The organism is Caulobacter sp. GW821-FHT09H08, assembly GCF_059415885.1.
This window is the reverse complement of the sequence record NZ_JBWKOC010000001.1, coordinates 832,018-887,912: the sequence shown is the minus strand read 5'-3', so window position 1 is coordinate 887,912 and position 55,895 is coordinate 832,018. Positions and strand designations below refer to the sequence as shown.

Sequence of the window (55,895 nt, the reverse complement as noted above, 5' to 3'; positions counted from 1 at the left end):
CGCCGTCGGCGCCCGCCAGGCGCACGTTCAGCGGCCGGGCCTTGAGCGCGTCGGCGAAGGCGCCTTGCCGCCTGATCTGCTCCAGGGCGCCGTCCTCGGTGGTCGGCGTGTCCAGCCCGCCGATCTCGGTCGACTGCAGCGCCGGGGCGCTGGCGTCCGAGCCGACCCCGGCCAGGCGATCCCCGATCTTGGCGCCGACCCGGGCCAGCGGCCCGTCCGGGGTGAGCCGGGTGATGACGACCGCGCCGTCGGGCTTGGCGTCGAAGCTCGCCCCCAGCCAGGCGGGGGTCAGGGCCATCCACACGCCCGCCAACGCCGTCGCCACGCACAGCAGGACGACGCCAAGCAACAGGGTGGTGGGGGACGACGCGCGCATCCGGCCTTGCTAGAGGTTGAGAACCACCCGAACCTTGAGCCAGGACAAGCGTGGCCGCAACCGTCGCCGAACGTCGTTATGAGGTCGGTTCACGCTGAGGAAGGCGTTTTTGGTGTTCGATTTCTCCCTTGCCTCCGCGCCGAGCATTTCCGTCCGTCGGGTAGGCGACGAAAGCGAGCCCGTGCTGGTCGTGGACGGCGCCATGCGCGCGCCCCAGGCGCTGGTCGACTACGCCGCCGGCGAGACCTTCGCCACGCCGCCGGGGGGCGAGAACTTCTATCCGGGCGTCCTGGCCCCCGCCCCGCTGGCCTATGTCGAGACCCTGTGCCGGGCCCTGGCCCCGGCCATCGTCGAGGCGTTCGGCCTGGAGGGCGTGAAGCTGGCCGGCGCGACCTGCAACTACTCCCTGGTCACCTTTCCGCCCGAGCGCCTGAACACCGCCCAGCGCCTGCCGCATGTCGACACCGAAGACCCGCTGCAGTTCGCCATCCTGCACTATCTGTGCGACGCGCCGTTCGGCGGCACCGCGTTCTACCGCCACCGCGCCACCGGCTACGAGACCCTGCGCCCCGAGCGGGTGGCCCGCTACAAGGCGGTGCTGGCCGAGGAGCTCGCGGTGGCTCCTCCGCCGCCGGCCTATATCAACGGCGACACGGCCCAGCATGAGCGGATCGGCGAGGTCGAGGCCCGGTTCGACCGGGTGGCCGTCTACCGCAGTCGCCTGCTGCACTCGGGCCTGATCGCCCCGGACGCGCCGCTCAGCGCGGATCCCCGGAAAGGGCGGTTGACGGCGAATGTGTTTTTGAATTTCCGGGCGGTGTAGAGCGCCCCCTCCGGCCCTCCGGGCCACCTCCCCCGCTGCGCAGGGGAGGAGAATCCTCCTCACCCGTGCAACGGGGGAGGTGGCGCACGGCGAAGCCGCGTGACGGAGGGGGCGCTGCTACCCGCCCTTCCCCATCGCGTGCCCGACGAACGCCCGCACGTTCCGCGTCAGCTGCGGGCTCAACGGCCCCAGCACGCCCTTCAGCTCCGGCGACAGATGCGCTCCGGGGTCCTCGTCGCCGAACACATAGTGGTCGAACACCGCACGCCAGGCCGCGCGTTGGGGCGCCGGCAGGTGACGCACCGACATCATCGCGTGGATCAGCACCTCGAACGGCGAGCCGGCTGCGGCGGGCATCTCGTTCCACCAGTAGTTCACCAGCACGTTCAGCGGGCCGATCGAGCGGACGTGGTGCCACCACAGGGCGGGGATGTAGATCGCGTCGCCCGGCTCCAGCTCGGCGACCAGGGCGTTGTCCAGCGCCTCGGCGAACCACGGGTAGCGGTCGAAATCCGGTGCCTCCAGGTCGACCATGCTGACCGGCTGGCCGGCCGGCGTGAAGTCCAGCGGGCCGACATAGAGGTTCGGCGTCTGCTCCGGCGGGATCAGGGTGAAGCGGCGGCGACCGGCCACGCAGACGGCGATGTTGTCCGAGAGGTCGTAGTGGGTGGCCACCACCGTCTCGCCGCCGATCCAGACGCGCGGGATGACGCTCGGCCCCAGCACCGGGTTCGGATTGGCCTCCGCGAAGCCCGGCAGGGCCTGAGGCGCGGGGGTCGAGCCGACATAGATCGAGGGCGCGTCGGCCTTGCCGGCATTGGCCAGCACCTCGTCGACGACCTGCGAGATGCGCCCCTCGCGGCGGGCGAAATTGAAGGCGCGGCCTTCGGGGGCATAGAAGAACTTCCCGCCGATCTCGGGCGGGCCGACGAAGGCCTGCACCGGGGCGCCGGTGTCGTGGGCCTTCAGATAGGCGGCGGTCGCCTGCGGGCCTTCACGCCCGGCCGCGACGGCGGGCCAGTCGGCCGCGAAGCCGCGCAGGATCATCGGGCGGTAGGCCGGGAGCAGGTCGTCGCGGAACTGGGCCGGGGTGACGGCGGAGCGTTCGGGGATCTGAGTCATCTGGCAATCACAATAGGTGTCATCCCGGCCGAAGCGAAGCGCAGAGCCGGGCCCCAGGGGCGGCGCGCACGGCGCTCCTTCACCCCCTGGGTCCCGGACAGCCTCTGCGAGGCTTCCGGGATGACACGGATTTGGAACTTGAGGAGCGGGCCTACTTCTTCTCGAAATACCGCGCCGCGAAGTCCAGGAAGTACGGCCAGTTCGGTCCGGGCGTATGGCCGCCCTCGTGCTGGCGGAAGGCCAGATCCCCGTCCGCCACCAGGGTCAGCGGCGCCGGGAACACCGTCGTCCCCAGATCCTTCTTCCCCAGCAGCCGATAGACCGGCCCGGCCGCCACCTCGGCCATGAACATTCCCCGCGAGTCGATCCAGGCGTCGGCCTCGTCATTGCCGACGCTGATGAACAGCGGACGCGGGGCGACCAGGGCGATCAGTTCGTGGCTGTCCACGGGCAAATCATCGGCGGTCAGCGGGCCGGCGTATTTCAGGAAGTTGCCAGCCATCCAGTGGTGCTGGCCCTCGGCGGCCAGGTTCTCGACCTGCTCGCCGCGCTTGCGCCGATGCAGCTTGGCGCCGCCCTCGCCGGACGAGGCGATCAGTCCGACCGCCAGGCGCGGCTCGTAGGCCATGGCCAGCAGGGCCGCCTTGCCGTAGCGCGACAGGCCCTCCATGCCGATCCGCTTGGCGTCGATCGCCGGGTCGGTCTCGAAATAGTCGACCGCGCGGCTGGCGCCCCAGGCCCAGGCGCGCAGGGCGCCCCAGTCGTCGGGCTTGCGCGGCTGGCCCTTGTTGGAAAGGCCGATGATCCCTTGCGAGAGCTTGGCCGGGTCGTCGGCCTGGACGCTGGTCGGGTCGAGGATCGCGTAGCCCCAGCCCTTGGCGATGACGAGATCCTTCCAGTCCGGCCCAGGCGGCGCCGGACGGCCGCGCATCCACGGCGCGCCGTCGGGGAAGCCGAACTCCAGGATCAGCGGGACGCCGGTCTTGCCCTCGGGCGTCACCACCAGCATGTCGAGCGAGACCGAGATCGACGGCGCCTTCCTGTTGTCGGCCACGCCCGCCAGGCGCTTTTCGACCACCGGCACACCGGCCCGGATCGCGTGGGTTTCCTTGACCACCTTCCAGGTGATCCTGGGCGCATGCTTCGGGACCCGGCCGTGCTCCTCGCGGGCGTAGAGCTCGACGATCTGCGGGCGGCGGACCTTCCACCAGGCGTCGGCGTCCTTGACCGGCGCGCCGTCCGGGAAGCGCAGCGGATCAGGCAGCAGGCTGAACGGCCCGGCCTTGGCCTCGTCGTAGTTGACGGCGTTGGGGGCGGTCTTGTTGTAGCCATCGACGCCGGGCCGCAGAGGCTTGGTGATCCCCAGGGCCTTCAACATCCGCGCATGCTCGGCCTGACCCGCCGCGACGTCGCGCTGGGCGAACTGGGCGGCAGCTGGGGTAGCGGTAACAAATACGGCCGCCACGGCCATTTTCAGCATTGATCTTACAAGTGTCATGGCATCATCTGACCTTTGACATGCGTAACAAAAACTCGCTCTTCAGCGCCGCCCTGCTGGGCCTCGCCGCCGTTTCCGCGCCCCTCGGCGCCCACGCCGAAACGGCCCCTCGCATCGCCAGGATCGACGGCGTCCACCGCCTGCTGGTCGACGACAAGCCGTTCCTGATCCTGGGCGGCGAACTGGGCAATTCCTCGAGCTCGGATCTCAAGGACCTCTCCCGCCACTGGGCGGTGATGAAGGCCGCGAACCTCAACACGGTGCTGGCGCCCGTGACCTGGGAGCAGATCGAGCCGGTCGAGGGCAAGTACGACTTCACGGTGCTGGACGGTATGATCCAGCAGGCCCGCGACAAGGACATGCGCCTCGTCTTGCTGTGGTTCGGGGCCTGGAAGAACAGCATGTCGACCTACACCCCCGGCTGGGTGAAGCGCGACCAGGTCCGCTTCCCGCTGGCCCGCACGGCGGAAGGCAAGGCGGTCGAGATCCTCAGCCCCTCGGCCGCGACGACCCGCGACGCCGACGCCAAGGCCTTCGCCGCGATGATGGCGCACCTGAAGGCGGTCGACGGCGACAAGCGCACCGTCCTGATGATCCAAGTCGAGAACGAGATCGGCATGCTCCCGCAGGCCCGCGACCACACGAAGGACGCCGACGCCGACTTCGGAAAGCCGGTTCCGGCGGCCGCGCTGAAAGCGCTCAAGGCCAGCAAGACCGGGACCTGGGAGCAGGTGTTCGGCGCCTCGGCGGCGACCGACGAGCTGTGGCAGGCCTGGACCTTCGGCCGCTATGTCGAGACCGTCACGGCGGCGGGCAAGAAGGCCTACGACCTGCCGATGTACGTCAACGCCGCCCTGCCCCGGCCGGGCGCGGCGCCGGGCGGCTATCCCAGCGCCGGCCCCCTGCCGCACCTGATCGACCTGTGGCGCGCGGCGGCGCCGTCCCTGGACATGCTGAGCCCCGACATCTACTTCGCCGACTTTACGAAGTGGATGCCGCCCTACGACCGCGCCGACCAGCCCCTGTTCATCCCCGAGGCCGACCAGGCCGGCAAGACGCCCGCCCCCGGCAACGCCTTCTGGGCGATCGGCGAGCACGACGCGATCGGCTTCTCGCCCTTCTCGATCGAGAACCTGCCGGCGGACGGCGTGAAAGCCCTGGGCGCGGCCTACAAGCTGCTGGACCGGCTGAAGCCCCTGATCACCACCCACGACGGCGGCAAGACCATGCGCGGCTTCCGCGCGCCGGTGGCCTATGACGGGACGGTGGACCTGACGCCGAGCAAGGCCAGCTTCGGCCCGTGGGACTTCACGGTAACCGTGGTCGATCCGTGGACCCCGAAGGACAAGCAGGACTATGCCAGCCATGGCGGCCTGGTGATCCAGACGGGTCCGGACGAGTTCGTCGTGGCCGGGCGCGGGATCACCATCACCTTCACGACCAAGGACGCCAGCGTCGGGCTGGAGGTCGTGCGCGAGCAGCAGTTCGAGGGCGGCAAGTGGGTGGATGGGCGCTGGCTGAACGGGGATGAGACCCACCAGGGCCGGCACGTGCGCCTGCCGCCGACGGAGTTCGGGGTGCAGCGGGTGAAGCTCTACAAGTACCGCTGAGACTTTCGGAAACCCCTCTCCTCCCCCTTTGGGGGAGGGGGACCGCCGAACGGCGGTGGAGGGGCCAACCGAACAGTTCAGCCTCCTCTTGTCGGGATCAGAACTGGCGCGAATACCGCCGGTCACAGGATGTAGCCCTGGCTCACAGGGCCCCTCCACCGGCGTTCGCCGGTCCCCCTCCCCCAGAGGGGGAGGAGAGAAGCGTTGATCGCTGGCCTACTGCCCCGCGCCATGCGCGTAGACGCCCAGCATCGTCCCGACGAACCCGCCCGCCACCTTGGTGCTCAGGGTCGTCCCGTCGGCGTCGGCCTTCAGCGTCTCCCACTGCCCCGGCGCGGTCCCGTAGGCGAAGTCCAGGGCTCCGCCGCGCACCGCGATCTTCAGGTTCAGGCCTTGGCCTGATTTGAGGAAAATCGGCTTTTCAGCCACGACGGCCCCGTCGACTGGATCGCCCTTCCCGGCCCGCTTCTCGACCCGCACCAGCGTCTTGCCGCCCGCCTGCACAAGGCCCACGAACCAGTAGAAGTCGTCGTTCTGCACGGCCACCAGACCGGCCTTGTCGCCATCGGCCTTGGGCTCGAAGCGCACCGTCGTCGAGACGCTGGCGTTCATGTGCTGCTGGCGCCGCGCCCAGACGGAGGGCTGCTCGTCGCCGCCGATGCGGTCCTTGCGAGCCTCCAGGCTCAGCGTCCCGTCCTTCACCGACCACCAGCGCGAGGTCGGGATGCGCATGGTCATCCAGTTCTTGGGCAGCTCCGGACCCGCGAAGGTCTCGGCCGCCGTGAACGGACCTGAGCTCGACGGGGCCGCCATCGTCGGCAGTTTCGGCGCGTCCGCCACATACGGGATGGTCTTGCCGTTCTCCAGGATCACCGGCCAGCCGTCCTTCCACTCCACCGGCAGCAGGAAGGTCTCGCGGCCGGTGTTGTAGAGGTCGTCGCCGTACGGGCGCACGGCCAGGAAGGTCGCCCACCACTGGCCATCGGGGGTGTCGACGAGGTCGGCATGGCCGGCGGAGGTGATCGGCAGCGGACGGTCCTTGGGCAGGCCGCGCTGGGTCAGGATCGGATTATCCGCATACGGAACATAGGGTCCGGTGACGCTCTTGGCGCGCAGCACCACCTGGCTGTGGCCCTCGGCCGTGCCCCCCTCGGCGGCGACCAGATAGTACCAGCCGTCCTTTTTGAGGATGTGCGGCCCCTCGGGCCAGATCGGCTTGGCGGCGGGGTTGACGCCCTTGTCCAGCAGCACCGTGCGCGGGCCGATCGTGCGCTGGGCCTTGGCGTCGTACTCCTGGATCCAGATGGCGCGGTGGCCGCTGTACTCGGCCGGCCCGGGCGGGTTGTCGTTGTTGACGATCCACGACCGGCCCCCACCGGCTCCATCGTCGTCGAAGAAGATCGAGGCGTCGATGCCGCCGACTTCCGGCAGCCAGACGGGATCGGACCACGGCCCCTTCGGGTCCTTGGCGGTGATCAGGAAATTGCCGCCGCAGTCGACGCAGGTGTTGAGGATGTAGAACGTCCCCTGGTGCTCCTCGATGACCGGGGCGAACACGGCGCGCGACATGCCCAGACGCTTGAAGTCCAGCATGCCAGGACGGTCGATGGCGTTGCCGATCTGCTCCCAGTGGACGAGGTCGGTCGAGTGGAACACCGGCAGGCCCGGGAACCAGGCGAAGGTCGAGTTGACCAGGTAGTAGTCCTTGCCGGCGCGGGTAACCGACGGGTCGGGGTGGAAGCCCTGGACGATCGGGTTGCGGTACTGGCCGGGCGCGGCCTTGACCGCGTCGGAGGGGTCGGAGCCGCTGTAGACGAAGTTGGAGAACTGGGCGGTCTGCGGGGCGGCGGTTGCGGCTGTGGCGAGGAGCGCCAGGGCCAGGGTTAGTCCGATCATACGCTTCCCTTTTCACCGCTCATCCCCGCGAAAGCGGGGACCCAAGCGGCGCTTGGGGAAGAGCGCGGTACGAAATCCCAAACTCGGCTTGGGTCCCCGCCTTCGCGGGGATGAGCGGGGTTTTGTGCTGAGTTACCTGGAGGGCGCCGCCTTCAGCGCCGCGGCCACCGCCTCGCGCAGCGGCTTGGCCTGATAGTTGTCGTCATACAGCGTCGGGCGCTTGGGCAGCTTGTCCTGGCGGAACCACTGGTTCTGCAGCCACGAATACTTGTCGACCATGCCCCAGGCCAGGATCTCCTTGGTCTGGCGGTACGACAGGATCTGGTCGAGGAAGGCCTTGGCGTAGGCGGCGACCTCGACGTCACGGGGGCCAAACTCGGCCGGCAGGCCCTTGTCGTGGACGTCGAACTCGGTGACCAGCAGGTCGTAGCCCATGCCGGTGACCTCGTTCAGGAACGCGGTCCATTCCTTCGATTGCGGTTTGCCGAAGCCCGTGAAGCTGTCGGCGTTCTCGGCCCCGATGTGGCTCTGGATGCCCAGGGCGTCGACGGGCGTACCGCGCTTCTTGAAGCCTTCCAGCAGCTTCAGCACGCCGTAGCGGTGCTTCTCGTTGCCGACCTCCTGGCTCATATAGTCGTTATAGACCAGCCGGGCCTTGGGGGCGGCGTCGCGGGCGACGTGGAAGGCCAGGTCCAGCACCTGCTCCTTGCCCATGGCGTCGGAGAGGAAGGTGCTGCGGATCGAGCCGTCGGCCGGATCGACCGTCTCGTTGATCACGTCCCACGAGATCATCTGCGGATAGCGCTTGCACAGGGTCTGGATGTGCTCGGTGACCATCTTGGCCGCCGCCTCGGCGGGTTTCGGCCCGAAGTCGTAGCCCTTCACCCAGTTTGGGAACCACTGCGGGTGGTGCCAGATCAGGGTGTGGCCGCGCAGGGCCTGGCCGTTGGCCTTGGCGAACTCGGCGATGCGGTCGGCGCGCTCGAAGTCGAAATACTGCGGGCCGCGCGCGCGGACCACGTACCACTTAAGCTCGTTCTCGGGGACCAGGACGCCGCACTCGCGGGCCAGGATCTCGCGGTACTTGGGGTCCTCGAACGAGCCCGTCAGCGAGCCCTTCGGCCCCGCGCCCACGGCGCTGCCGAAATAGAGGCCCTTGGCCTTGGCCAGCTCGCGCAGCGACGGGCCTTCGGCGGCCAAAGCGGGACCGGCCAGGGCCGTGGCGGCGCCGGCGGCGAGCAGGTCTCTGCGGGAAAGGCGCATGGGGACGCTCCAAGAAAAACGCGCACCGCTTTGAGGAACGATGCGCGCCTAAAAGTTGGCAGGAGTAACCGAGCTTCGCCGCCCAATAGAGGGGAGCTACGAAACCCATCCGGGATGGGCCGGTCCGAGTGAGGAAAACCCGGACCGACCTCTCCGCGGAGCTTAGAAGCTGGCGCGCAGGACCAGCGTGTAGCGACGGTCGTTCATGAACCACGAGCGGCCGGTATCCAGCAGCTTGTTGTTCAGGACCTGGTTGGCCTGGGTGATTTCGTTGAGCAGGTTCACGCCCTGCACACCGACCTTCACGTTCGGGCTGACCGTGTAGAACACCGAGCCGTCCAGCTGACCGGTGGCCTCGTTCATGATCGGCGCGTAGGGCACGATCACGTCGCGGACGGTCAGCAGGAAGCGCGAGCGCCAGTTGTAGGCGAGGCGGGCCGAGATTTTGCCCTTCTCGTAGATGGCGGCGAAGTTGGCGTTGTACTTCGACAGGCCCTGTAGCGGCAGCAGGCTGGTGTCGATGTTGGCGACACGGCCGGCGGCGACGTCGGGGTCGGTCGCCGACAGCGTCGACTGCTTCACGCCCGAGCTCTTGATGTAGCTGAAGTTGGCGTTGATGCCGAAGCCGTCCAGCGGCTTGGGCAGGAAGTCGTAGAACTGCTGGTAGCCGATTTCGAAGCCGTCGATCTTGGCCTTGTCCGGCGAGTTGACCGGCGTGGTCACGACCACGTCGAACGTCGCGCCGTTGTTGGTGAACGGAATGCGCTGCGTGCCGTTGGTGATGACGTTGGTCAGGTCCTTGTGGAACAGGGCCATCGTCAGCGAGCCGACGGGGGCGAAGTACCACTCGCCCGACAGGTCGATGTTGGTCGACTCGATGGGCTTCAGCTTCGGGTTACCCACGGTCGTGGTGCCCGTCGGACGGCCGTTGGTGATGCCGTCGGCGTTCGAGTTGACCGACAGGTTGTAGTAGTTGCGGACCAGGCCGATATCCGGCGGCGTCACCGTCTTCGACAGGCCCAGGCGAAACTGCATCTTGTTCGGCAGGGCCAGCTTGGCGTTGAAGCTGGGCAGGAAGTAGTCGTACGAGGTCGAGGCGTTGTTAGCCACCAGCGCGCCGTTGGCCCAGTTGCGCATTTCGGCGCGGGTCGCGGCGGTGATCGCGGTACAGAACACCGGCAGGGTCGCCGGCGGCGTCACCGGCGTGTTGCAGGTCGTTTCCGTCGGCACCGAGCTCGACAGCGGATAGGCCAGGTAGCCCGAAGTCTCGCGGTCGGTCTTGGTGTAGCGGACGCCGAAGTTGCCCGTCAGGCGGATGCCGCCGTCGAAGTCATGCTTGAAGCGCGCCATCAGGTAGGCGGCCTTGTTCTTCTCTTCGACCGGGTTGATTTCGTTCGGACGGAACGGCGAGCCGGCCGTGACGCCGCAACGCTGCGCCAGGGGCACCCAGTTTTGCGGGCAGTTATCGGCGGTGTAGGTGGCGCGCCACTCCGAACCGACCTGCTTCACGAAGGCCGCGAACGCGGCATAGTTCTCCGTGATGTTCTGGTTATAGAACGGACGCGGCTCGTTGCCGGTCGGAACCGGGACCTTGTTTCGGAAGAAGTTGTCGAACGCGAACAGCTCGGTCTTGCTGGAGCTGTCGGTGCCCAGGGTGCCCGGGACGCCGTTGACTTCCGGGATGCCGTCGATCTTGTCGTTGAACCAGACCGGACCGCCTTCGCCCCAGATTTCGCTGACCACACCCCAGTTGTAGCCCGTGAAGCGGGTGGTCTGGTCGCGATCCGACCAGCGGACACCGGCCTTGACCGAGTCCAGCCAGGTGCTGTCGTCGAACTTGTATTCGACGTCGAACTTGACCGCGTCTTCGTTGCCTTCCGACTGCTCGTAGTGGTCCATGGCGGCGCGCCAGAACGAGTTGTAGCCGTCGCTGAAGCTGTTGTGCGTGCCGTTGTAGTAGGTCGGGCAGCTGGAGGTCGGGGTCGGGCACTGCACGACCACGCCGCCGTTGCTGGGCGCGGAGAAGGCGAAGATCGGCGGATCGTTGCCGCGCAGGTTCATCGCCACGTTCTGGAAGGTCGAGCCCCACAGGCCGACGTCCAGGACCTTCACCTTGGACGAGACGTGCTGGTAGTCGGCCTGGAAGCCCCAGTTGTCGTTCGGCGTCCACTTGAAGTTCGCGCCAAAGTCGCTCGTCATGTACTTCTGGTCGACGTCGCGGCGGATGTTGTTCGACTGCAGGCCGTCGATCGGCGTGCGGCGCTCACCCGAGTTCTGGTCGGCGCGCCAGCCGGTCGTGCCGGTGATCAGGCCGTTGGTGAAGATGCCTTCGCTGTCGAAGCCGAACGTCGTGCCGGCCACCGGACGCGAGTCGCCGTTGGCGGCCACGTTGTCGGTCGCGACTTCGATCGCGTGCTCGGTCCACATCTGGCTCGAGTCCGAACGCAGGTACTGAACGGTGGCCTGCATGGTGCGGTCGGGCGAGCGCCACTGGACGGCGGCGGCCTGACCTTCGCGCTCACGATCGGTGGTGGTCGAACGGAACGCGGCGCCGCGCGGATACCAGACGCCCTTGGTGCCGTTGCCGCAGTCCGACGGGGTCTGGCCCAGGGTGGTGCGGCAGGCGAAGTTCGAAGCCTGGGTGGCGTCGGCGCGCGTCCAGAGCTTGGAGTCGGTGTAGCTGAGCATGAAGCCCAGTTCGCCGATGTTGGTGTCGATGCGCTTGGCGCCCATCAAGGTGAAGCTCGGGGCCCACTTCTTGACCATGTCGCCGTAGCTGTTTTCCAGCGAGAGCGAGAGCTGTTGGCGCTTGTTGCTGTCGAACGGCAGGCGCGTGCGCAGGTTCACCGTGCCCGAGATGCCGCCTTCGATCAGGTCGGCCGAGGGGCTCTTGAACACGTCGACGCCGCCCATCAGTTCCGACGGAACGTCGGCGAACGACAGGGCGCGGCCGTTGTTGGCCGAGAAGGTGTCACGGCCGTTCAGTTCCGAACGGACGAAGTTCAGGCCGCGGACCACGACGCCCGAGCCTTCGACCGAGAAGTGGTCGGGGTCGACGCTGGCGGCGAAGCGGTTGATGGCCACGCCCGGAACGCGCTGCAGCGCTTCGGTGACCGAGCGGTCCGGCAGGGCGCCGATGTCTTCGGCGGTGATCGAGTCGCCGATGATTTCGGACGACTGCTTCAGCTGCTGGCTGCTCTTCAGGCTCTGCTTGATGCTCGTGACGATGACTTCGTCGACGGTCTGCGCATCAGCCTTGGCCGCGGTCTGCGCCATGGCCGGCGTGCCGATGACCAGCGCGCCCAGCACCAGCACCGAGGCGCCATACTTCAGCTTGTTCGAGATTGAATTGCGTCCGCTGATCGCGGACAGCCCGTTGGCCGTGCCCATTTAGTCCACCTCCCCTTTTGTCGTTCTGGTAGCGAGGTAGCGCTACCATTGATCATGTTACCGTGACCATTGTGGTCAGATCACACGACAGACCACTGGTCGTCAAGCGTTGTCACAAACGCCAGCTTCGTTTAGCCATAAGGAATGGGAACGTTACCATTTTTGGGAGAGACAGCGCTTGCAACGCTTGCTGCGCGCCGAATCCCTAGCCTGGTCACCTCCCCATCCGTGGTCTGGCCACGTCGGCCCGGATTCTTGGCGTCCGGGTATGTGAACGATGACAACGCCGGACAGCGTTGTCAATTTTCTGCTTGTCCTGCGGTCATCTGACGAGGCGGAAAAGCAGGTCCGGGAAGAAGCGTAATGACGGTCCAAAAGGTCCGCACGGGGGGAATGATGCAAACGCTGGGACCGCGTCCGAATGCCGCACCCTTCCCTTGCGCGCGTCACGAACCCTAAGCTGCCGCCATGAACCCCATCCGCAAGATCGTCATCGTCGGCGGCGGCACGGCCGGCTGGATGACGGCCGCCGGCCTGGTCGCGGTGCTGAAGGGCTTGGCCGTAGCCATCGAGCTGGTCGAGTCGGCCGAGATCGGCACCGTCGGCGTGGGCGAGGCCACCGTCCCGCACATCCGCAACTACAACGCCCGCCTGGGGTTGGACGAAGCCGACTTCATGCGGAAGACCCAGGCCACCTACAAGCTGGGCATCGAGTTCCGCGACTGGGGCCGCAAGGGCGAGCGCTACGTCCATCCGTTCGGCGCCTTCGGCCATCCGATCGCCGGCCTGCCCTTCCACCAGCACTGGCTGCGGGCCAAGGCGCTCGCCAAGAAAGGAATGGGGGAAGCCGACAGAATCGAGGCCTACAGCCTGCCGATCATGGCCGGCTTCGCGGGCAAGTTCGCGCCGCCCGCCACCGATCCCCGCTCGCTGGGCTCGACCTTCAACTACGCCTACCAGTTCGACGCCGGCCTCTACGCTCTCTATCTGCGCGCCTATTCGGAAGCGCGGGGCGTGGTGCGCACCGAGGGCAAGATCGCCACGGTCGTCCAGCGCCCAGACGACGGCTTCGTCACCGGCGTCACGCTGGAGAGTGGTCAGACCATCGAAGGCGACCTCTTCATCGACTGCTCGGGTTTCCGGGGCCTGTTGATCGAGGGCGCGCTGAAGGCGGGCTACGACGACTGGACCCAGTGGCTGCCCTGCGACCGCGCCGCCGCCGTGCCGTGCGACTCGGTCGAGCCCGCCACGCCCCTGACCCGCGCGACCTCGGACCAGTCCGGCTGGCGCTGGCGCATCCCGCTGCAGCACCGGGTCGGCAACGGCTATGTCTACTGCTCCAGCTATATCAGCGACGACGAGGCCGCCCGCGTGCTGGTCGAGAAGCTGGACGGCAAGGCCCAGCAGGACCCGCGCTTCCTCCGCTTCGTCACCGGCCGCCGCAAGAAGCAGTGGCTGAAGAACGTCGTGGCCATCGGCCTGTCGTCGGGCTTCCTGGAACCGCTGGAGAGCACCTCGATCCACCTGATCCAGGTGGCGATCACCACCCTGCTGGAGCTCTTCCCGCACCGGGGCTTCGAACAGGCCGACCAGGACGAGTACAACCGCGTCATGGACCTGGAGTTCGAGCGGATCCGCGACTTCCTGGTGCTGCACTACCACGCCAACCAGCGCGACGATTCGGACTTCTGGAACGATCGCCGCGCCGCGCCGATCCCGCACAGCCTGGCCGAGAAGATGGGCCTGTTCCGCGAGCGCGGGGCCGTGGTCGGCTACAAGGACGGCTTCTTCAAGGAGCCCTCGTGGCTGGCCGTCTATCTGGGCCAGAACATCATGCCCGACGGCTATGATCCGCTGGTCGAGGCGGTCGATCCGGCCTACGCGGCCAAGGTGCTGGCGGACCTGAAGGCCGCCGTGGCCCGCACGGTGGAAGCCATGCCGGAGCACGAGACCTTCCTGCGGTCGGTCGCCGATGCGAGGGCGTCCGCATGACTCGCGTCCTTATCGTAGGCTCGGGCGTCGACGCCTGGATGACCGCCGCCGCCCTGGCCGTCGCCGGCAAGGGCGTGGCCAGCGTCGCGGTCGCCGAGACCGCCCCGCCCGCCGCCGGCAAGCTGGCCGCCCTGCCCTCGCTGCGCGGGCTGCACGCCCGCCTGGGAATCCCGGAGGCCGCCCTGGTCCGCGAGACCGGCGCCACGCCGCGCCTGGCCGCCCGCTATGGCGAGGCGATCGAGCCGTTCGGCGAGACCGGCGCCCTGCTCGATGGCCTGCCGTTCCACCACTACTGGCTGGCGGCCAGCGGCGGCGCGCCGCTGGCCGACTGGAGCCTCGCCGCCCAGGCCGCCCAGCGCGGCCGCTTCGCGCCGGCCAGCCCCGACCCGCGCTCGCCGCTGTCGACGATCGACCACGGCCTGCTGCTGGACGCGGCGGGCTATGCGACCCTCCTGAAGGACACCGCGCTGAAGGCCGGCGCCGTCGTGGTCGACGCCGAGTCGCGCGACGCGGACCTGCTGGTCGACGCGACCGGCGCCGAGGCCCGACTGATCGGCGGCGAGCCCTGGATCGACTGGAACGCCTGGCTGCCGACGGGCGTGAGGCTGGTCGACGAGGGCCTGATCTCGACCTTCGCGACCGACGCGCCGCTGAAGGCCGGCCGCCGCGCCCGGGCCATGGCCGGAAACATCGTCGCCGTCGGGACCGCCCACGGCGCCGTCGGTTCGGCGGATGGCGGCGACCTGCACCTGTTGCAGGGCGACGTCTCGCGTCTGGTCGCCCTGTTCCCGACCGGCCCAGCCGCCGTCGCCGAATACAACCGCCTGTCCGAAGCCGCCCTCGAACGCGCTCGCGACATGGCCATCCTGCGCTGGGGCGTGCTGGACAACCCGCCCGAGCCTTTGGCCCGCAAGCTGGAGCAGTTCGAAAGCCGCGGCCGCGTCGTGATGTACGACGAGGAAGCCTGGCCGGAGGGGGCGTGGGTGCATGCCCTGCTGGCGCGGGGCGTGAAGCCGAAGCGCTGGGACCCGCTGGTCGAACGCGTGCCGATCGAGCGGACACGTGAGCTGCTGGGCCGGATGCGCCAGGTGCTGGTGCAGGCGGCGGAGGCGATGCCGCGTGTTTGAGACCATCAACGCTCTGCTCCCCCGCTGGGGGAGCTGTCGCGGAGCGACTGAGGGGGCCATCGCCGCCGGCGCCGAGCTGCCCCCTCCGGCCCTCCGGGCCACCTCCCCCAGAGGGGGAGGAGAGTTCAGACTATCCGAGGCCATTTTCGCATGACCCCCAACCCCATCCGCAAGGTCCTGATCGTCGGCGGCGGCACCGCCGGCTGGATGACAGCCGCCGCCCTCGCCAAGGTTCTCGACACCAAGGGCGTCGAGGTCACGCTGGTGGAGTCCGACCAGATCTCCACCGTCGGCGTCGGCGAGGCGACGATCCCGCCGATCACGACCTTCAACGAGATTCTCGGCATCGACGAGGCCGAGTTCATGCGGGCGACCAAGGGCAGCTTCAAGCTGGCCATCGAGTTCCGCGACTGGATGGGTCCGGGCCACCGCTACCTGCACCCGTTCGGCAAGTTCGGTCTCGATATCGAGGCGCTGAAGTTCCACCAGTTCTGGCTGCGCGCCCACCACGAGGGCTGGGCCCCGCCGATCGACGACTTCAACCTGCCGGCCACCGCCGCCACCCACGGCAAGTTCATGCTGCCCAGCAAGGACCCCGGCCAGGTGCTGTCGAGCCTGAAATACGCCTTCCACTTCGACGCCAGCCTCTACGCCAGATACCTGCGCGACTATGCCGAGAAGCGCGGCGTCACCCGCGTCGAGGGCAAGGTCGCCGAGGTCGGCCAGAACGGCGAGACCGGCTTCATCACCGGCGTCACGCTTGAGGACGGCCGGGTGCTGGAGGCCGACCTCTTCGTCGACTGCACCGGCTTCCGCGCCCTCTTGATCGAGCAGACCCTGAAGACCGGCTTCGAGGACTGGGGCCACTGGCTGGCCAACGACCGCGCCGTGGCCCTGCAGTGCGAGATGGGCGGCGACGGCCTCAGCCCCTTCACCCGCGCCACCGCCCACGAGGCCGGCTGGGTGTGGCGCATCCCGCTGCAGCACCGGATCGGCACCGGCTATGTCTATTCGTCCAAGCACATCAGCGACGAGGACGCGCTGAAGACGCTGGAAAAGACCCTGGACGGCGCCCCGACCCAGAAGCCGAACTTCATCAAGTTCCGCCCCGGCCGCCGCAAGCAGATCTGGAACAAGAACGTCGTGGCCATCGGCCTGTCGTCGGGCTTCCTGGAGCCGCTGGAAAGCACCAGCATCCACATGATCCAGGCCGGGATCACCAAGCTCTTGGCCCTGTTCCCCGACAAGGGCTTCAACCCCGTCGAGATCGCCGAGTACAACCGCCTGACCATCCTGCAGGTCGAGCTGATCCGCGACTTCATCATCCTGCACTTCCACGCCAACACCCGGCCCGAGCCGTACTGGAAGCAGCTGCGCGAGATGGAGATCCCGGCCGACCTGAAGCGCAAGATGGACCTGTTCCGCGCTTCGGGACGCCTGTTCCAGTCGGACTACGACCTGTTCGCCGAGCCCAGCTGGATCGCCGTGCTGCTGGGCCAGGGCGTCATGCCCGAGCGCCACGACCCGCTGGTCGACCAGTACGACGAGGCCTTCCTGAAGCGTCAGATGGCGAACCTGGCCGGCGTGGTCCGCCAGACCTCCGACGCCCTGCCGACCCACGAACAGTTCATCGCCCGCTACTGCGCGGCGCCCAAAACACCAGGTCAGGGATTCTCCGCATGACCGCCACCGACCACCGCCTGCGCCGCATCGTCATCGTCGGCGGCGGCACCGCCGGCTGGATGACCGCCGCCGCCCTGGGGCGCTTCCTCAAGGACGGCTTCACCAAGGTCACCCTGATCGAGTCCGAGGCCATCGGCACGGTCGGCGTCGGCGAGTCGACCATCCCGCAGATCAACATCTTCAACCGCATGCTGGGCCTGGACGAAAACGAGTTCGTCCGGAAGACCAAGGCGACCTTCAAGCTGGGCATCGACTTCGTCGACTGGCTGCGGGTGGGCCACAGCTACCACCACCCGTTCGGCCCGTACGGCGTCGACATGGAGGGGGTGTCGTTCCACGCCTACTGGCTGAAGCTGCGGGCGATGGGCCTGGACGACGACCTGGGCGCCTACAGCCTGCAGACCATGGGCGGGCGCATGAGCAAGTTCATGCGGCCCAACAACCAGGCCAACTCGCCGCTCAGCCAGATCGCCTACGCCTTCCAGTTCGACGCGGGCCTCTACGCCAAGTTCCTGCGCGAATACGCCGAGGCGCGGGGCGTCGTGCGCCAGGAGGGCCGCATCCAGTCGGTACAGCAGGATGGCGAGAGCGGCCACGTCACCTCCGTCACCCTGGAGAGCGGCGAGGTCTTCGAAGGCGACCTCTTCATCGACTGTTCGGGCTTCCGGGGCCTCTTGATCGAGCAGACCCTGAAGGCCGGCTACGAGGACTGGTCCAAGTGGCTGCTGAACGACCGCGCGGTGGCCATGCCCTGCGCGCTGGGCGGCTCGATGGCCCCGGCGACGCGGGCGACGGCCCGCCCGCACGGCTGGCAGTGGCGCATCCCGCTGCAGCACCGCCTGGGCAACGGCTACGCCTATTCCAGCCAGTTCGTCAGCGACGACGAGGCCCTGGCCGACCTCCTGAAGAACCTGGACGGCGAGCCCCTGGCCGATCCGAACCTGCTGCGCTTCACCGCCGGCCGCCGCAAGAAGAGCTGGGACAAGAACGTCGTCTCGATCGGCCTGTCGGCGGGCTTCATGGAGCCGCTGGAGAGCCAGTCGATCCACCTGATCCAGGTCGGCATCTCGCGGCTGATGGCCCACTTCCCTGACCGCCATTTCCGCCAGGCGGACATCGACCGCTACAACCGCACCATGACCTTCGAGTACGAGAAGATCCGGGACTTCCTGATCCTCCACTTCAAGGCCACCGAGCGGAACGACACGCCCTATTGGGACTATCTGCGCGAGATGCCGATCCCCGACTACCTGGCCGACAAGATCGAGCTCTTCAAAGGCTCGGGCCGGGTGTTCCGCGAGAACGAGGAGCTATTCAACGACACCTCGTGGTTCGCGGTGTTCATCGGCCAGGGGATCATCCCGGAAGGCCACGACCCGATGGCCGACAACATGGACGAGGCGACGTTCAAGGCGCGCATGGCCGAGATCAAGTCGGTGATCGCCAAGTCGGCCGAGGTGATGCCGGGGCACTTCGAGTTCATCCGGGCGAACTGCGACGCGATGGCGGGGTAGAAGCGCCCCCTCCGTCTCGTCGCTTCGCGCCGATCCACCTCCCCCGCAAGCGGGGCAGGAGGGAGACCAGCATCCTCCTCACCCGTGCAACGGGGGAGGTGGCGCGATGCGGATACGCATCGTGACGGAGGGGGCGCTCCTCCCCTATGGTCGCCCGATGACCACTACCGCCCCCGCCCCCCTCAAACGCGGCCCCGGCCGGCCGCGCGATCCGGAGGTCGAGCGGCGGCTGAAGCGCGCGGCGCTGGAGGTCCTGGCCGAGCACGGCTTCTCGGGCCTGACCCTGGAGAAGATCTGCGAGCGCGCCGGCGCCCCGCGCGCCACCTTCTACCGCCGCTGGGCCAATCCGGTCGAAGCCGTGGGCGAGGCCTTCGACGAGGCCCTGCACCTGGAGGTCCTGCCCGACACCGGCGACGTCGTGGCCGACCTGGTGGCCATGGGCCAGACCATGCTGCGGCTCTACAACGATCCGGTGATGGGCTCGTGCATGAGCTTCATGGTCGCCGAGGCGCGGGTGCGGCCCGAGCTGGTCGCCTGGCACCAGGACGTCTTCCCCCGCCGCCGCGCCCACAACCGCGCCGTGGTCGAGCGGGCCATGGCCCGAGGCCAGGTCGCGGCCGATACGGACCCGGACCTGGTCATCGACGTGCTGAGCGGCCTGGCGATGAACAACCACGCGACGGGGCGGCCGGTGACGGCGGAGATGCTGGAGCTGGTGGTGCGGCGGGTGCTGGGGGTTTAGGGCGAAGGCGCGCCCCCTCCGCCTCGTCGCGTATCCGCATCGTGACGGAGGGGGCGCTTCCCTACTTCCCCACCACATTCAGCACCGCCAGCGTCATCGCCTCCACCCCCGTCCGGATCGTCGGCTCAGGCGTCGGCGCGAAGAATGGCGAGTGGTTGGTGGGCACGGCCCGCCCCTCCGCTTTCGCCTTCTCGATCTCGGCCGGCGCGTAGCCGCCGATGCCGAAATAAACCGACGGCACGCCGGCGATGACGAACTCCGAATAGTCCTCGGACGCCGAGCCGGGCTTGTCCTGCGGCACGGCGTTCTTGCCGAAGGCGGCCTTGAACACCGCCGCCGTACGCTCGGTCAGGGCCGCGTCATTGACCACCATCTTGCCGCCGGGCGTCAGCTTCAGCTCGGCGGGCGGCGCGCCGGCCATGTCGACCACCGCCTTCACGGTGCGCTGGACGCCGTCGAGGATCTTGTCGCGCACGGCCGCGTCCTGGGTGCGGATCGTGCCGCGCAGCCGGACGCGGTCGGGGATGATGTTGCCGGCGCTGCCGCCCTGGATCGAGCCGATGGTCACGACCCCGAACTGGCTGGGGTCCTTCTCGCGGCTGACCACGCTCTGGACGTCCACGACGAAGCGGCTGGCCATCAGGATCGGGTCGATCGTGGCGCTGGGCATCGAGCCGTGCCCGCCGCGCCCCACGAAGGTCAGGTCGATCCCGTCCGAGGTCGAGGTCAGGACGCCGGCCTTGTACGACACCTGGCCCGCCGGATCGTTGCCGACGTGCAGGGCGAAGCCGTAGTCCGGCTTGCCCCCGATCTTGTCCCACAAGGCGTCGCCCAGCATGGCCCGCGCGCCGCTGGTGAGCTCCTCGGCCGGCTGGGCGACGAAGACCAGCGTGCCCTTCCACTTGGCTTTCATCGCGACCAGCTGTTTGGCCGTCCCGACCCAGGCGGCCATGTGGATGTCGTGCCCACACGAATGGGCGGTGAAGGTCTTCTCGTCGCGGTACATCGCCGTCGCCTGGCTGGCATACGGCAGGCCCGACTTCTCCTGCATCGGCAGGCCGTCCAGCTCGGTGCGGATCAGCACCTTGGGCCCATCGCCGTTCTTGAACACCGCCACGACGCCGGTCTTGCCGACGCCCTCGGTCACCGTGAAGCCGAGAGCGCGCATCTGCTCGGCCAGTTTTTTCGCGGTCTCGACCTCCTGGAAGCCGAGCTCCGGGTGGGCGTGGATGTCCTTGTAGAGGCTCTCCAGCGCCGGGTAGTCGCGGTCCAGCTGGGCGTCGATGGTCTTGAGCGTGGCGGGGACGTTCAGCGGGGCGGCTTGGGCGGCGGTCGCGAGGGATGCGGCGAGGGCCGTGGCGGCGAGGAGGTTCATGCGGGAGTCTCGGCGAAGGGGTCAGTGGACTGACGCACGAGTCCGGCCCAACCGCTACTCTTCCCTCTCCCTTTGCGGGAGAGGGTGGCCCGCGAAGCGGGTCGGATGAGGGGTCGCGCTGACGCCGCCGCGCAACCCCTCATCCGTCAGCTGCGCTGACACCTTCTCCCGCAAGGGGAGAAGGAAACTAGTTCCCCGGCGCCCAGGGGAACTGCATCGCTTCGTACGCCTCCAGCGACTTCGCCGGCGCCTTCTCCCCTGCCGGCAACGGGCGCTTGGCGAAGCTCCCGAACCACGCCACCGACGCATCCCGCCACCACTGGGCCTCATCGCGCTGGATCTTCAGGTAGTCGGCCACCTCGGCATGGCGCTGGCTATCCACGTACGGCGCCAAGCCGGCCCACGTCCGCTCCATGCCGTCCACATAGGCCACCCCGCGCCCGTAGCGCTTCACCAGCCCGTCCCACAGGGTGTCGCCCGACTTCAGCCGGTAGTCCCAGCCCACGTGGTGGAACCACAGCAGGTCCTTCTCATCCACGCACTTGAGGTCGGCGTAGCAGCTCCCCACCGGGGCCGCATATTGCGCGGTGGCGTTGGACCCCGTCGACGTACGATCGAAGCCCAAACCGTCCGGCCCGGCCTTGGCGTAGTAGACGCTGGTCCAGTCCGCCCTCGGCCCGCCGGCCACCCACGGTCCCGGCCCGTAATGGTGGCTGCGGCCCATCTGGTGGTGCAGGCCCAGCGGGGTCATGTAGTCCACCGCCGCCTCGCGCGAGCCCATCATCATCTCGACGACCGGCTTCACCAGGCGCGGGTCGTTGCTGAAGGTCATCCGCGCCCAGTCCGTCGCGATGTCGCGCGTCGAGGCCTCCGGGTCCCAGGCCAGCCGCCCGAAGACGTACCAGTTGGCCTGGTCGAACTGCGAGCCGCTCCAGTTGCGGTCGCTACCGATATTGGCCACCCCGGCCATCACCGTCAGCTTGCGACCGTCCAGCTGGCCGTCGACCACCTTGGCCACCGTCGAGCCCTTGCCCTTCGCCATCGTGTCTGACCGCAGGGTCTCCTCGTAGAGCGGGCCCAGATAGACGAGGTGGGTCGAGAACCCGAGGTATTCCTTGGTGATCTGGAACTCCATGCCGAGGTTGCTCTTGGGCATGGCCCCGAACAGCGGGTGGAACGGCTCGCGCGGCTGGAAGTCGATGGCCCCGTTCTTGACCTGGATGACCACGTTGTCGCGGAACTGGCCGTCGAACGGCTTGAACTCGTTGAAGCCCTGCTTGGCGCGGTCGTCGGGCTGCTCGTGCGAATAGACAAAGGCCCGCCAGATCACGACGCCGCCATGCGGTCCGACCGCATCGGCCAGCATGTTGGCCCCGTCGACATGGGTGCGGCCATAGTCCTGCGGTCCCGGCTGGCCCTCGGAATTGGCCTTCACCAGGAAGCCGCCGAAGTCGGGAATGGCCTTGTAGATCTCGTCGGCCTTGGCCTTCCAGAAGGCGGCGACGGCGGGGTCGGCCGGGTCGGCGGTCTTCAGGCCGCCGATCTCGATCGGCGAGGAGAAGCGGGCCGACAGATAGACCTTGATCCCATAGGGCCGGAACGTGTCGGCGAGCGCCGCCGCCTTGGCGATGAAGGGCGCGGTCAGGCTGTCGGACTTGGCGTTGACGTTGTTCAGCACCGCGCCGTTGATGCCCAGCGAGGCATTGGCGCGGGCATAGTCGGTCATGCGCGGATCGACCACGCCAGGCAGCCGCCACCAGTCGAAGATCGACTGGCCGGAATAGCCGCGCTCGACCGTGCGGTTCAGGTTGTCCCAGTGGTTCAGCATCCGCAGCTTCACCTTGGGGGCGCTGGTGATGTCGAGGCTCTCCACTGGCTGGCGGGTCTGGATCAATTCCAGGTAGCGGAACACGCCGTAGAGCACGCCGATGTCGGTCTTGCCGGCGATGACCGTGGTCTTGCGGCCCTTCACCGTCTCGGTGCGGATCCGGTAGCCTTCGTCGGCCAGATCCTTGGCGCCCGAGGTCAGCACAATCACCCCGTCGCGCGAGCCGGCGGCGGCGCTGGCGGGCTTGCCGACCAGGCCTGTGAGGCCGCGCTCCAGCTCGGCGCGGGCGACCTTCATCGTCGGGGTGTTCGGAGTGGGCGCGATGGCGGCGGCGCGGGCGGCGTAGGCGGTTCGGGCCGAGGCCTCGACGGGCTTGTAGCGGAGCCACAAGTCGTAGCCGTCCTCGGCCCGGGCGGCGGGGGCGAGCAGCACGAAGGCCAGGATCAACGCCAGGAAACGCATACGTCTCACTCCCTCCCGACCTCCCCGATGAATACCGGGGCCCAGCTCAAGGACTGGGAGGCGCCAGGCTAGACCCTCTCACAGCCCTACGATCTGGGTCCCGGCGTTCGCCGGGAAGATCGGATATTTTGTACGGATCTCGCCACCTGAAACGTTGCTAGCAAAGACAGCGCCGTCAAAGGTCGGGACACCAGACCTTAGTGGTCTGACCACCCGGTTGACAACCGAAATGGTAGCGGTACACCGGTAGTCAGGGAGGAAGATGGACGCCTCGCGCCTCGATCACGGCGCGCGCTCGGTCTTCGGCCCGCCCTTAAGAGCTCCAAGCAAAGCGTTCCATGCCCAAGATCATCGCCGCCAAGACCATTGTCACGTGTCCGGGGCGCAACTTCGTCACCCTGAAGATCGTCACCGACGAAGGGGTGTACGGCATCGGCGACGCCACGCTGAACGGCCGCGAACTGGCGGTCGAGGCCTATCTGACCCAGCACGTCATCCCCTGCCTGATCGGCCGCGACGCCCACCAGATCGAGGACATCTGGCAGTTCCTGTATCGCGGGGCCTATTGGCGCCGGGGTCCGGTGACCATGGCCGCGATCGCCGCCGTCGATACGGCGCTGTGGGATATCAAGGGCAAGATCGCCGGCCTGCCGGTCTACCAGCTGCTGGGCGGGGCCTGCCGCACGGGGGTGATGGTCTACGGCCACGCCAATGGCGAGACCATCGAGGAGACCCTCGACAACGCCGCCCACTATGCCGAGCAGGGCTACAAGGCCATCCGCCTGCAGACCGGCGTGCCCGGCATGAAGGGGACCTACGGCGTCTCCAAGGACAAGTTCTTCTACGAGCCCGCCGACGGCGACCTGCCCAAGGAGACCCTGTGGTCGACCGAACGGTACATGCGCTCGACCCCCGCCCTGTTCGAGGCCGCCCGCGAGAAGCTGGGCGAGGACCTGCACCTGCTGCACGATGTCCACCATCGCCTGACGCCCATCGAGGCCGGTCGCCTGGGCAAGGATCTGGAGCCCTACCGCCTGTTCTGGATGGAGGACGCCACCCCGGCCGAGAACCAGGCCAGCTTCCGGCTGATCCGCCAGCACACCACCACGCCGCTGGCCGTGGGCGAGATCTTCAACTCGGTCTGGGACTGCAAGCAGCTGATCGAGGAACAGCTGATCGACTACATCCGCGCCACGGTCGTGCACGCCGGCGGCATCAGCCACCTGAAGAAGCTGGCCAGCTTCGCCGACCTGCACCACGTGCGCACGGGCTGCCACGGGGCCACCGACCTGTCGCCGGTCTGCATGGGCGCGGCCCTGCACTTCGACCTGTCGATCCCCAACTTCGGCATCCAGGAATATATGCGCCACACGCCCGAGACCGACGCGGTCTTCCCGCACGCTTACAGCTTCAAGGACGGTATGCTGCATCCGGGCGAGGCGCCGGGCCTGGGCGTCGACATCGACGAGGACCTGGCCGCCAAGTACCCGTACCAGCGCGCCTATCTGCCGGTCGCCCGCCGTCTCGACGGCTCTATGCACGACTGGTGAGATCGAAGTGGCCCACGCGCTGACGCTGCACCCCGACCGCCTGTTCCCCGCCGACCCGCACATGCGCGACATCGCGCGGCGGCTGTATGCGCGGATCAAGGACCTGCCGATCGTCAGCCCGCACGGCCACACTGATCCCAGCTGGTTCTCGGAGAACCAGCCCTTCGCCAATCCGGCGGAGCTGCTGATCATCCCCGACCACTACGTCTTCCGCATGCTCTACAGCCAGGGCGTACCGCTGGAGGACCTAGGCATACCCCGCGTCGATGGCGGGCCGGTCGAGACCGATCCCCGGGCCATCTGGCGGCGCTTCGCCGAGCGCTATCACCTGCTGCGGGGCACGCCATCGCGCATGTGGCACGACTGGGTCTATGCCGAGGTGTTCGGCCTGCGCGAGCGCCTCTGCGCAGAGACCGCAGACCGCTATTACGACACCATCGACGCGGCCCTGAAGCGGCCGGAGTTCCTGCCGCGCGCCCTGTTCGAGCGGTTCAATATCGAGGTGATCGCCACGACCGAGAGCCCGGTCGATACCCTCGACCACCACCACGCCATCGCCGCCAGCGGCTGGAAGGGCAAGGTGGTCACCGCCTATCGCCCCGACAATGTCGTCGATCCCGAGCACCCGGAGTTCACCGACAGCCTGAAGCGCTTCGGCGAGATCGCCGGCGAGGACGTCCGCGACTATGACGGCTATCTGCGGGCGCACGGGAAGCGCCGCGCCGACTTCATCGCCGCCGGCGCCACGTCCAGCGACCACGGCCACCCGACCGCCTTCACGGCCGACCTCCCGGACGCCGACGCGCGCGCCCTGTTCGCCCGCGTGATCGCAGGCCAGGTCAGCCCCGCCGACGCCGAGCTGTTCCGTGGCCACATGCTGGTCGAGATGGCGCGGATGAGCACGCAGGACGGCCTCGTCCTGCAGATCCATCCGGGCTGTTTCCGCAGCCACAACCAGGGGGTCTTCGAGCGCTTCGGCCGCGACAAGGGCGCCGACATCCCGGTGGCGACGGAGTACGTCCAGGCCCTGAAGCCGCTGCTGAACCGCTTCGGCAACGACCCGCGCCTGACGATCATCGTCTTCACCCTGGACGAGACCAGCTACAGCCGCGAACTGGCCCCGCTGGCCGGCCACTACCCCGCGATGCGCCTGGGTCCGGCCTGGTGGTTCCACGACAGCCCCGAGGGCATGCGCCGCTTCCGCGAGCAGACCACCGAGACGGCGGGCTTCTACAATACCGTCGGCTTCAACGACGATACGCGGGCGTTCCTGTCGATCCCGGCGCGCCACGATGTCGCCCGGCGGATGGACTGCGTCTGGCTGGCCCAGCTGGTCGCCGAGCACCGCCTGGACGAGGACGAGGCCCACGAGGTCGCCCACCAACTGGCCTATGATCTGGCCAAGAGGGCCTACAAACTCTGACCAATCGGCGCGAAGGCGCGAAAAAGTACGACAAAACGCTGCGTCACCCGTGTTAGTGATTCACGGACACGGCTATCGCCAAGCGTCCTTTTCCGAGCTCCCCCAAAGTCACCGGCCCACATGTCTGACAACGTCAAGCTCTACCGCAAGATCGCCGACTCGGTGGCCGACTCGATCGAGGCTGGGCAGTACAAGCTGGGCGACCGCCTGCCGACCGAGCGCGAGCTGGCCGAACAGTTCGGGGTTTCGCGCCCTACCCTGCGCGAGGCGATGATCGCGCTGGAGATGCTGGGCATGATCGAGGCCCGCCATGGCCTCGGCATCTATGTCACCGGCAATGTCCGCCCCGTCGCCCCCTCGGCCGAGATGGACTTCGAGATCGGCGCCTTCGAGCTGATCGAGGCCCGCCGCCTGTTCGAGGGCGAGGCCGCCGCCCTGGCCGCCACCTCGATCAGCGACGAGCAGATCGCGGTGCTGGAAGGCCTGCTGCAGCGGATGCATGACGAGGAAGAGATCAGCGGCGAGGACGCCGACCGCGAATTCCACCTGACCATCGCCCGTTCGACCGGCAACGGCGCGATCATCGCCACGATCGAGAACCTCTGGGACTGGCGCAACCGCTCGCCCCTGGCGCGGAACATCCTGACCCGCGCGCGCGGCATGGGCCTGGAGCCTCGCATCGTCGAGCACCGCCGCGTGGTGGATGCGCTGAAGGCCCATGACCCGGCGGCCGCGCGTCAGGCCATGCGCGATCACCTGGAGCGGGTCATCGACCACCTGCTGCATGCGACCGAGACCGAAGCCGTGCAGCGCGCCCAGCAGGAGACCAAGGCGCGCAGGAGTGCGATCGCGAAGCGGGTGGCGATCTAGGACTTCAAATCCTCCCCCTCGCGGGGGAGGTGGCCGAAGGCCGGAGGGGGAAGTTGTCCTGGCCCGGCCTCTTCCCCCTCCGTCGGCTACGCCGACACCTCCCCCGCTGGGGGGAGGATTTTGGTCGCCCCGCCCCGCTCCCCATGACACCGCTTTAACTAGCGTCACGCGTTCGGCGCACTACGTTCGCCGTATGCATCCGCCCCTTCGGCACACCCTCTCGCCTGACCCTGCTCCGCGTCACCTTCATGCCGCGCCCTATGCCGCCATCGTGCTGGAGGGCGGCTATGAGGAGGCCGGCGAGCGCGGTCGCTGGCGGGTCGAGCCGGGTGACGTCCTGGTTCACGCCGCCTTCTGCGCCCACTGGAATCCGACACACAAGCGCGCGGGCCGCCCGGCCGTGGTGCTGAACCTGCCGTTGGGACAAGTCCCCAACTTCCCTGTCGCCCGGATCGCCGATCCCGACACCCTCGTCCGCCTGGCCGAACGCGATCCGATCGCCGCCTCGGCCTTGCTGATCGAGACCTGGACCGCCGGCCGCGCCGCGCTGGACGACGTCCCCGACCGCATGGCCGCCGCCCTCTCCGACATGAGCGACCTGGGCGTCGAGGCCTGGGCCCGCGCCCACGGCGTCTCGCGGGAGACCGCGTTCCGCTGGTTCCGCCAGGTCTATGGCGTCGGCCCGGCGCGGTACCGCGTCGAGGCGCGGGCCCGGCGGGCGTGGGGGATGATTACCAGCGGCACGGCGGCCCTGGCCGACATCGCGGCCGAGGCGGGCTTCGCCGACCAGGCGCACATGACGCGGGACGTGAAGGCGCTGACCGGGATGTCGCCGGGAGCCTGGCGGACGGCGGCTTAGCACCAACGAACGCTCCCTCTCCTCCCCCTTCGGGGCAGGAGAGATGGTCCGGTGACGGCGTGTCCGTCCCGTGGCACAGCTTGGCAATGCGCATGCCCCCGCTGAAGCCCGACTCCGACCAGATGCTGCACCTCGACGCCCTGCGCATCGTGGGCGCCGTCATGATCGTGGTGTTCCACTTCAACCGGTTCATCAACCTGGACGGCCACTGGCAGCTGGCCGACGACACGATCAAGAGCTTCAGCCTGATCGTGGACCTGTTCTTCCTGATCTCGGGCTACGTGATGGCCGCGATCTATACCGGCCGCCTGACCACCGTCGCCAAGTACCGCGACTTCCTGCAGAAGCGCGTGGCGCGGCTGGGGCCGCTGCACTGGCTGACCCTGGCGGTGTTCGTGGTCATCGCCGCCCTCGGCTGGGCGGGCGTGCTGAACGAGCGGGATCCGTCGCGCTACGACGTGAGCTGCATCCCGCAGAACCTGCTGTTCGTCCACGCCTGGGGCACCTGCAAGGCCCAGACCTGGAACTTCGTCAGCTGGGCGATCAGCGCCGAGATGGGGCTCTACATCGCCCTGCCCGCTCTGTTCTGGATCACGGCCAGGGGCCGCTGGGCGACAGCGGCCGTGGCGTTCGGCAGCCTGGCCCTGCTGCTGTGGATCTCCCGCACCGGCGAGCCCTTCTCGCAGTGGACCTACGACTTCGGCGTCGCCCGCGCCGTGCCGGGCTTCATGCTCGGCATGCTGGCGTTCCAGCTGCGCGAGGCCCTGGGCAAGCTGCCCCTGGCGCGGTTCGTGATGTGGGCGCTGCTGGCGGCGTTCTTCGTGGCGTCGGGGATGGGCGCCTCGCGGACGGCCCTGCTGTTCCTGATCTACGCCGTAGGCCTGGCGGGCGTCGCGGCCGATGCGGCGGGCGTCCAGGGCGGGGTGAGCCGGGCCATGGCCCCCTGGGCGCAGCTTTCCTTCAGCCTCTACCTGCTGCACCCGATCGCGCTGAAGATCGCCCTGAACTGGGTGGGCTTCGGGATGTGGAAGCTGGACGGCGACGCGATGCGGCTGTGGTGCCTGTTCTGGATCGTGGCGCTGTTCCCGATCGCCTATTTCTCGCTGATCTGCTTCGAGCGCCCCGCGCGGGATTGGGTGGCGAAACTGGGGAAGGCGAAGACGCCGTTGAACGGCGCGGGCCCTTCGGTCGCGCCGTAGACGCCCCCTCCGTCACGTCGACTGCGTCGCCGCGCCACCTCCCCCGCAAGCGGGGCAGGAAGGTGCGGCCTCCTCCTCACCCGTGAAACGGGGGAGGTGGATCGCTGCGGATACGCGGCGAGACGGAGGGGGCGCTAGCCGCCCGCCGCGATCCGATCCACCCATCCCGGCAGCTCACTGATACTCCCAAGCTCCGCATACCGCGCATGCCCCACCGGCGCTTCCGCCGCCTCGTGCGCCCAGACCAGCGGATACGGGATCAGCGCGCTCCAGCAGCCGGCTTCCAGCGCCGGCAGGATGTCGGACTTCATCGAGTTGCCCGCCATCACCGCCTGCTCCGCGCCGGTGCCATAGCGATCGAACACCCGGCGATACGTCCCCGCGTCCTTCTCGGACACGATCTCGACGGCCACGAAGTAGTCGCCCAGGCCCGACGAGGCCAGTTTCTGCTCCTGGTGCAGGAGGTCGCCCTTGGTGATCAGGATCAGGCGGTAGCGGTCCGAGAGCTCGGCCAGCGCCTCCTCGACCCCGGCCAGGGGCTCGATCGGCTCGGTCAGCATCTCGCGGCCCACGGCCAGGATCTCGCGGATCACGCGGGTGTCGACCGCGCCGTCGGTGACCTCCAGCGCCGTCTCGATCATCGACAGGGTGAAGCCCTTGGCCCCGTAGCCATAGACCCGCAGGTTCCGCTTCTCGACGGCGAGCAGCTGGCTTTCGATCTTCTCGGGATCGCCATGCTCGGACAACAGGTCCAGGAACCGCGCGTGCGACAGCCGGAACTTGCTCTCGCAGTGCCAGAGGGTGTCGTCGGCGTCGACGCCGACGGTGGTTATCTTGGTCATGAGGCCGAGCCTACCACGGATTAGATATAAGGATATCCTTATGCGACTTTCCAGATACACGAAATCCCCGGAGCGGGCGCCCCGGGGATGTGATCGCGGACAGGCGCAGGCCTTACTTCGCGGCGGCCTCGGCGGCTTGCTCGATCAGCTTGGCCACCACTTCGGGCTTGGAGACGTAGACGGCGTGGCTGCCGGCGGTTTCGACGACCTTGGCGCCGGCGCGACCGGCCATGGCGCGTTGAGCGGGCGGCGGGATCATGCGGTCGTCCGAGGCGACCAGGTAGTAGCTGGGCTTGACCTTCCAGGCCGGATCGGTGACCGCGCCGGCCAGGGCGGCGACGCCCCACGGCACCTGGCTGTCGGCCATCAGCTGGGCTTCGGCCGGGGCGACGTCGGCGGCGAACGACGCGGCGAACTTGGCGCGATCCAGGAACAGGTAGCCGTCGACCGGCGCCAGGATCGGCGGGACCGGCGCGCCGGGGGCCGGGTTGGCGATCAGCGACGAGACCGACTCGCCCTTGTCCGGCGCGAAGGCGGCGACATAGACGAGGCCCGCGACCTTGGCGTCGGTCCCGGCTTCCGAGATCACCACGCCGCCGTACGAGTGGCCGACCAGGATGGCCTGACTGTCCTGGGCGGCCAGGGCGCGCTTGGTCACGGCGACGTCGTCGGCCAGCGAGGTGGTCGGGTTCTGGACGATGGTGACCTTGTAGCCGTCCTTGGTCAGGATCTTGTAGACGCCGGCCCAGCCCGAGCCGTCGACGAAGCCGCCGTGCACCAGCACGACATTCTTGATCGCGGCCTTCGGAGCGGCGTTGGCGGGGACGAAGCCGGCGGCCAGGGTCAGGGCGGCGGCGGAAGCGAGCAGGTTGCGGAACTGGGTCATATCGGTCTCCCTTGGGCTTTGAGTTGCGATAATGTTTATCGCGATAATGAAATGGATAAACCCATGCTCCTTCGACCGTCAAGCAGTTTTTTATCGCGATAAGCTTTTCTGTGATAATTAGCTGGCGACACCCTGTTCGCCTGGAGCCTTCACGCCATGACCGACGCCGCCCCGATGCCGCTGGAGCACCACCTGTGCTTCTCGCTCTATGGCGCCTCGATCGCCATCAACCGGGCCTACAAGCCCATGCTGGATGAACTCGGCATCACCTATCCGCAGTATCTGGTGATCAATGCCCTGGGCGAGACGGACGGCCAGACGATCGGGGCCATCGCCACGCGGCTGTCGCTGGAGCCCAGCACTATCACGCCGCTGGTCAAGCGCCTGGAACAGGCCGGCCTGGTCGACCGCCAGCGCAATCCGGACGACGAGCGCCAGGTGCGGGTCAAGCTGACGGAAAAGGGCTGGGACCTGCGGGCGCGCAGCGCCTGCCTGACGGACACCCTGCTTCAGAGGTCTGGCTTCACGGTCGAGCAGCTGATCGACCTGAACCTGCGGGTCCAGGCGCTGCGGGACGCGCTGTCGGAGCGCTAGAAGCTCAGCACCACGAAGAACACCGCACTGATCGGAATCGCCGCCGAAAGGACCATGTGCAGGACGGTTTCGCCCAGGCCGAAGGCCGAGCGGTTGGACGTGGAGATCTTGACCGGGGTTGGGTTGGCGGCGGGGGTCATGGGAGGTGCTCCTTGCACGCTGGAGCTTGAGCCTGAAGGGGTTAACGAAGCTGAATCTTGAAAGGATAATCGCTTGCGACATGTTGTCCGCGAACGGCGTCCGGATCGTCCAAAAAAAGGACGGCGCGCCCTTGCAGGGGCGCGCCGTGAAAGCCGCGCGAGGTGGGAGGAGAGGTGGACCGTCGCCTCGCGCGAAACCTGAAAAAGGACCCCACCGGCGCAAGGGACGCCGCGCCGGCGGGTAGAGGGAACAGAGAGGGTTCCTTGAGACCTAGAACTTGCCCCGGATGCCCAGGATGATCTGGCGGCCCGGCTGGTACTGGGTGAACGTGGCGTTGTCCCAGTAGAAGGTCTGGCGCTGCTGCTCCTTGGTGATGTTGATCACATCCAGGGTGACGCGCGGCGACGTCGGCAGGTTCTTGAACTGGTAGCTGGCCGACAGGTCGAACTGGCCGCGCTTGTCGGTGTTCAGCGTCGCGAACGGGATGCCGTTCTGGTTGTTGCCCGACGAGACCTGGGCGTCGTTCCAGACGTACGACAGGCGGATCGAGGCGCCGTGGTCCTCGTAGAAGCCGGTGATGTTGTAGGTCCAGGGCGAGATGCCGACGGCCGAGGCCGGGGCGCCGGTGCCGCGCGGGTTCTGCTCGACGTGGGTCAGGTTGGCGGTGAAGCCCGAGCCCTTCAGCAGGAAGTCCAGCGGCTGCACCCAGGTGACTTCCTGGCCCAGGATGGTCAGGACACCGTCGGCGTTGACCTGCTGGCTGACCGTGACGGTGGCCGTGTTCGGGCCGCCGCGGTTGGTGATGGCCTGTTGCTGCAGGTTGGTCAGCTGGTCATAGGGCACGCCCAGCTGCAGGAACGGGATGGTGTTGGTGCCGTTGACGGTGAAGCCGGTCAGCTCCTTGCGGAACAGGGCCACGCCGACATAGCCCGCGCCGCCGGTGTACCACTCGCCGCCCAGGTCGAAGTTGTTCGACAGATAGGGCTGCAGGTTCGGATTGCCCTGGTTGGCGGTCTGGGCCGAAGGGTCGCTGAAGGTCGTGCCCGGCAGCATGGCCGACGGGTTGGGACGGGTGATCGTCCGCGAGGCGCTGGCCCGCAGGATGATGTTGTCGGCCAGGCTGTAGGCGGCGTTGAACGAGGGCAGCATGCCGTCGTACTTGGTCGAGCGGCTCAGGAACGACAGCACGCCGTTGACGGTCTGCGGCCCCTCGATCAGCTGCTCGGTGTTGTAGTAGCGGACGCCGGCGTTGAAGCGCAGGTCGCGGTCGACGACCTGGGCGACGCCGTTCATCTCGATATAGGCGCCTTGCGTCTTCTCGCGGATGTAGCCCGAGGCCGCGCCCGTGGCCGCCGACGACGAGAATGGCGCGGCGGCGTTGAAGGCGTCGTACTGGGTGGCCGAGAAGAACTTGTCCTTGTCCAGGGTCACAAAGCCGATCGGACCGGCCTTGATGTAGCTGGCCAGGCTGGCCTGGGTGATGGCCGAGCCGGCGCGGCCGTCGCAGCCCGGGGTCGGCGACGGGACCGGGCTCTGCGGGGTGACACCACCGCCGCCGCAGGTAAAGGTCTGCCAGCGGCCCGAATTGTCGATGGCGGTGATGCGGCGGCCGACGTCGTCATAGGCCAGGCCGGCCTTGAAGTTGACGGCCTTGTCCTCGCCGAACGTCACGTCGAAGTGGGCGCCCTTGGTGAAGGTGACGCGCTTCTCGTTCTGGATGTTCACGCGGCCGCCGGCCCACACCCAACCCAGGTTCGGGTCGTTCAGGCTCTTGGAGGCGACGATGCTGGGCTTGTCCCCGCCGGCGTTCTTGTAGGTGACGTTCAGGTTCGTGCCGAGCGGCGTGTTGAACAGCACCGTCGGGGCTTCCCGGAAGAACACCGAACGGCTCCAGTTCACCTGGCCGTCGACCTTGATCCAGTCGTTGGCGCGCCAGCTGAAGCCGGGGTTCACGTTCAGGACCTCGACGTCTTCCTTGTACGGGCGGTACTCGAGGAAGAACTGCGAGTTCAGGAAGGTCCCCTCGGTGACGACGTTGTTGCTGTCGACCTTCACCCCGACCGGGACCATGAAGTTGCTGTTGCGCACCGACCAGTTCATGTCGATCCGCTCGAACTCGCGGTGGGCCTCCGAGTAGAGGGTGTCGAGATAGACATCCAGGCTGTCGTTCGGACGCCACTGCAGCGAGGCGATGTAGCTGTTGCGGTTGCGCTCGCCCGAGCTCCAGGAGTCGCGGCCCAGGCGCGGCAGCTGCGCGTCGGACAGCTGGACCAGGCTCGTGCCCGGGTTCAGCGCCGCCAGCACGGTGTTGTCGATGGTCTGGCCCGTGGTCAGGCCGTTGCCGGTGACGCCGGCCGGCACGGTCGCCGCCCAGTTGAAGCCGTTGCCGGCCGTCACGTTACAGCCCGTGCAGGTCATGTTGGCGTTGGTCCAACCGATCGTCTCGAAGCCGGTCGTGGTCGACTTGTTGCGGGCGAAGGCCGCGCCGACCAGCACGCCGAAGTCGCCGGCGTTAGTCTCGAAGGTCTTGCTGGCCAGGATCGAGCCGCGCGGGCTGATGTCATCGGACTCGGAGTTCTTGCCGGCCTGGATCGAATAGACCAGCTGCTGGCCGACCTTGTAGTCGAACGGCCGGGCGCTGCGCATGTTGACCACGCCGGCCACGCCGCCCTCGACCGTGCCGGCCACCGGGGTCTTGTTGACGTCCAGGCGGGTGAACAGCTCGGTCGGATAGAGGTCGAGGTCGACTTCGCGGTTCTGGTTCTGGCTGTCGGTGCGGCCCGACGAGGCGACGGCGGCCTGGGCGCCGTTCAGCAGGATCTTGGTGAAGTTGGTGCCCAGGCCCCGGATAGCGACGTTCAGGCCGTCGCCGTTGATCTCGCGGGTCAACTGCACGCCGGGGATCCGGTTCAGCGACTCGGCGATGTTGAGGTCCGGGAACTTGCCGATGTCCTCGGCGAAGACGGAGTCGGTGAAGGCGACGCTGTCGCGCTTGGCGTTGGTGGAGTCGGTCAGCGACTTGCGGAAGCCGGTGACGACCACCTCTTCCACGGTGTCGGAGGCCGGCGCCGGCGCCGTCTGGGCGTGGGCGGCTTGAACCGTGATGAGAGTGGTCAGACAGGTCGCGCCGATCAGGGCCAGGCGACTCGTGGAACGGCGATGACGGATGGACGGCATGTTTCTTCCCCTAGGAGCGGCGCCCTTGCGCACTTGTTCGTTGCCGCCGCGGGGTTTCGGCCCGTTTCGAGCTCGATCTGTCGCCCCACGCGGCGTGGTAGCGGTCACAAAGAACACGGTTACGAGGTAAGTCCTTTCAAGTCAATGTGGTCAGACCTTATGGAATCTCAGCGTCGGACCTTTGACCAATGATCTGAAGCGCTTTGGCTGCCCATCCACGACCGTGCGGAGGCGCTTTCCAGCATCAGAAATGGCGATTTCGGCGCCTTTTCCGCACCTTGAAGCGGACAATACCCGGAGGAAAGGCGCACCAGGCACTTGGCCGACCTCCCTTCCCAGGAACGGATTCCGGTAGCGCTACCAAACCAATGGTCAGGCCTTGTGCGAGAATACTCAGACAATAAGGTCAGACCAATGGCGGCGCTGGCGCGCATACCAGACCGCTAGGTCTCGGGACGTCGCAATCCGGACGCGATCGCCGTCCAAACTGAGCTCGATCGACCTTTCGGAGACGCGCCGATGCCCGTGATGCTCATGGCGATGATGCTGGCGGCGAGCGGCCAGGACGTTTCGACGCTGAAGCTCCCGCCTCCGCCGCCTTCACGGGAATCCGAGTCGTGGACCCGGCCGGGAGAGTCCCGCGACAGCCTGGCGGCCCCGCCGCCGTCGGCGACCTGGCGGCCGTCCGGCTTGCGGGTCGAGCCGCAGGTGGTCTGCCCCGCTCCGAAGCGTGGCGAGGTCGTGCCGTACGAGCGCCTGCCCGCCGAGGTGCTGATGGATCTGCGGCGGACCGACTCGCGGATCTCGCCGCCGGGCGGGCCTTTCAACGCGTCCGACGCGGACGACGGCGTGACACCCCACACCCGGATCGTCGCCGCCATGCGCCTAAGCGGCCGCCTGGCGGTGGCCTACGAGCGCGGCGGACGCGGCTATAGCGCCACGGTGCTGGTCTACGACATCGATGGTGGCACGGGCCTGCTGAAGATCAGCCGCGTCCATCCGTTGCCCTGGCAAGACCTTGGGCGCGGGCTGACCGAAGGCGCCTGCCCGGTGCTGGAGCGCGCGATCGGGGCGTGAGGGCCTGAGCGCCTCTCTCCTCCCCCATCGGGGGAGGGGAGATGCATCCCGCCCTAAGCGCCCCCCTAAGCCCAGCCCGCCGGTTGGTCCGGATCGCGCCTCGGGACGGGCTTCGAATACCGATGCCCCTTGCTGACCCGCCGCAGCGAGGCCGGGTACCGGTGCAGCTGGCTCTCCGGCCGGATCGGCCTGGCCACCAGCCCGCCGCCGCAGTCGGGACAAGCCGCGTCGAACCTCAGGTCCGAGCAATCCGAGCAGAAGGTGTGCTCGAACGTACAGATTCGCGCCGCGTCGCTGGCGGGCGGCAGGTCCGCGTCGCAGCACTCGCAATTGGGACGCAGTTCGAGCATGGGCCGTCATCCCCTGTTCGTCGCGCTTCGATGGCTTGGAAGCCTTGCACCATAAGGCGTTTTGCGACGCCCGCGCGAGGGGGCGCGTTCATCGATCACGGGAATGTGGAGACAAGCGAAAATCGCGTGATGATGAGGGGTTGACCCCCTCCCCCATACCCCCTAGACACCCCGCCGTTTGCGCGGCGGGCGGGGGTTACTCCCGGCCCGCCTTTTTGCGAAAATGACCAGCCCATCTTTGGGCTCAGATCGCGTTCAGGAGCGCTCCACAGAATGTCCCAAGACCTTCTTCCCGGCGTTACCGGTGTCCTGGCCCTGGCCGACGGCACCATCCTGCAAGGCGTGGGCTGCGGCGCGGTCGGCGACGCGGTCGGCGAGGTGTGCTTCAACACCGCCATGACGGGCTATCAGGAGATCCTGACCGACCCGTCGTACATGGCCCAGATCGTCGCCTTCACCTTCCCGCACATCGGCAATGTCGGCGCCAATTCGGAAGACGTCGAGCAGGTCACCGGCGTGGCCGAGACGGCCGCCCGTGGCGCCCTCTTCCGCGACGTCCCGACCGAGCAGGCCAACTGGCGCGCCGGCGGCGACTTCGACGCCTGGATGAAGAACCGCGGCGTCATCGGCCTGGCCGGCATCGACACCCGCGCCCTGACCCGCAAGATCCGCGAGACCGGCATGCCGCACGGCGTCATCGCCCACTCGCCCGAGGGCAAGTTCGACCTCGAGGCCCTGGTCGCCAAGGCCAAGGCCTGGGCCGGCCTGGAAGGCCTGGACCTGGCCAAGGACGCCTCGACCACCCAGACCTTCACCTGGGAGGAAGGCCTGTGGTCGTGGCCGGAAGGCTACGCCAAGCTGGACAAGCCCAAGTACGAAGTGGTCGTCATCGACTACGGCGTGAAGCGCAACATCCTGCGCGCCCTGGCCCATGTCGGCGCCCGCGCCACGGTGGTGCCGGCCTCGACCTCGGCCGAGGACATCCTGGCCCGCAACCCGGACGGCGTGCTGCTGAGCAACGGCCCCGGCGACCCGGCCGCGACCGGCGAATACGCCGTGCCGGAAATCCAGAAGCTGGTTCAGAGCGGCAAGCCGGTGTTCGGCATCTGCCTCGGCCACCAGATGCTGGCCCTCGCGCTCGGCGCCAAGACCGTGAAGATGGAACAGGGCCACCATGGCGCCAACCACCCGGTCAAGGACCTGACCACCGGCAAGGTCGAGATCGTCTCGATGAACCACGGCTTCACCGTGGACTCGGCGACCCTGCCGGCCCCGGTGCAAGAGACCCACGTCTCGCTGTTCGACGGCACCAACGCCGGCATCCAGCTGGCCGACAAGCCGGTGTTCTCGGTCCAGCACCACCCGGAAGCCTCGCCGGGCCCGACGGACAGCCTGTACCTGTTCGAGCGGTTCGCGGGCCTGATGGACAAGGCGAAGTAGGGATCACTCGCGGTGCTCGGTATCGAAAGCGTCGGACCGAACACCGCGATCGAACGTCTTCGCACCCTCCACGACTACACGCACTATCCAGAGCTGTTCGGCTGGATGGCCGAAGGCGCGACGGTCTTCTACGAGCCCGCTTTCCGCGAGTTCACAATCCCGGATGCGGACGGCGTCTCAGCCTACGTGCTGAACTATTGCCCGCTGACAGGCCGCCAGCTGCCGCCTTCGCTTCGGGACGAATGGTTCGACAGCCTCGAGGTCGCTGGCCTCCTGACCATCGACACGCTTCCGCCACCAGACTTCACGGCCCCGATCGCCTATCGGTCCGACCAGTGGTGGCGCGACACCGATCTCGCCAAACTCGATTAGCCATCAAAACCTCTCGTCATCCCGGCTGCAGCGAAGCGGAGAGCCGGGACCCAGGGGCGACCGCACTACACCGGCCCCTGGGTCCCGGGTCGGCTTCGCCGCCCGGGATGACGAGCTAGATTTGGCTGCATTGCCCGCCGGAGGGGGCCGCCTCCCGCAAGACTAGGGGGCATCGCGGGAGGCGGCGGCCGAGCGGCTGGGCATGGGGGGCAGGCCAGCGGCTCGGCCATCAGGGCTCGCGGCCTCCGGTGAGACACCGAAAGCGGATGAGACGAGCCCCAATGTGAAAGTTCAGGAGGCCGCTCAGACCTTCAGGTTCAGGAGCGCGCCGGTCATCTCGTCGGCCGTGCGCAGCACCGCCGCATTGGCCTTGAAGTCGGTGGTCGCGCCGATCTGCTCGGTGCGTTCCTTGACGTAGTCGACGTCCTTGAGCTCGGCGACCGTCTCGGCCCGTGCGTCCGACGCCGCCACGCGTCGCGCGCTGGCGTAAAGGCGGTCTCCGGCGGCCATCATGCCGGCGGCGGCGGTTGAAATAGCCTGCATGGCCGATGCCCTCCGTGCTTGAGAAGGGTTATCGGGTCGGTTGGGTTAAGCGGTCGCGACCGAAACTGGTAAAATTCACGCCTTGGTCATCTTTTTTAGCGGCCATTAACCTTAGCCGGCGCGGCTCCGTGGGCGACCGAGGATGAGTTTCCTCCTCACCCGCAAAACGGAGACGGCGGCGCGGCGTGAACAGGACCGCGACGGAAGCGCCGTCGCCAGAACACCGTTCTTCCGGGAAAATCCTGCCCAACATTACAAAACCTTTAGCCTTGGCCGTCTCGACAAGCCGTCATCGTCCCGACATGGTTCGCCCCCAATCGCGGGCCGGGGGGCCCGCTCCCTGGGAGCTCCTCAAAATCATGTCGTTTACGCGTCGCGCCGCGCTCGCCAGCGCCGCCCTGCTCATGGTCGCCCAACCGGTCCTCGCGGCCACGCCGGCCAAACCCGCAGCCCCCGCCGCCGCCAAGAAGGCCGGCCCGGTTTCGGACTTCACGCCCTCGGCCGACGCCATCAAGGCGCACATGACCTTCCTGGCCGACGACGCCATGGAAGGCCGTGAAGCCGGCACGCGCGGCTATGACATCGCCGCCAACTACGTCGCCGCCCAATACGCCCTGCTGGGCGTGAAGCCGGCCGGCGACAAGACCGCTTCCGGCGTGTCGTACCAGCAGCACGTGCCGCTGATCGCCTTCCGCCCCTCGGGTGACGGCGCCATGACCCTCACGGGCGCCGACGGCCAGGCCGTCGCGCTGAAGTACGGCGAAGACTACCTGCCCAGCGCCCAGGGCCAGGCCGCCGAGCTGACCGTCGAGGCCCCGGTGGTCTTCGTCGGCTACGGCGTCGTCGACCCGGGCCACGGCCGCGACGACTACGCGGGCCTGGACGTGAAGGGCAAGATCGTCGTCATGCTGAGCGGCGCCCCGACCTCGATCCAGACCGAGGAACGCGCCCACTTCAGCAACCCCAACACCAAGCGCGAGGAAGCCGCCAAGCGCGGCGCCATCGGCGTCATCACCATGCCGACCACCAGCGGCGAGAAGCGTCGTCCGTTCAAGTCGGGCCTGGCCCAGATGAAGGCCTGGCGCGTGATCTGGCGCAACGCCCAGGACGTCGGCGCCATCCGCGCGCCGAGCGCCCCGGCCCTGGCCTCGATCAGCCTCGCCGGCGCCGAGAAGCTGTTCGCAGGCTCGGCCACGCCGCTGGCCACGGTCCTGGCTGACGCCGAGACCCCGGCCGGCGCGGTCAAGGGCTTCGCCCTGGCCTCCAAGGCCAAGATCGAGCTGAAGACCGAGATCGAGAAGCGCGAGAGCAGCAACGTCGTCGGCATGATCGAGGGTTCGGACCCGACCCTGAAGGCCCAGACGATCATCCTGTCGGCGCACCTGGACCACATCGGCATCAAGCCGAACGCCAAGCCGGGCGAGGACGCCATCAACAACGGCGCCCTGGACAACGCCTCGGGCATCGCGACCCTGCTGGAAGTCGCCCGCGGCTTCAAGAACACCAAGATGCGCCCGAAGCGCTCGATCATCCTGCTGGCCGTGACGGGTGAAGAGAAGGGCCTGGTCGGTTCGGACTACTTCGCCAACAACCCGACGGTGAAGAAGGCCGACATCGCCGCCGACGTGAACCTGGACATGCCGGTGCTGCTGTACCCGTTCACCGACGTGATCGCGTTCGGCGCCGACCGCTCGACCATCGGCGAGGCCGTCAAGCACGCCGGCGCCCGCGTGGGCGTGGGTCTCTCCGGCGACCCGCTGCCGGAAGAAGGCCTGTTCACCCGCTCGGACCACTACCGCTTCGTCGAGCAGGGCATCCCGGCCGTGTTCCTGATGACCGGCTTCCAGAACGGCGGCGAGAAGGCCTTCACGACCTTCCTGAAGACCAACTACCACCACCCGGGCGACGACCTGAACCAGCCGATCGACTATCAGGCGGCCGCCAAGTTCGCCCTGGTCAACTACGAGATCGCCCGCGAACTGGCCAATGCGCCGGCCCGCCCGGTCTGGAAGAAGGGCGACTTCTTCGGGAATACGTTCGCACCGGCGGGTCACCCTTCGGCGGCGAAGTAGGTTCGTTCGCTCTCCAACACCGTCATCCCGCGCTTCATGCGCGGGACCCATGGTTCAGCTTCTACGTGAGAGCTCTAGCCGGCTCCGCACTTGCGGCGGACAAATGGGTCCCGCGAACAAGTCGCGGGATGACGGGAATTGTTGAATGGGTTGAGGGCGTTTGAGTCATTGACCCGGAGGGCGGCGGAAGGGATTCTGCCGCCCTCTCCTTTTCGTGATCTGGAACTCCGCGTGACCGTCCGCACCAGCGCCTTCCTGAAGATCGGCGTCATCGCGCCGGCCATCATGGTGGCCGACGTGCTGATCGCCCAGCGCCTGTTCCCCGGCTTCGACGCCGGCGCGCAGTTCATCAGCGAGCTGGGCGGACCCAAGGCCCCGACGCCCGAAGTCTTCAACTACGGCATGATGATCGCCGGGATCGCCGGCCTGTTCGCCGGGGCCGGCTTCACCCACGCCCTGGAGCACGCCGGCGGCCGCCGGATCGTCTCGGCCTTCGCGGGGCTGTTCGTGGCCCTGACGGGGCTGGGCGCCTTCTTCGCCGGGGTGTTCCACTGGCCCGATCCCATGCACCGCGCCTGTGGCGTGGGCCTGGCCATCCAGTTCGCGCCGCTGTTCGCCGCCTGGGCCCTGTGGGGCAGGCCGGGCTACCGGCGGCTGGCCCACTTCTCGCTGGGCTGGTTCCTGGGGTTGCTGCTGGTCTTCGCCCTGCTGACCGGGGTGTGGAACGTCCGCACCGGCCACGACGTCGGCTACTGGCAGCGCGGCCATGCGTTCCTGGGCCTGCTGTGGCTGGCCATCGCCGCCTGGACCCTGGAGCGCGGCTGGAAACGCGTCGCCCTGGCGGCCGAACCGGTGGTGGTTTAGGCTCCTCGCAACCGGCGCGGGTGGATGCGCCGCCCAGGGGGAACATCGCCATGATCGGATACCGCCTTGCCGCCTGGGGAGCGCTCGCCGCCGCCCTGACGCTGACCGCCTGCTCGGACCCGAAGCCCAAGGAAGAACCGGCCGTCGCCACGCCGGCCGCCGCGCCGGCCACGCCCGCCGCCCCGGCCGCCGAGCAGATCGCGCTGTCGGGCCTGACCCTGGCCGATCAGCAGGCCAACCCGCTGGGCGGCGAGATCGGCTGCTTCTTCCGGGTCGAAGGCGCCGCCGATCCGTTCCTGGTCGCCTACGGCTCGCCCGGCCTGCCCGATCCGGCCAAGGGCCTGGTCAAGGTGTCGGGTAAGGTCGAGCTGATCACCGACCCCAGCGGCTTCGACACCATGGTCGACGGGACCAACTTCAACGGCGCGAGCAAGTCCACGGTGGCCGTGCAGGTGACGGGGCCGGCCGTCGGCGGCGAGTCCCCGGCCAGCCCCGCCACCCTGACCTACACCCGCGCCGACGGCGTCAGCCGCATCTACGCGGGCCAGTGGGCCTGCGGGGCTTAAGCGAAAGAAAAGAAACGCTTTTGCCCCTTCCGTTGCTGATCCTGCTCGCCGCTCTGCCCGCCCCCGCCCAGGACGTCCGCGACGGCTTCGAAGGCAGCGCGCTCAGCGAGGTCTGGGCTGCCGATCGCTTCGCAGCCGGCGCGGTCGTGCTGCAGGACAAGGTCGTCCGCTCCGGCAAGATGGCGGCCATGATCACCCTGCGGCCCGGCGATGTCCGCGAGGCCGGCGGCGGCGGCCAGGACACGGAGCGGGCCGAACTGCGCGAGGCCCGGACGCTGTACGGCCAGGAGGGCCAGGCGCACGAGCAGCGCTTCAGCCTGTTCCTGCCCAAGGACTTCCCGCTGGTCGCCACCCGCCTGGTCCTGGCCCAGTGGAAGCAGAAGTGCGACGCCGCTCCTTGCGAGCAGGACAGCCCGGTGCTGGCCATCCGCTATGTCGACGGCGTGCTGAGGGTCACCCAGGCGCTGAACGGCGAGAAGATCACCCTGGTCGAGCGGAAAGCCGACCTGCGCGGCCGCTGGCTGGACTTCCGGGTCCGCACCCGGTTCTCGCCCGGCCCCGGCGGTCGCGCGGTCGTATGGCTGGACAACCAGCCGCTGGCCGACGTCACGGGCGTGACGGCCAATGCCGAGACCCCGGCGAGCGGCTATCCTTCGCCCAGCAGGTTCTACTTCAAGATGGGCCTCTATCGGGACGCCATGACCCAGCCCATGATCCTCTATGTCGACGACTACGAAAAGCGCCTGCTGACGCAGCCCTTCTGATCCGCCCGACGGCGTCTCACTCCGAGGGGAACTATCGCCAGGCGTAGTTGAAGCTGATGCTGATGCGCTGCTCGTCGGCCTGGTTGGGCGTCACCTCGTGGCGCAGCCAGCTCTCCCACATCAGGATCGTCCCGGCCGAGGGGCGGACATAGACGAACGGCTGCAGGTCCTCGGGCGCGCCGTCCTCGCGGGGCGGGGCGGCCATCATCATCGCCAGTCGCGGGTCCTCGAACTTCAGGGCCGAGGCGCCCGGCGGGATGGTCACATAGACCGTGCCGGAGATGACGCTGTGCGGGTGGATGTGGCCGCTGTGCTGGCCGCCCGGCTCCAGGATGTTGATCCAGAAGCTGTCCATCACCAGCTTGCCCGCGCCCAGCTCGAACCGCAGGTCCTTGGCGAAAGCGCTCGCGTGCTTGTCGAGCTTCTTCTTCAGGTCCGCGAACAGGCTGTCGCGCTGCGGCAGGTCGTTCAGCGAGGCGTACGAGGTGTAGCCCAGATAGCCCTTGTTATAGGCCCAGGCCTGGCCGGCCTCGTCGTCCTCGGCGATGGCGATACAGGCGTCGTGCAGCTCCTCGGCGAAGGTCTCGAAGTCCTTCTCGCCGGCGAGGCTGGCTTCATAGAGCGGCGTGACGAAGAGCGGGCGCGTGGTCATGGAGGGCGTCATAGCGCCCCTCGCGATTGACGACAAACCAGGAATGGAACATCATGAGAACATGGTCGGTAAGATTGAGCCCAAGATCGACGCAGCGCCTGCCGAAGCGACTGACCAGAACTTGGCGGTCTTCGCTCAAAAGCCGCTTGAGAGCGACTTTGTAGAACGTCCCGGCTTCGAGGATAACGAAGCGCACTGGCAGGAAGTCCAGCGCATCGCAGAGGAGACCGAGCGTGACGGCGGCATCCCCTTGGAGGATGTCATCCGCTGGGTGGAGTCGTGGGACACGGACGACGAACTTCCCCCGCCTGAACCACGCCCGCGAAACGCTGGATGAGGTCAGTCGAAATCTCGGCGGCGGCCCGCCGAGACATCGAGTATTTGCGCGCCTGGCTGACGGCTCGCGCGCCGAATGCCTCCAGACGCGCGGTCCGAACGATCCTCGCGACCGCCGAGACTCTCGCCGAATTTCCCGAGCGCGGGCGCCTCATACGCAACAATCAGAGAGAACTCACCGTCCGGTTCAGCTCGACTGGCTATGTTCTGCGATACGTCATTCACGCCGAGCGGGACACTGTGACCCGCGTCTTCCACAGCCTGGAACGTCGCTGAACGCGCCGGACTCGCCTATATCTCCACCTGTGACCGACACCACCTCCGACACCGACACCTCGCCCCGCCTTTCCGGCGCCGCCCTGATCAAGGACGAGGTCACGCGCCTGCCTGACGCGCCCGGCGTCTACCGGATGATCGGCGACGCCGACGAGGTGCTGTACGTCGGCAAGGCCAAGAGCCTGAAGAAGCGCGTGGTGCAGTACGCGCAAGGCCGCTTCCACACCAATCGCATCGCCAACATGGTCGATGCGACGCGGTCGATGGAGTTCATAACCACCCGCACCGAAGCCGACGCCCTGCTGCTCGAGATCAACCTGATCAAGCAGCTCAAGCCGCGCTTCAACGTGCTGCTGCGCGACGACAAGAGCTTCCCCGAGATCGTCATCCGCCGCGACCACGACGCCCCGCAGCTGCGCAAGCATCGCGGCGCCCACACGATCAAGGGCGATTATTTCGGGCCGTTCGCCAGCGCCTGGGCGGTGAACCGCACGCTGAACACCCTGCAGAAGGCGTTCCTGCTGCGCTCCTGCAGCGACAGCGTCTACGAGAGCCGCGACCGGCCCTGCATGCTGCACCAGATCAAGCGCTGCGCCGCGCCCTGCACCGGCCTGATCGGCAAGGAGGACTACCAGGGCCTGGTCGACCAGGCCGAAGCCTTCCTGCGCGGCAAGTCGCGCGCGGTCATGGCGACCATGGCCAAGGAAATGGAAGCCGCCGCCGAGGAGCTGGAGTTCGAGCGCGCCGCCCGCCTGCGCGACCGCATCCGCGCCCTCTCCAGCGTCGCCCAGGAGACCCAGATCAACCCCGAGACCGTGGACGAGGCCGACGTCGTGGCCCTGCACGTCGAGGGCGGCCAGGCCTGCGTGCAGGTGTTCTTCTTCCGCGCCGGCCAGAACTGGGGCAACCGCGCCTACTTCCCCCGCATCACCGGCAACGCCGACGAGTCCGAGGATGAGACGGTCACCGAGGAGCAGCGGATCATCACCGCGTTCCTGGGCCAGTTCTACGACGACAAGCCGATCCCGCGCCTGATCCTGGCCAATGTCCAGCCGGCCGAGAGCGAGCTCCTCTCCGAAGCCTTCGCCCTGAAGAGCGGGCGCAAGGTCGAGATCAGCGTGCCCAAGCGCGGCGAGAAGGCCGATCTGGTCCAGCACGCCCTGACCAACGCCTGTGAAGCCCTTGGCCGCAAGATGGCCGAGGGCTCGGCCCAGACCAAGCTGCTGGCCGGCGTCGGCGAGGCCTTCAAGCTGGACGCCCCGCCCGAGCGGATCGAGGTCTACGACAACAGCCACATCCAGGGCACCAACGCCGTCGGCGGCATGATCGTGGCCGGGCCGGAAGGCTTCATGAAGGGCCAGTACCGCAAGTTCAACATCAAGAGCACCGAGCTCACCCCCGGCGACGACTACGGCATGATGAAGGAGGTGCTGAAGCGCCGCTTCGCGCGCCTGGTGAAGGAAGAGGAGGAAGGCGACGACGCCAACCGCCCCGACCTGGTGCTGGTCGACGGCGGCAAGGGCCAGTTGGACGCGGCGCTGGAGATCATGGCCGACCTGGGCGTCGACGACATCGCCGTCGTCGGCGTCGCCAAGGGTCCCGACCGCGACGCCGGCCTGGAGCGGTTCTTCATCCCCGGCCAGACGCCGTTCATGCTCGAGCCCAAGTCGCCGGTGCTCTACTACCTGCAGCGCCTGCGCGACGAGGCTCACCGGTTCGCCATCGGCGCCCACCGCACGCGTCGCAGCATGGACCTGAAGAAGAACCCCCTCGACGAGATCGAAGGCGTCGGGCCGGGACGCAAGAAGGCCCTGCTCCATGCGTTCGGCTCGGCCAAGGGTGTCGGCCGGGCCAGCGTCGAGGACCTGGTGAAGGTCGAAGGCGTCAGCCAGGCGCTGGCGGAGCGGATCCACGGGTTCTTCCGCAAGGGCTGAGGCGCGTTCGGCGCGACCAAGCAAAGTGAGACGATGTCGGAGCGACGAAAGCCGCCGCTGACGCGTCCGGCGAGGCTGCGCCTACGGCCAGTTGGGCTAAACTGTGCCCCTGAGAGCGATCGACGCTGGATGAGAGTCGGGCCTCTTCAGGAGAACGCTCCTCCTGGCTCTCGGCATGAGTTGGTCGCATTTCGGGTAGGGAAGGTTTGCATGAGCAGTTCCGACACCAGCGATGTTCCGCCGCTGAATCTGCGCGTCCAGATAACCGTGGACATCGGCGCGGACGACTTCCTGCAGGCCGCCGATCACCAGCGCACGGCCGAGGCCTTCCTGGCCGCGCTGCGCCAGACCTACCCGCAAGCCGCCTTGAGCTTCCGCCACCTGCGCACACGCGGCGCCCCGGCCGTGCGCCCGGTTCGCCGCACGCGCCGGTCGACGGGCGCGCTAGGCCTCTATCGTGATGCCTGATGTCGCCGGCCGGCGGCGTCGCAACACCATATTGAGCGTTCTGGAACTCAGCCGACGCAGCCATCCGGGGCTGACCATCATGGCGCTGCGCGCCCTGCTCTACATCGCCGAGAACCCGGGCCTCAACAACGCCGAGCTGGCCCAGGCCTGCCGCGTCAGCGAGGCCACGACCTCGCGGACGGTCCGGCTGCTGTCCGCCGGGGATCCGGAGCGAGGCATCGCCGGGATGGACCTGGTGTCCGTGAGCCCGCACCCCGCCGATCCGCGCATGCTGTGCGTGACACTGTCGAGCGCGGGACTGCGGTTCTGCGCGGAGATCGACCGCCTGATCCAGTCCTGCATTCCGATCTTCCAGCCCAGGTTCAGCTAGCCTCGCACGCCGCCCACGTCGGCGCCCCAATCGGGCCGATGCAGCGCCCACAGGGTCTCGCTGGACAGGATCACCCTTGGGACGGCGATCAGCTGATCGAATCGGCGGCAGAGCGTCTTCCCCGCCTCCGAGAGCTCGACCGTCACCAGCCGGCGGTCTTCGCCGAGGGTCCCGAGGCGGACCAGCCCCAGGCTGGGCGGCAGGCTGCGCGCGATGTCCGGCCCGGCCAGCGCCCTGACCGTGCGCGACGCCGTGGCCAGGGTCACGCCGCAGAGGTCCGCGAGCTCGCTGGTGCTGAGGCCGGGGTTCTCCGCGATGTAGAGCAAGGCGCGGAACCCGCCCATCGACAGGCCGGGATAGGCGCGGTGCGACAGCTCCAGCACCGCCAGGACCGTGTTGAAACGACGTTCGGGCAAGCGCTTCAGACCTCGCCGTAGTCGCCGACCGCCCCGGTCGCGCGGCGGCCCCGCGAGCGCCGTGGCTCAGGCCCGGCGCCGGGGGGGCGCGAATGGGTCAGGCCCAGGCGCGCCTGCGGGTAGCGGGCGCGGACGAGATTGAAGAAGCCCTCGATGCGTCGCTGATGCTCGGCGGCGTGGGCGTGGTCCGCCACCAGGATGTCGATGGTGATCTCGAGGCGAAGCTTCATCGCCAGGGCGGCTTTGGTCTCGTTGGCGGCCATGAAGATCTCCAGACCGGGCGCGAGGGGTGGAGGGCCGCCTCCCGGGGGAAGCGGCCCTCGCGTGCAACGAACGGCTAGTACTCGAACCGCACGCCCATCTTGAACGTCCGCCCCATCACGCCGGCGAAGTGCCAGGTGGTCAGGAAGTTCGGAGCCGAGGCGTAGGCGCCCGGCGCGATCGGCGCGCGCCTGTCGAACACGTTGCCGACATTGGCGTAGAGGGTGACGCCATCGCGCACCTTCGCCGTCGCGTTCATGTCGACATTGATGAAGCGCTTAACGTAGCAGAACTTCTCGCCCATCACCGTGTTGCCGGTGTTGTACTGGTTGCCGGTGGCGCAGGTGACGTCGGGGCGCTGGTCGGCCGCGACCGACTTGATCTTGCCGACGTAATAGGCCGTGGCCGACAGCGTGTACTTGTCGCCGAAGGCCAGGGTGTTCTGCCAGTTGCCGCGCCAATTCGGCGTGCCGTTACCCGACGACAGGTCGTTCGGGCCCAGCGTGCCGGCGTATTTCTGCACGCCCGAGGTGGTGTGCAGATCGTACTTGATCACGTGGGTGACTTCCACGCGGCTGGTCAGCTTGAGGTCGTCCGTCAGCCTGAACTTGCCCGTAGCCGAGAAGTCCACGCCGGCCGTGAGCGCGTAGTCGGCGTTCACATAGGGGACGTTGATGATCAGGACGCGCGGTTGCGCGGCCGGGTACAGCGGATCGGGGCCATCGACGGCGTTACAGGAATAGCCAGCGCCGACGGCGGCGACCGCGGCGCAACCCCCGGCTTGCGTGCCCCCGGCGAAGTAGGCCAGGACGGCCTTGCCGATGTCCGGACCGGCGACGATCAGGTCGGACTTCTTGACGTTGTAGTAGTCGACGGTCATCGACAGCCAGCGGGTCGGCTCGGCGATAGCGCCGAACGTGAAGCTGCGCGACTTTTCCGGCTTCAAGTCCGGGTTGCCGGCCACGCCGCGCCCCACATTGTACTGTTGGGCGTAGGGGTTGCCAGGACCGCCGTGGGCGGTCTGGAACGGCACCGGCGGGGTGGTGCTCACGAAGCCGGCGTACTGCGAGCGCGGGCCCGATTCGGCGAAGGTCGGCGCGCGGAAGCCCTTGGAATAGGTGCCGCGGATCGCCAGTTGCTTCATCGGGGTGAACTTCGCGCCGAACTTCGGCGAGAAGTGGCTGAAGCCTTCCGAATAATCGTCGTAACGGCCCGACACGTTCAGTTCGAGCGTGTCCATGACCGGCGCGGCGATTTCGAAGAAGGCGGCCTTCACCGTGTGCTTGCCGAACGCCGAAGCGGTTGTCAGCGTCCAGGTGTCCAGACGGGCGTTCTGGTTGTTGTTCTCCAGGATCTCCTTGCGGGCCTGGACCCCCAGGGCGATCTGCGCGTCACCGCCCGGCAGGGCGAACAGACGGTGCGTGATCGAAGCGTCGATCGCCATCAGCGACGAGTGCGACGGCGTGATCTTGTCCGGCGACACGAAGTCGCGGACCGCCTGGGTGTTCTGCGACGGGTTCACGAAGTTGTAGGCGCCGGTATTGATGGCGTTCAGCGTGTTGGCGATGTTCAGGAAGCCGTGCTGCGTCAGCTTCAGGTTATCGCGCGCGCCGACGGCCTCGACACGCCAGTTCCAGTCGTCGCCGAACGAACCGTTGAAGCCGACCGTGCCCCGGATGACTTCGTTGTCGCGGTCGCTGCCAGTCGGGATGTCGCCGAACAGGTAGTAGATGCGCGCGGCGCCGTTGGCCGGGTCAGCGGCGAAGGCGGCGGCGTACGGGTTGTTCGGGTTCAGCTTGCGCGTCGGATCGGTGGCGCAGTTCACGCCGGCCGAGCAGATCCACACCGGCAGGACGACGCCGGGAACCAGCGAGGACAGGTTCGGTGAGCCGCCGAAGGGTTGGCCCGCCCGAAGGCCGTTCGGTATGCCCTTGATGCTGACATAGCTCTTCGAATAGCTGCCGGTCGCATAGCCTTCGACGTTTTCGTTCAGGCGGAAGCTCAGACGGCCGTTGAAGGCGTAGCGCTTCTGGTACGGCTGCAGTTGGCGGTAGGTGTCCGTGAGGTCCCACTTGCAGCCGGTGCCCTGGGAGCCGCCGGTGCTCACCGTGAAGGTGCCGTTGGCGCAGTTCAGGTTCAGCGACTGGTACTGGGAGGTCAGCGGCGCGCCCAGCATGCCCGAGAGCGGGTTGTTCAGGTCGGCCTGGTTGACGCGGGTCACGATGGCGTTCGGCGTCTGGACCGTCATGGACTGGTCGCCGGTATTGAGGTCCGCGCCGCCGATCCGGGTCAGATCCTGGGTGTTGTACGGGAAGCCGCGGCTGTGATTGCTGACGCGGTCGTCCGTCTGGTACTCGGCGTTGACGTAGAGGTTCCAGCCGGTCTCGGCGTAGTCGCCGAAGCCCAGCGTGATGTCCGCGCGGCGGTGCTCGGCGTCGCCGCGATCGCTCTCGCCGAATTCCCCGCTGCCCTTCACGCCGACGAACTGCTTCTTCAGCTTCAGGTTCACGACGCCGCCGATGGCGTCGGCGCCATATGACGACGACGCGCCGTCCTTCAGCACTTCGATGCGGTCGATCAGGCTGAACGGGATCGAGTTCAGGTCGACGTACGAGTTGTGGCCGTCGTCATTGATCGGGAAGTTGGTCGAGCGCAGGCCGTCGACCAGGACCAGCGTCGACGAGACGCCCAGGCCGCGCAGCGACACGGCCGAACCACCGGCCGAGAAGCCGCTCTGGAAGCCGGTGCCGATCGAGCCGGCGCCGTCGGCCGAGATCGAACGGATGGCGTCCGTGGCGGTGCTGATGCCGGCGTGCTGCAGGTTCTCCGCCGTCAGCACGGTGACCGGCGACGGGGTCTCGGTGTCGGTGCGGCGGAACAGCGAACCGGTGACGACGATTTCCTCGACCTGCGTCGCGTCGGCGCTCTGGGCGGCCGGGGCCGTGGCCTGGGCATGGGCGACGCTGGCCGTCCCCACGACGGTCAGGGCCAGGCTGGACAGCAGAGTGGAGGCCAGCAGCCGCTGGCGGCCGGCCGGCGGCGCCCCACCGAGCCCTCTGAGTTCGATGCTCATATCCTTCAGTTCCCGAAAATATTCGAACGCCGACATCGACGCCCCTGGACCCAAAGAGGAAACATCCATTTCTGTTCGTCAATTACAGTGATGATGCATTTGTGAAATACGCGAGAACGGTGTTTTGCAAAGCACAGTATATTTGAATTGCATGTGTGTAATGATGAGTGAATACACCTCCCATATTCACACCAATGTGCCGACAAATATCCAGATGGAAGCTCCATCTCCTAACTGAATTGACACCGATGGCAGCCCTTGAGGCTCGACCATCGCCTGTCCTTGCGATCGCTTTATTTGTCAGACAATATTGTTCGACCTCGCGCGGGCGGGGCGGTGTCGGGGTAAGGGGCGTTGCATGGCGGGGGGATTCATCGGGACGGGCGGTCCGTCGCGTCGGACGATGCTGGCCGGGACCGGCGCGCTGGCGCTAGGCGGCCCCGCCCTCGCCGCCGCCAAGTCCGCGCCGATCGCCGCCAATCCCCTCGTCCGCCAGCGCGCCGACGCCCAGGTCTTCAAGCACCGCGACGGCCTCTACTACATGACCGCCTCGGTCCCGGAGTACGACCGGCTGGCGATCCGCCGCTCGCCCACCCTGGCGGGGCTCGCCGCCGCGCCCGAGACCGTCATCTGGACGCGACCCAAGACCGGCAAGCTGGGCGGCTATATCTGGGCGCCCGAGCTGCACCACTTCGACGGCGCCTGGCGGATGTATTTCGCGGCCGGCGACGCGGGGCAGCCGTTCCATATCCGGACCTATGTGCTGGTCTGCCGCGACCGCGATCCGCTGACCGGGCGCTGGGCGATGGAAGGCCAGCTCCAGACGCCGTGGGACACCTTCACCCTGGACTCGACGGTCTTTGCCCATCGCGGCATGCGCTACCTGCTGTGGGCGCAGACCGAGCCGGGCATCAAGACCAACAGCAACCTCTACCTGGCGCCCCTGGCCACGCCGCTGACCCTGGCCAAGCCGCCGGTGCGCCTGACCGTGCCGACGCTGGACTGGGAGGTGCGCGGCTACAAGGTCGCCGAAGGGCCGACGCCGCTGGTGCGCAACGGCAAGCTGTTCGTCAGCTACTCGGCCAGCGCCACCGACGACCGCTACTGCCTGGGCCTGCTGAGCGCCGACGCGAACGCCGACCTGATGTCGCCGGACGCCTGGACCAAGTCGCCGGAGCCGGTGTTCGTCTCGTGCGAGGAGACCGGCGTCTGGGGGCCGGGGCACAACTCGTTCACCGTCGACGAGCACGGCCGCGACGTGCTGGTCTATCACGGCCGCGACTACAAGAAGATCGAGGGCAATCCGCTGTTCGATCCCAACCGCCACACGCGGGTGCAGCGGCTGTACTACAAGGCCGACGGGACGCCGGACTTCGGCGTGCCGGTGGGCGCGGGCGAGGTCCCGGACCGCTTTTCGCCGCTGGACCGGCCGGAGGCGTTCCTGCGCCATGAAAGCGACCGACCCGTGGTCGGAAACGGCCCGCTGCCGACCAGCCAGTTCCGCCAGAAGCCGGGGCTGGCCGGCGCGGGGACGGTGTCTCTGGAACCGATCCTGAAGCCGGGACATGTGTTGGTGCTAGGGGCGGACGGGTCGACGATCGCGCCGGCTTCGGGGGCCGATCCCAAGCGGACGAGCTTCCGGCGTGTCGCTGGGTTGGCCGGCAAGGGCGTGTCGTTCGCGACGCTGGACCCGGCCGCCGGGTGGCTCGGCCACCGCGATGGGGTGGTCGGGGTGGTGAAGGCGGGCCCTGCCGCCACGTTCAAGGTCACCTAGCGCAAGCGCCCTCTCCGTCACGTCGCTTCGCGCCGCGCCCCCTCCCCAGCAAGCGGGGCAGGAGGGGAGACGCCGATCCTCCTCACCCGTGAAACGGGGGAGGTGGCGCGCTGCGGATACGCGGCGTGACGGAGAGGGCGTTCAGCCGAAGGTGAAGACGTAGGCCCGCGCGCCGGCGTCCAGGAGCTCGATCTCGAAGGTTCGGTCGGCGACCGGCTCGGCCTGGCGGACCAGTTGGTACATGCGCGGACGATCGACGACGCCCAGGCCGTCGGCGCTCACATCGACGCCGTGGTCGCCGCCCGGCGCTGCGCCGTCCAGCCGAACGCGGAAGCGAACCGGCTTGCCGGACGGCGCCAGCACCATGTGCAGGTCGCGGGCGTGGAAGTGGTGGGCGATCCGGCCGCCCGCGCCGCCGGTGGCGAACTCTTCTCCCACCGACCAGGCGCCGGTCAGGCTCCAGCGGTTCAGGGCCAGGGCCTTGGGCGGTTCGTAGAAGCGCTGGACGTCGCGGCGCAGCCCGCCAGGCGAGGCGAAGCCAGCCGCCTGGGCGTAGCCGACATAGGTCTCGCCTGAGCCCAGGTCGTCCCAGTCGGCGGCCAGTTCAGGACCCAGGCCGCCGGGCGGGACGGTCGAGCCGGAGGTCTTGGACCCCAGCGTCCCGATCAGCCGCTCGGCCTGGGCGTACTGGCCCTCGCCGGCGATGCGGCCGCGCGTGCGCCCCTCGCCGTCGATGAAATAGAAGGCCGGCCAGGCGTTGTTGCCGAACGCGCTCCAGATGCGGCGTTGGCTGTCCAGCACCACGGGGAAATCGACGTGCAGGTCGGCCAGGGCCTGGCGCACGTTCGGGGTTTCGGCTTCGAAGGCGAACTCGGGCGTGTGGACGCCGATGACCGTCAGCCCCCGCCGCTGCCACGCCCGCAGATAGGGCAGGATCCGCAGGCTGTTGATGCAGGAATAGGTCCAGAAGCAGACCACCACCGCCCTGCCCTTCAGCGTCGCGGCGTCGAGCGGGGCGCTGTTCAGCCAGGTCGGCGAAAGCTTCAGGGCGTCCAGGAGCGGAGGCGCTCCAAAGGCGCGGGCTACGGCCTGGCGGGCCGGCGGCAGGGCCAGGACACCGCCCAGGGACAGCGGGACCAGGCCGGCGCCGACGGTCTTCAGCCAGTCACGGCGGGTGGGGGAATTCATCGCGATCTCTCCCTAGGCCCAGCTTGCCACGTCCAGGACCGCCTTGGCGAAATCCTTGGGCGCCTCTTGAGGCAGGTTGTGGCCGACGCCGCCGCTGACAAGACGGTGCTCGTAGCGGGCCTTGAACTTGGCCGCATAGGCGGCCGGGTCGGGGTGCGGCGCGGCGTTGGCGTCGCCTTCCATCGTGATGGTCGGGACGACGATGTCGGGGCGCTGGGCGAGCCGCGCCTCCAGGGCGTCGAAGCGCGTCTCGCCCTTCGAGAGACCCAGGCGCCAGCGGTAGTTGTCGATCGTGATCGCCACGTGGTCGGGATTGGCCAGTGAGGCGGCCGAGCGGGCGAAGGTCACGTCGTCGAACGCCCACTTCGGCGAAGCCGTCTTCCAGATCAGCTTGGCGAAGACCTCGGTGTTCCTGGCGTAGCCGGCCGCGCCGCGCTCGGTGGCGAAGTAGAACTGGTACCACCAGGAGAGCTCGGCTTCCGGCGACAGCGGCGCTTCGTTGGCCTGCTGGCTGCCGATCAGATAGCCGCTGACCGACACCAGGGCCTGGACGCGCTGGGGCCACAGGGCCGCGACGATGCCGGCCGTCCGCGCGCCCCAGTCGAAGCCGGCCAGCACGGCCTTGTCGATCTTCAGAGCGTCCATCAGGGCGATGACGTCCACGGCCAGGGCGGCCTGCTGGCCGTTGCGAGGCGTCGCCGCCGAGCGGAAGCGGGTGGAGCCATAGCCGCGCAGGTGCGGGACGATCACCCGCTTGCCAGCGGCGGCCAGGATCGGGGCGACCTCGGCGAAGGCGTGGATGTCGTAGGGCCAGCCATGCAGCAGGACCACCGGCTGACCCGAGGCCGGACCGAGCTCGGCATAGCCGATGTCGAGGTCACCGGCCGCGACCTGGCGCAGGGTCCAGGCGGGGGTGATTTGAGCCTGGGCGGCTGCGGGGATCGCGGCCAGGGCTCCGAAGGCGGCGGCTGCGCGGAACAGAGTGCGGCGGTTCAGGGCGGACATGGCGAAAACCCTTTTAACTCGGATCCGATTCAATCGGTATCGATTCCATAGATCGAGCGCCCGCCGCGCGTCAACCCCTTCCGATTTCATCGGATGCGATTTATATAAATGGACAACCGACGTCGCCGCTTTCCGGAAGGCCCATGACCAAGCCCGCCGACACCCCCGCCCCGACCCTGCCGAAGCTGGGCGATTTCCTGTGCTTCGCGGTCTATTCGGCCAACCTGGCCTATGGCCGCGCGTACAAGCCGATCCTGGACGAGCTGGGCCTAACCTACACCCAGTGGATTATCATCGTGGCCCTGTGGGAGCAGGACGGCCAGAGCGTGAAGAGCCTGGGCGACAAGCTCTTCCTGGAGTCCAACACCCTGACACCGATCCTGAAGAAGCTGGAGAGCCTGGGCTTCCTGACCCGCCAGCGCGACCCGGCCGACGAGCGCCAGGTGATCCTGACCCTGACCGACGCCGGCCGCGCCCTACGCGAGAAGGGCGCCCAGAAGACGCTGGTGATCGCCACCGGCCTGGACCACGACGAATTCGTCCGCACCCAGAAGACCGTCACCAAGGTGCGCGACAACCTGATCCGGCACGTGAACGGCGGAGACTAATTCAGAGAACGACGTTCTCGACTGCAACCAAACCCTTCCGGCGCCGTTTCCAGCTTGAGTGTTTATCGAGCGAGGCCCAGATGGATCCCCAAGACCAGAAGACCTTCGAGCGCGACCTGGTCGCCTTGATCCCGCACCTGCGGGCGTTCGCGCGGTCCCTTTGCGGCAACGCGACGGCGGCCGACGACCTGGCGCAGGACGCGGTGGCCAAGGCTTGGGCCAGCCGCAACAGCTTCACCATGGGCACCAACATGAAGGCCTGGACCTTCATGATCCTGCGCAACCAGTTCTATTCGGACAAGCGCCGCAGCTGGCGCTCGGTGGCCCTGGACCAGGAAGTCGCCGAACGCACCCTGATCGCCAACACCAATTTCGACGGCGCCATCGAGCTGGACGACCTGCGCCAGGCGATGATGATGCTGCCCGAGCAGCAGCGCGAAGCCCTGATCCTGATCGGGGCCGGCGGGTTCTCGTACGAGGAAGCCGCCGAGATGATCGGCGTCGCCGTCGGCACCGTGAAGAGCCGCGTTAGCCGCGCCCGCGCCGAGCTCGTGCAGATCTTCGAGACCGGCAATTACGAGCGTGATGGCCTGCCGGTTCACCAGGCGATGGCCAGCATGCTGCAGGCGCTGCAGCGCCTGGCGGCTTAGAGAAACGCCCTCCCCTCTCCCCTTGCGGGAGAGGGTGGCCCGCGAAGCGGGTCGGGTGAGGGGTTGAAGATCAGAACCGCCGCGACCGGCCTCATCGCCGTCGCGGCGGCTTTCGTTTGAGCAACCCCTCATCCGGCGCTGCGCGCCACCTTCTCCCGCAAGGGGAGAAGGAACTAGGCGAGCTCCCCGCAAACCCCGCAAAACGCCGCGATGTCCCCCTCGTCGTGGTACACCGACAGCCCCACGCGCAGCACGTCGTCGCGGACATCCACGACCACGCCCTTCTCCGCCAGCGCCGCCTTCCAGGCCTGCGCCGAGGGATGCCGCAGGGCCAGGAACCGCGCCTGAGGGCCGTCGCCCGGCGGGTTCACCGCCACCGCGTCCTTCAGAGGCCCAGCCTCCCCCGCCGTGATCCTCGCCAGCAACGACCGCTGCAGCGCCGCGACGTGCGCCGCCACGGCCGCCGTGGTCAGGCCCTCGGCCTCCAGCATCCGCCCCGCCGCCACGAACCGATAGATCCCCGAAGGATCGAACGTCGCGCCCATGAAGCGGCTGGCGTCGCGGGCGTAGCCCACCCCGCCGGGCGGGCCCTCC

48 protein-coding genes and 7 pseudogenes (2 of these 55 only partly in view) are annotated in these 55,895 nt (G+C 68.0%); 30 read left to right on the top strand and 25 right to left on the bottom strand.

Features of this window, described 5'->3' with window-relative positions; all coding sequences use genetic code 11:
* Window positions 1–376 carry the beginning of an ATP-binding protein gene (locus AC07NN_RS04340; RefSeq protein WP_494637891.1) on the bottom strand. The gene continues 1,787 nt to the left of window position 1, outside the view, so only the first 376 of its 2,163 coding nucleotides appear in the window; the start codon lies at window positions 374–376; its stop codon lies beyond the left edge, outside the window.
* A gap of 112 nt (window positions 377–488) precedes the next feature.
* Here AC07NN_RS04340 and AC07NN_RS04335 point away from each other — a divergent pair, with 112 nt between their 5' ends.
* A complete protein-coding gene (locus AC07NN_RS04335) occupies window positions 489–1,199 on the top strand; it encodes a DUF6445 family protein (protein ID WP_494637890.1) in 711 nt (236 codons plus the stop codon).
* A gap of 117 nt (window positions 1,200–1,316) precedes the next feature.
* On the opposite strand, the gene AC07NN_RS04330 is transcribed toward AC07NN_RS04335, so the two are convergent.
* A complete protein-coding gene (locus tag AC07NN_RS04330) occupies window positions 1,317–2,321 on the bottom strand; it encodes a cupin-like domain-containing protein (protein WP_494637889.1) in 1,005 nt (334 codons plus the stop codon).
* 151 nt (window positions 2,322–2,472) lie between these two features.
* On the bottom strand, window positions 2,473–3,801 hold the full coding sequence (locus AC07NN_RS04325) for an alpha/beta hydrolase family protein (RefSeq protein WP_494637888.1): 1,329 nt from the start codon (window positions 3,799–3,801) through the stop codon (window positions 2,473–2,475).
* A gap of 16 nt (window positions 3,802–3,817) precedes the next feature.
* Between AC07NN_RS04325 and AC07NN_RS04320 the strand changes: the two are divergent.
* Window positions 3,818–5,429, top strand: a pseudogene (locus tag AC07NN_RS04320) (GH35 family beta-galactosidase).
* Window positions 5,430–5,439: 10 nt separating this feature from the next.
* Here AC07NN_RS04320 and AC07NN_RS04315 read toward each other — a convergent pair.
* The 4 genes and pseudogenes from AC07NN_RS04315 to AC07NN_RS04300 all read right to left on the bottom strand — a co-directional run.
* Window positions 5,440–5,502, bottom strand: a pseudogene (locus AC07NN_RS04315) (hypothetical protein); the annotation flags it as partial.
* Window positions 5,503–5,645: 143 nt separating this feature from the next.
* Window positions 5,646–7,325 (bottom strand): glycoside hydrolase family 43 protein, encoded by a 1,680-nt coding sequence (locus AC07NN_RS04310; RefSeq protein ID WP_494637887.1) that lies wholly within the window; start codon window positions 7,323–7,325, stop codon window positions 5,646–5,648.
* Window positions 7,326–7,457: 132 nt separating this feature from the next.
* A pseudogene (locus AC07NN_RS04305) lies at window positions 7,458–8,614 on the bottom strand (glycoside hydrolase family 10 protein).
* 136 nt (window positions 8,615–8,750) lie between these two features.
* Complete coding sequence (locus AC07NN_RS04300) at window positions 8,751–11,978, bottom strand: TonB-dependent receptor (protein ID WP_494637886.1); 3,228 nt, start codon at window positions 11,976–11,978, stop codon at window positions 8,751–8,753.
* 468 nt (window positions 11,979–12,446) lie between these two features.
* On the opposite strand from AC07NN_RS04300, the gene AC07NN_RS04295 reads away from it, so the two are divergent.
* The 4 genes from AC07NN_RS04295 (at window position 12,447) to AC07NN_RS04280 (ending at window position 18,294) form a co-directional block, all read left to right on the top strand.
* Window positions 12,447–13,970: a tryptophan halogenase family protein gene (locus AC07NN_RS04295; protein ID WP_494637885.1), complete on the top strand. Its 1,524-nt coding sequence runs from the start codon at window positions 12,447–12,449 to the stop codon at window positions 13,968–13,970.
* Window positions 13,967–15,097 carry a tryptophan 7-halogenase gene (locus AC07NN_RS04290; protein WP_494637884.1) on the top strand — a complete coding sequence of 377 codons (1,131 nt, stop codon included), beginning with the start codon at window positions 13,967–13,969 and terminating at the stop codon, window positions 15,095–15,097. Before AC07NN_RS04295 ends, AC07NN_RS04290 begins: the two co-directional genes overlap by 4 nt.
* 150 nt (window positions 15,098–15,247) lie before the next feature.
* A complete protein-coding gene (locus AC07NN_RS04285) occupies window positions 15,248–16,780 on the top strand; it encodes a tryptophan halogenase family protein (protein ID WP_494637883.1) in 1,533 nt (510 codons plus the stop codon).
* Window positions 16,777–18,294: a tryptophan halogenase family protein gene (locus AC07NN_RS04280; protein ID WP_494637882.1), complete on the top strand. Its 1,518-nt coding sequence runs from the start codon at window positions 16,777–16,779 to the stop codon at window positions 18,292–18,294. Before AC07NN_RS04285 ends, AC07NN_RS04280 begins: the two co-directional genes overlap by 4 nt.
* 20 nt (window positions 18,295–18,314) lie before the next feature.
* On the opposite strand, the pseudogene AC07NN_RS04275 reads toward AC07NN_RS04280, so the two are convergent.
* Window positions 18,315–18,442, bottom strand: a pseudogene (locus AC07NN_RS04275) (hypothetical protein); the annotation flags it as partial.
* Between the two features lie 9 nt (window positions 18,443–18,451).
* Here AC07NN_RS04275 and AC07NN_RS04270 point away from each other — a divergent pair.
* Window positions 18,452–19,036 (top strand): TetR/AcrR family transcriptional regulator, encoded by a 585-nt coding sequence (locus AC07NN_RS04270; RefSeq protein ID WP_494637881.1) that lies wholly within the window; start codon window positions 18,452–18,454, stop codon window positions 19,034–19,036.
* A gap of 61 nt (window positions 19,037–19,097) precedes the next feature.
* Here AC07NN_RS04270 and AC07NN_RS04265 read toward each other — a convergent pair whose 3' ends face one another.
* The gene (locus AC07NN_RS04265; RefSeq protein WP_494637880.1) at window positions 19,098–20,411 is read right to left on the bottom strand and encodes an amidohydrolase; all 1,314 of its coding nucleotides are present in this window, start codon (window positions 20,409–20,411) and stop codon (window positions 19,098–19,100) included.
* Window positions 20,412–20,598: 187 nt separating this feature from the next.
* Complete coding sequence (locus AC07NN_RS04260) at window positions 20,599–22,701, bottom strand: alpha-glucuronidase family glycosyl hydrolase (protein WP_494637879.1); 2,103 nt, start codon at window positions 22,699–22,701, stop codon at window positions 20,599–20,601.
* Between the two features lie 338 nt (window positions 22,702–23,039).
* On the opposite strand from AC07NN_RS04260, the gene manD reads away from it, so the two are divergent.
* From manD to AC07NN_RS04230, 6 genes and pseudogenes are all read left to right on the top strand, one after another.
* Entirely contained in the window at window positions 23,040–24,251 is a 1,212-nt protein-coding gene (gene manD / locus AC07NN_RS04255) for a D-mannonate dehydratase ManD (RefSeq protein ID WP_494637878.1), read from the top strand.
* Between the two features lie 7 nt (window positions 24,252–24,258).
* Window positions 24,259–25,674 (top strand): glucuronate isomerase, encoded by a 1,416-nt coding sequence (uxaC, locus tag AC07NN_RS04250; RefSeq protein ID WP_494637877.1) that lies wholly within the window; start codon window positions 24,259–24,261, stop codon window positions 25,672–25,674.
* A gap of 120 nt (window positions 25,675–25,794) precedes the next feature.
* Window positions 25,795–26,544, top strand: coding sequence for a FadR/GntR family transcriptional regulator (locus AC07NN_RS04245; protein WP_494637876.1), 750 nt, complete (start codon window positions 25,795–25,797; stop codon window positions 26,542–26,544).
* Between the two features lie 6 nt (window positions 26,545–26,550).
* A pseudogene (locus tag AC07NN_RS04240) lies at window positions 26,551–26,663 on the top strand (NlpC/P60 family protein); the annotation flags it as partial.
* A 74-nt stretch (window positions 26,664–26,737) separates the two neighbouring features.
* Window positions 26,738–27,403, top strand: coding sequence for a helix-turn-helix domain-containing protein (locus AC07NN_RS04235; protein ID WP_494637875.1), 666 nt, complete (start codon window positions 26,738–26,740; stop codon window positions 27,401–27,403).
* Between the two features lie 92 nt (window positions 27,404–27,495).
* A complete protein-coding gene (locus tag AC07NN_RS04230; protein ID WP_494637874.1) occupies window positions 27,496–28,602 on the top strand; it encodes an acyltransferase family protein in 1,107 nt (368 codons plus the stop codon).
* A 20-nt stretch (window positions 28,603–28,622) separates the two neighbouring features.
* Here the strand turns inward: AC07NN_RS04230 and AC07NN_RS04225 are convergent.
* The 3 genes and pseudogenes from AC07NN_RS04225 to AC07NN_RS04215 form a co-directional block, all read right to left on the bottom strand.
* Window positions 28,623–28,736: pseudogene (locus AC07NN_RS04225) on the bottom strand (hypothetical protein); the annotation flags it as partial.
* Window positions 28,737–29,444 (bottom strand): HAD family hydrolase, encoded by a 708-nt coding sequence (locus AC07NN_RS04220; protein WP_494637873.1) that lies wholly within the window; start codon window positions 29,442–29,444, stop codon window positions 28,737–28,739.
* A gap of 112 nt (window positions 29,445–29,556) precedes the next feature.
* Window positions 29,557–30,330, bottom strand: a complete 774-nt coding sequence (locus tag AC07NN_RS04215) for an alpha/beta hydrolase (protein ID WP_494637872.1) — start codon at window positions 30,328–30,330, stop codon at window positions 29,557–29,559.
* 156 nt (window positions 30,331–30,486) lie between these two features.
* Here AC07NN_RS04215 and AC07NN_RS04210 point away from each other — a divergent pair, with 156 nt between their 5' ends.
* A complete protein-coding gene (locus AC07NN_RS04210) occupies window positions 30,487–30,924 on the top strand; it encodes a MarR family winged helix-turn-helix transcriptional regulator (RefSeq protein ID WP_494637871.1) in 438 nt (145 codons plus the stop codon).
* Here AC07NN_RS04210 and AC07NN_RS04205 read toward each other — a convergent pair.
* Both AC07NN_RS04205 and AC07NN_RS04200 read right to left on the bottom strand, forming a co-directional pair.
* Window positions 30,921–31,064 carry a hypothetical protein gene (locus AC07NN_RS04205; protein WP_494637870.1) on the bottom strand — a complete coding sequence of 48 codons (144 nt, stop codon included), beginning with the start codon at window positions 31,062–31,064 and terminating at the stop codon, window positions 30,921–30,923. The two genes, AC07NN_RS04210 and AC07NN_RS04205, sit on opposite strands and share 4 nt — an antisense overlap.
* A 271-nt stretch (window positions 31,065–31,335) precedes the next feature.
* Window positions 31,336–34,242 carry a TonB-dependent receptor gene (locus AC07NN_RS04200; RefSeq protein WP_494637869.1) on the bottom strand — a complete coding sequence of 969 codons (2,907 nt, stop codon included), beginning with the start codon at window positions 34,240–34,242 and terminating at the stop codon, window positions 31,336–31,338.
* Window positions 34,243–34,761: 519 nt separating this feature from the next.
* Between AC07NN_RS04200 and AC07NN_RS04195 the strand changes: the two genes are divergently transcribed.
* A complete protein-coding gene (locus AC07NN_RS04195) occupies window positions 34,762–35,319 on the top strand; it encodes a hypothetical protein (protein WP_494637868.1) in 558 nt (185 codons plus the stop codon).
* A gap of 65 nt (window positions 35,320–35,384) precedes the next feature.
* On the opposite strand, the gene AC07NN_RS04190 is transcribed toward AC07NN_RS04195, so the two are convergent.
* Complete coding sequence (locus AC07NN_RS04190; RefSeq protein WP_494637867.1) at window positions 35,385–35,669, bottom strand: DUF1272 domain-containing protein; 285 nt, start codon at window positions 35,667–35,669, stop codon at window positions 35,385–35,387.
* A gap of 273 nt (window positions 35,670–35,942) precedes the next feature.
* Between AC07NN_RS04190 and carA the strand changes: the two genes are divergently transcribed.
* The 3 genes from carA to AC07NN_RS04175 are packed head-to-tail and all read left to right on the top strand — an operon-like array spanning window position 35,943 to window position 37,600.
* Window positions 35,943–37,109: a glutamine-hydrolyzing carbamoyl-phosphate synthase small subunit gene (gene carA, locus AC07NN_RS04185; RefSeq protein WP_494637866.1), complete on the top strand. Its 1,167-nt coding sequence runs from the start codon at window positions 35,943–35,945 to the stop codon at window positions 37,107–37,109.
* Window positions 37,110–37,121: 12 nt separating this feature from the next.
* On the top strand, window positions 37,122–37,481 hold the full coding sequence (locus tag AC07NN_RS04180; RefSeq protein WP_494637865.1) for a DUF6980 family protein: 360 nt from the start codon (window positions 37,122–37,124) through the stop codon (window positions 37,479–37,481).
* Between the two features lie 2 nt (window positions 37,482–37,483).
* Window positions 37,484–37,600 carry a hypothetical protein gene (locus AC07NN_RS04175; RefSeq protein ID WP_494638199.1) on the top strand — a complete coding sequence of 39 codons (117 nt, stop codon included), beginning with the start codon at window positions 37,484–37,486 and terminating at the stop codon, window positions 37,598–37,600.
* A 184-nt stretch (window positions 37,601–37,784) separates the two neighbouring features.
* On the opposite strand, the gene AC07NN_RS04170 is transcribed toward AC07NN_RS04175, so the two are convergent.
* Complete coding sequence (locus AC07NN_RS04170) at window positions 37,785–38,024, bottom strand: flagellar basal body rod C-terminal domain-containing protein (protein WP_494637864.1); 240 nt, start codon at window positions 38,022–38,024, stop codon at window positions 37,785–37,787.
* Between the two features lie 359 nt (window positions 38,025–38,383).
* Between AC07NN_RS04170 and AC07NN_RS04165 the strand changes: the two genes are divergently transcribed.
* From AC07NN_RS04165 to AC07NN_RS04150, 4 genes are all read left to right on the top strand, one after another.
* Window positions 38,384–40,096, top strand: coding sequence for a M28 family peptidase (locus AC07NN_RS04165; RefSeq protein ID WP_494637863.1), 1,713 nt, complete (start codon window positions 38,384–38,386; stop codon window positions 40,094–40,096).
* 168 nt (window positions 40,097–40,264) lie between these two features.
* Window positions 40,265–40,960, top strand: a complete 696-nt coding sequence (locus AC07NN_RS04160; protein WP_494637862.1) for a DUF998 domain-containing protein — start codon at window positions 40,265–40,267, stop codon at window positions 40,958–40,960.
* A gap of 50 nt (window positions 40,961–41,010) precedes the next feature.
* Window positions 41,011–41,526 carry a hypothetical protein gene (locus tag AC07NN_RS04155; protein WP_494637861.1) on the top strand — a complete coding sequence of 172 codons (516 nt, stop codon included), beginning with the start codon at window positions 41,011–41,013 and terminating at the stop codon, window positions 41,524–41,526.
* 20 nt (window positions 41,527–41,546) lie between these two features.
* Window positions 41,547–42,290 (top strand): polysaccharide lyase family 20 protein, encoded by a 744-nt coding sequence (locus tag AC07NN_RS04150; RefSeq protein WP_494637860.1) that lies wholly within the window; start codon window positions 41,547–41,549, stop codon window positions 42,288–42,290.
* Between the two features lie 31 nt (window positions 42,291–42,321).
* On the opposite strand, the gene AC07NN_RS04145 is transcribed toward AC07NN_RS04150, so the two are convergent.
* Window positions 42,322–42,942, bottom strand: coding sequence for a TIGR02466 family protein (locus tag AC07NN_RS04145; protein WP_494637859.1), 621 nt, complete (start codon window positions 42,940–42,942; stop codon window positions 42,322–42,324).
* On the opposite strand from AC07NN_RS04145, the gene AC07NN_RS04140 reads away from it, so the two are divergent.
* The 5 genes from AC07NN_RS04140 to AC07NN_RS04120 all read left to right on the top strand — a co-directional run bounded on the left by AC07NN_RS04140 (window position 42,941) and on the right by AC07NN_RS04120 (window position 46,326).
* Window positions 42,941–43,279, top strand: a complete 339-nt coding sequence (locus AC07NN_RS04140) for an antitoxin (RefSeq protein ID WP_494638197.1) — start codon at window positions 42,941–42,943, stop codon at window positions 43,277–43,279. The two genes, AC07NN_RS04145 and AC07NN_RS04140, sit on opposite strands and share 2 nt — an antisense overlap.
* Window positions 43,276–43,554, top strand: coding sequence for a type II toxin-antitoxin system RelE/ParE family toxin (locus AC07NN_RS04135; protein WP_494637858.1), 279 nt, complete (start codon window positions 43,276–43,278; stop codon window positions 43,552–43,554). The genes AC07NN_RS04140 and AC07NN_RS04135 overlap by 4 nt, the downstream gene beginning before the upstream one ends.
* Before the next feature lie 29 nt (window positions 43,555–43,583).
* Entirely contained in the window at window positions 43,584–45,488 is a 1,905-nt protein-coding gene (gene uvrC, locus AC07NN_RS04130) for an excinuclease ABC subunit UvrC (RefSeq protein WP_494637857.1), read from the top strand.
* A gap of 210 nt (window positions 45,489–45,698) precedes the next feature.
* A complete protein-coding gene (locus tag AC07NN_RS04125; RefSeq protein WP_494637856.1) occupies window positions 45,699–45,956 on the top strand; it encodes a hypothetical protein in 258 nt (85 codons plus the stop codon).
* On the top strand, window positions 45,949–46,326 hold the full coding sequence (locus tag AC07NN_RS04120) for a MarR family transcriptional regulator (protein WP_494637855.1): 378 nt from the start codon (window positions 45,949–45,951) through the stop codon (window positions 46,324–46,326). Before AC07NN_RS04125 ends, AC07NN_RS04120 begins: the two co-directional genes overlap by 8 nt.
* On the opposite strand, the gene AC07NN_RS04115 is transcribed toward AC07NN_RS04120, so the two are convergent.
* The 3 genes from AC07NN_RS04115 to AC07NN_RS04105 form a co-directional block, all read right to left on the bottom strand.
* A complete protein-coding gene (locus AC07NN_RS04115) occupies window positions 46,323–46,742 on the bottom strand; it encodes a MarR family winged helix-turn-helix transcriptional regulator (protein WP_494637854.1) in 420 nt (139 codons plus the stop codon). The two genes, AC07NN_RS04120 and AC07NN_RS04115, sit on opposite strands and share 4 nt — an antisense overlap.
* A 5-nt stretch (window positions 46,743–46,747) precedes the next feature.
* Window positions 46,748–47,005 carry a hypothetical protein gene (locus AC07NN_RS04110; protein ID WP_494637853.1) on the bottom strand — a complete coding sequence of 86 codons (258 nt, stop codon included), beginning with the start codon at window positions 47,003–47,005 and terminating at the stop codon, window positions 46,748–46,750.
* A 74-nt stretch (window positions 47,006–47,079) separates the two neighbouring features.
* On the bottom strand, window positions 47,080–50,076 hold the full coding sequence (locus AC07NN_RS04105; protein ID WP_494637852.1) for a TonB-dependent receptor plug domain-containing protein: 2,997 nt from the start codon (window positions 50,074–50,076) through the stop codon (window positions 47,080–47,082).
* A 358-nt stretch (window positions 50,077–50,434) separates the two neighbouring features.
* Here AC07NN_RS04105 and AC07NN_RS04100 point away from each other — a divergent pair, with 358 nt between their 5' ends.
* Window positions 50,435–51,850, top strand: coding sequence for a family 43 glycosylhydrolase (locus AC07NN_RS04100; RefSeq protein WP_494637851.1), 1,416 nt, complete (start codon window positions 50,435–50,437; stop codon window positions 51,848–51,850).
* A gap of 141 nt (window positions 51,851–51,991) precedes the next feature.
* Here the strand turns inward: AC07NN_RS04100 and AC07NN_RS04095 are convergent, their stop codons facing one another.
* Window positions 51,992–53,038, bottom strand: a complete 1,047-nt coding sequence (locus AC07NN_RS04095) for a redoxin domain-containing protein (protein ID WP_494637850.1) — start codon at window positions 53,036–53,038, stop codon at window positions 51,992–51,994.
* A gap of 12 nt (window positions 53,039–53,050) precedes the next feature.
* Complete coding sequence (locus AC07NN_RS04090) at window positions 53,051–54,043, bottom strand: alpha/beta fold hydrolase (RefSeq protein ID WP_494637849.1); 993 nt, start codon at window positions 54,041–54,043, stop codon at window positions 53,051–53,053.
* Between the two features lie 143 nt (window positions 54,044–54,186).
* Between AC07NN_RS04090 and AC07NN_RS04085 the strand changes: the two genes are divergently transcribed.
* Together AC07NN_RS04085 and AC07NN_RS04080 are read left to right on the top strand one after the other, a co-directional pair.
* Window positions 54,187–54,651 (top strand): MarR family winged helix-turn-helix transcriptional regulator, encoded by a 465-nt coding sequence (locus AC07NN_RS04085; RefSeq protein ID WP_494637848.1) that lies wholly within the window; start codon window positions 54,187–54,189, stop codon window positions 54,649–54,651.
* Between the two features lie 80 nt (window positions 54,652–54,731).
* On the top strand, window positions 54,732–55,301 hold the full coding sequence (locus AC07NN_RS04080) for a sigma-70 family RNA polymerase sigma factor (protein WP_494637847.1): 570 nt from the start codon (window positions 54,732–54,734) through the stop codon (window positions 55,299–55,301).
* On the opposite strand, the pseudogene AC07NN_RS04075 reads toward AC07NN_RS04080, so the two are convergent.
* A pseudogene (locus AC07NN_RS04075) lies at window positions 55,298–55,384 on the bottom strand (hypothetical protein); the annotation flags it as partial. The gene AC07NN_RS04080 and the pseudogene AC07NN_RS04075 overlap by 4 nt on opposite strands.
* A gap of 90 nt (window positions 55,385–55,474) precedes the next feature.
* A protein-coding gene (locus AC07NN_RS04070; protein ID WP_494637846.1) for an aminotransferase class V-fold PLP-dependent enzyme crosses the window boundary here: on the bottom strand, window positions 55,475–55,895 show its 3' portion. 737 nt of this gene lie beyond the right edge of the window; the window shows 421 of its 1,158 coding nt (coding positions 738–1,158); its start codon lies beyond the right edge, outside the window; it ends in the stop codon at window positions 55,475–55,477.

What these genes read in the sequence shown, in the direction of transcription:
- AC07NN_RS04330 (WP_494637889.1), bottom strand. Translation starts at nt 2,321, where the DNA reads ATGACTCAGATCCCCGAACGCTCCGCCGTCACCCCGGCCCAGTTCCGC.
- AC07NN_RS04325 (WP_494637888.1), bottom strand. Translation starts at nt 3,801, where the DNA reads ATGCTGAAAATGGCCGTGGCGGCCGTATTTGTTACCGCTACCCCAGCT.
- AC07NN_RS04310 (WP_494637887.1), bottom strand. Translation starts at nt 7,325, where the DNA reads ATGATCGGACTAACCCTGGCCCTGGCGCTCCTCGCCACAGCCGCAACC.
- AC07NN_RS04300 (WP_494637886.1), bottom strand. Translation starts at nt 11,978, where the DNA reads ATGGGCACGGCCAACGGGCTGTCCGCGATCAGCGGACGCAATTCAATC.
- AC07NN_RS04295 (WP_494637885.1), top strand. Translation starts at nt 12,447, where the DNA reads ATGAACCCCATCCGCAAGATCGTCATCGTCGGCGGCGGCACGGCCGGC.
- AC07NN_RS04290 (WP_494637884.1), top strand. Translation starts at nt 13,967, where the DNA reads ATGACTCGCGTCCTTATCGTAGGCTCGGGCGTCGACGCCTGGATGACC.
- AC07NN_RS04285 (WP_494637883.1), top strand. Translation starts at nt 15,248, where the DNA reads ATGACCCCCAACCCCATCCGCAAGGTCCTGATCGTCGGCGGCGGCACC.
- AC07NN_RS04280 (WP_494637882.1), top strand. Translation starts at nt 16,777, where the DNA reads ATGACCGCCACCGACCACCGCCTGCGCCGCATCGTCATCGTCGGCGGC.
- AC07NN_RS04270 (WP_494637881.1), top strand. Translation starts at nt 18,452, where the DNA reads ATGACCACTACCGCCCCCGCCCCCCTCAAACGCGGCCCCGGCCGGCCG.
- AC07NN_RS04265 (WP_494637880.1), bottom strand. Translation starts at nt 20,411, where the DNA reads ATGAACCTCCTCGCCGCCACGGCCCTCGCCGCATCCCTCGCGACCGCC.
- AC07NN_RS04260 (WP_494637879.1), bottom strand. Translation starts at nt 22,701, where the DNA reads ATGCGTTTCCTGGCGTTGATCCTGGCCTTCGTGCTGCTCGCCCCCGCC.
- manD (WP_494637878.1), top strand. Translation starts at nt 23,040, where the DNA reads ATGCCCAAGATCATCGCCGCCAAGACCATTGTCACGTGTCCGGGGCGC.
- AC07NN_RS04245 (WP_494637876.1), top strand. Translation starts at nt 25,795, where the DNA reads ATGTCTGACAACGTCAAGCTCTACCGCAAGATCGCCGACTCGGTGGCC.
- AC07NN_RS04235 (WP_494637875.1), top strand. Translation starts at nt 26,738, where the DNA reads ATGCATCCGCCCCTTCGGCACACCCTCTCGCCTGACCCTGCTCCGCGT.
- AC07NN_RS04230 (WP_494637874.1), top strand. Translation starts at nt 27,496, where the DNA reads ATGCCCCCGCTGAAGCCCGACTCCGACCAGATGCTGCACCTCGACGCC.
- AC07NN_RS04220 (WP_494637873.1), bottom strand. Translation starts at nt 29,444, where the DNA reads ATGACCAAGATAACCACCGTCGGCGTCGACGCCGACGACACCCTCTGG.
- AC07NN_RS04215 (WP_494637872.1), bottom strand. Translation starts at nt 30,330, where the DNA reads ATGACCCAGTTCCGCAACCTGCTCGCTTCCGCCGCCGCCCTGACCCTG.
- AC07NN_RS04210 (WP_494637871.1), top strand. Translation starts at nt 30,487, where the DNA reads ATGACCGACGCCGCCCCGATGCCGCTGGAGCACCACCTGTGCTTCTCG.
- AC07NN_RS04205 (WP_494637870.1), bottom strand. Translation starts at nt 31,064, where the DNA reads ATGACCCCCGCCGCCAACCCAACCCCGGTCAAGATCTCCACGTCCAAC.
- AC07NN_RS04200 (WP_494637869.1), bottom strand. Translation starts at nt 34,242, where the DNA reads ATGCCGTCCATCCGTCATCGCCGTTCCACGAGTCGCCTGGCCCTGATC.
- AC07NN_RS04195 (WP_494637868.1), top strand. Translation starts at nt 34,762, where the DNA reads ATGCCCGTGATGCTCATGGCGATGATGCTGGCGGCGAGCGGCCAGGAC.
- AC07NN_RS04190 (WP_494637867.1), bottom strand. Translation starts at nt 35,669, where the DNA reads ATGCTCGAACTGCGTCCCAATTGCGAGTGCTGCGACGCGGACCTGCCG.
- carA (WP_494637866.1), top strand. Translation starts at nt 35,943, where the DNA reads ATGTCCCAAGACCTTCTTCCCGGCGTTACCGGTGTCCTGGCCCTGGCC.
- AC07NN_RS04170 (WP_494637864.1), bottom strand. Translation starts at nt 38,024, where the DNA reads ATGCAGGCTATTTCAACCGCCGCCGCCGGCATGATGGCCGCCGGAGAC.
- AC07NN_RS04165 (WP_494637863.1), top strand. Translation starts at nt 38,384, where the DNA reads ATGTCGTTTACGCGTCGCGCCGCGCTCGCCAGCGCCGCCCTGCTCATG.
- AC07NN_RS04155 (WP_494637861.1), top strand. Translation starts at nt 41,011, where the DNA reads ATGATCGGATACCGCCTTGCCGCCTGGGGAGCGCTCGCCGCCGCCCTG.
- AC07NN_RS04140 (WP_494638197.1), top strand. Translation starts at nt 42,941, where the DNA reads ATGGAGGGCGTCATAGCGCCCCTCGCGATTGACGACAAACCAGGAATG.
- AC07NN_RS04145 (WP_494637859.1), bottom strand. Translation starts at nt 42,942, where the DNA reads ATGACCACGCGCCCGCTCTTCGTCACGCCGCTCTATGAAGCCAGCCTC.
- AC07NN_RS04135 (WP_494637858.1), top strand. Translation starts at nt 43,276, where the DNA reads ATGAGGTCAGTCGAAATCTCGGCGGCGGCCCGCCGAGACATCGAGTAT.
- AC07NN_RS04125 (WP_494637856.1), top strand. Translation starts at nt 45,699, where the DNA reads ATGAGCAGTTCCGACACCAGCGATGTTCCGCCGCTGAATCTGCGCGTC.
- AC07NN_RS04120 (WP_494637855.1), top strand. Translation starts at nt 45,949, where the DNA reads ATGCCTGATGTCGCCGGCCGGCGGCGTCGCAACACCATATTGAGCGTT.
- AC07NN_RS04110 (WP_494637853.1), bottom strand. Translation starts at nt 47,005, where the DNA reads ATGGCCGCCAACGAGACCAAAGCCGCCCTGGCGATGAAGCTTCGCCTC.
- AC07NN_RS04105 (WP_494637852.1), bottom strand. Translation starts at nt 50,076, where the DNA reads ATGAGCATCGAACTCAGAGGGCTCGGTGGGGCGCCGCCGGCCGGCCGC.
- AC07NN_RS04100 (WP_494637851.1), top strand. Translation starts at nt 50,435, where the DNA reads ATGGCGGGGGGATTCATCGGGACGGGCGGTCCGTCGCGTCGGACGATG.
- AC07NN_RS04095 (WP_494637850.1), bottom strand. Translation starts at nt 53,038, where the DNA reads ATGAATTCCCCCACCCGCCGTGACTGGCTGAAGACCGTCGGCGCCGGC.
- AC07NN_RS04090 (WP_494637849.1), bottom strand. Translation starts at nt 54,043, where the DNA reads ATGTCCGCCCTGAACCGCCGCACTCTGTTCCGCGCAGCCGCCGCCTTC.
- AC07NN_RS04085 (WP_494637848.1), top strand. Translation starts at nt 54,187, where the DNA reads ATGACCAAGCCCGCCGACACCCCCGCCCCGACCCTGCCGAAGCTGGGC.
- AC07NN_RS04080 (WP_494637847.1), top strand. Translation starts at nt 54,732, where the DNA reads ATGGATCCCCAAGACCAGAAGACCTTCGAGCGCGACCTGGTCGCCTTG.